General features: G+C 65.2%; 55 protein-coding genes, 1 pseudogene and 1 riboswitch (2 of these 57 running past the window's edge). Of the genes and pseudogenes, 17 read left to right on the forward strand and 39 right to left on the reverse strand.

The genetic code is table 11. The features are described 5' to 3' along the window. The 4 genes in view from iolB to iolC are tightly spaced (at most 60 nt apart) and all read right to left on the reverse strand, a layout consistent with a single transcriptional unit that may run on beyond the window. Positions 1-857: the 5' portion of a 5-deoxy-glucuronate isomerase gene (iolB, locus tag D7252_RS17850; RefSeq protein WP_120776610.1), read on the reverse strand. It extends 76 nt beyond the left edge of the window; 857 of the gene's 933 nt are visible here — the first part of the coding sequence; its start codon is at positions 855-857; its stop codon lies off the left edge, out of view. A 60-nt stretch (positions 858-917) separates the two neighbouring features. Continuing rightward, positions 918-2,438: a CoA-acylating methylmalonate-semialdehyde dehydrogenase gene (locus D7252_RS17855; RefSeq protein ID WP_120776611.1), complete on the reverse strand. Its 1,521-nt coding sequence runs from the start codon at positions 2,436-2,438 to the stop codon at positions 918-920. Positions 2,439-2,460: 22 nt separating this feature from the next. Next, on the reverse strand, positions 2,461-3,375 hold the full coding sequence (locus tag D7252_RS17860) for a class I fructose-bisphosphate aldolase (protein ID WP_183055344.1): 915 nt from the start codon (positions 3,373-3,375) through the stop codon (positions 2,461-2,463). Continuing rightward, positions 3,372-4,328 carry a 5-dehydro-2-deoxygluconokinase gene (iolC, locus tag D7252_RS17865; RefSeq protein WP_120776612.1) on the reverse strand — a complete coding sequence of 319 codons (957 nt, stop codon included), beginning with the start codon at positions 4,326-4,328 and terminating at the stop codon, positions 3,372-3,374. Before iolC ends, D7252_RS17860 begins: the two co-directional genes overlap by 4 nt. 161 nt (positions 4,329-4,489) lie before the next feature. Between iolC and D7252_RS17870 the strand changes: the two genes are divergently transcribed. The 4 genes from D7252_RS17870 (at position 4,490) to D7252_RS17885 (ending at position 8,416) form a co-directional block, all read left to right on the forward strand. Then, on the forward strand, positions 4,490-5,251 hold the full coding sequence (locus D7252_RS17870; RefSeq protein ID WP_120776613.1) for a GntR family transcriptional regulator: 762 nt from the start codon (positions 4,490-4,492) through the stop codon (positions 5,249-5,251). 202 nt (positions 5,252-5,453) lie between these two features. Continuing rightward, complete coding sequence (locus D7252_RS17875; RefSeq protein ID WP_120776614.1) at positions 5,454-6,482, forward strand: substrate-binding domain-containing protein; 1,029 nt, start codon at positions 5,454-5,456, stop codon at positions 6,480-6,482. A gap of 69 nt (positions 6,483-6,551) precedes the next feature. Next, a complete protein-coding gene (locus tag D7252_RS17880) occupies positions 6,552-7,643 on the forward strand; it encodes an ABC transporter permease (RefSeq protein WP_120776615.1) in 1,092 nt (363 codons plus the stop codon). Next, positions 7,640-8,416: an ATP-binding cassette domain-containing protein gene (locus tag D7252_RS17885; RefSeq protein ID WP_120776616.1), complete on the forward strand. Its 777-nt coding sequence runs from the start codon at positions 7,640-7,642 to the stop codon at positions 8,414-8,416. The genes D7252_RS17880 and D7252_RS17885 overlap by 4 nt, the downstream gene beginning before the upstream one ends. An 81-nt stretch (positions 8,417-8,497) precedes the next feature. Here the strand turns inward: D7252_RS17885 and D7252_RS17890 are convergent, their stop codons facing one another. The 4 genes from D7252_RS17890 to D7252_RS17905 form a co-directional block, all read right to left on the reverse strand. Continuing rightward, positions 8,498-9,394, reverse strand: coding sequence for a carbohydrate ABC transporter permease (locus tag D7252_RS17890; protein ID WP_120776617.1), 897 nt, complete (start codon positions 9,392-9,394; stop codon positions 8,498-8,500). Continuing rightward, entirely contained in the window at positions 9,391-10,326 is a 936-nt protein-coding gene (locus tag D7252_RS17895; RefSeq protein ID WP_120776618.1) for a carbohydrate ABC transporter permease, read from the reverse strand. Before D7252_RS17895 ends, D7252_RS17890 begins: the two co-directional genes overlap by 4 nt. Beyond that, positions 10,323-11,645 carry an ABC transporter substrate-binding protein gene (locus tag D7252_RS17900; protein ID WP_120776619.1) on the reverse strand — a complete coding sequence of 441 codons (1,323 nt, stop codon included), beginning with the start codon at positions 11,643-11,645 and terminating at the stop codon, positions 10,323-10,325. The genes D7252_RS17895 and D7252_RS17900 overlap by 4 nt, the downstream gene beginning before the upstream one ends. 140 nt (positions 11,646-11,785) lie before the next feature. Continuing rightward, on the reverse strand, positions 11,786-13,960 hold the full coding sequence (locus D7252_RS17905) for a hypothetical protein (RefSeq protein ID WP_120776620.1): 2,175 nt from the start codon (positions 13,958-13,960) through the stop codon (positions 11,786-11,788). Positions 13,961-14,053: 93 nt separating this feature from the next. Here D7252_RS17905 and D7252_RS17910 point away from each other — a divergent pair, with 93 nt between their 5' ends. Beyond that, positions 14,054-14,641: a TetR/AcrR family transcriptional regulator gene (locus D7252_RS17910; protein WP_120776621.1), complete on the forward strand. Its 588-nt coding sequence runs from the start codon at positions 14,054-14,056 to the stop codon at positions 14,639-14,641. A 42-nt stretch (positions 14,642-14,683) separates the two neighbouring features. Here D7252_RS17910 and D7252_RS17915 read toward each other — a convergent pair whose 3' ends face one another. The 3 genes from D7252_RS17915 to D7252_RS17925 form a co-directional block, all read right to left on the reverse strand. Further along, on the reverse strand, positions 14,684-15,907 hold the full coding sequence (locus tag D7252_RS17915) for a family 1 glycosylhydrolase (RefSeq protein WP_120776622.1): 1,224 nt from the start codon (positions 15,905-15,907) through the stop codon (positions 14,684-14,686). Between the two features lie 131 nt (positions 15,908-16,038). Further along, entirely contained in the window at positions 16,039-17,055 is a 1,017-nt protein-coding gene (locus D7252_RS17920; RefSeq protein ID WP_120776623.1) for an SMP-30/gluconolactonase/LRE family protein, read from the reverse strand. Next, positions 17,052-18,896, reverse strand: a complete 1,845-nt coding sequence (locus D7252_RS17925) for an NAD(P)/FAD-dependent oxidoreductase (RefSeq protein ID WP_120776624.1) — start codon at positions 18,894-18,896, stop codon at positions 17,052-17,054. Before D7252_RS17925 ends, D7252_RS17920 begins: the two co-directional genes overlap by 4 nt. A 165-nt stretch (positions 18,897-19,061) precedes the next feature. Between D7252_RS17925 and D7252_RS17930 the strand changes: the two genes are divergently transcribed. Further along, complete coding sequence (locus D7252_RS17930) at positions 19,062-19,523, forward strand: MarR family winged helix-turn-helix transcriptional regulator (protein ID WP_120776625.1); 462 nt, start codon at positions 19,062-19,064, stop codon at positions 19,521-19,523. A gap of 84 nt (positions 19,524-19,607) precedes the next feature. On the opposite strand, the gene D7252_RS17935 is transcribed toward D7252_RS17930, so the two are convergent. Both D7252_RS17935 and D7252_RS17940 read right to left on the reverse strand, forming a co-directional pair. Continuing rightward, positions 19,608-22,295, reverse strand: coding sequence for an alpha-L-rhamnosidase (locus D7252_RS17935; protein ID WP_215111003.1), 2,688 nt, complete (start codon positions 22,293-22,295; stop codon positions 19,608-19,610). Position 22,296: 1 nt separating this feature from the next. Further along, the gene (locus D7252_RS17940) at positions 22,297-23,397 is read right to left on the reverse strand and encodes an MFS transporter (protein ID WP_259461140.1); all 1,101 of its coding nucleotides are present in this window, start codon (positions 23,395-23,397) and stop codon (positions 22,297-22,299) included. Positions 23,398-23,798: 401 nt separating this feature from the next. Here D7252_RS17940 and D7252_RS17945 point away from each other — a divergent pair, with 401 nt between their 5' ends. Further along, complete coding sequence (locus D7252_RS17945) at positions 23,799-24,431, forward strand: TetR/AcrR family transcriptional regulator (RefSeq protein ID WP_120776626.1); 633 nt, start codon at positions 23,799-23,801, stop codon at positions 24,429-24,431. Further along, complete coding sequence (locus tag D7252_RS17950; RefSeq protein WP_120776627.1) at positions 24,428-25,285, forward strand: sugar phosphate isomerase/epimerase; 858 nt, start codon at positions 24,428-24,430, stop codon at positions 25,283-25,285. The genes D7252_RS17945 and D7252_RS17950 overlap by 4 nt, the downstream gene beginning before the upstream one ends. Before the next feature lie 35 nt (positions 25,286-25,320). Here D7252_RS17950 and D7252_RS17955 read toward each other — a convergent pair whose 3' ends face one another. From D7252_RS17955 to D7252_RS17990, 8 genes and pseudogenes are all read right to left on the reverse strand, one after another. Beyond that, complete coding sequence (locus D7252_RS17955; RefSeq protein ID WP_120776628.1) at positions 25,321-25,710, reverse strand: universal stress protein; 390 nt, start codon at positions 25,708-25,710, stop codon at positions 25,321-25,323. Positions 25,711-26,132: 422 nt separating this feature from the next. After that, positions 26,133-26,450, reverse strand: a complete 318-nt coding sequence (locus D7252_RS17965; protein ID WP_120776629.1) for a LysR family transcriptional regulator — start codon at positions 26,448-26,450, stop codon at positions 26,133-26,135. Next, entirely contained in the window at positions 26,431-26,958 is a 528-nt protein-coding gene (locus tag D7252_RS20270; protein WP_215111005.1) for a hypothetical protein, read from the reverse strand. Before D7252_RS20270 ends, D7252_RS17965 begins: the two co-directional genes overlap by 20 nt. A gap of 75 nt (positions 26,959-27,033) precedes the next feature. Further along, positions 27,034-27,648, reverse strand: a complete 615-nt coding sequence (locus D7252_RS20525; RefSeq protein ID WP_215111060.1) for a hypothetical protein — start codon at positions 27,646-27,648, stop codon at positions 27,034-27,036. 37 nt (positions 27,649-27,685) lie between these two features. Then, positions 27,686-28,561, reverse strand: a pseudogene (locus D7252_RS20530) (dihydrodipicolinate synthase family protein); the annotation flags it as partial. Next, positions 28,558-29,553 carry a PLP-dependent aspartate aminotransferase family protein gene (locus tag D7252_RS17980; RefSeq protein ID WP_251050765.1) on the reverse strand — a complete coding sequence of 332 codons (996 nt, stop codon included), beginning with the start codon at positions 29,551-29,553 and terminating at the stop codon, positions 28,558-28,560. The gene D7252_RS17980 and the pseudogene D7252_RS20530, both read right to left, overlap by 4 nt. Before the next feature lie 244 nt (positions 29,554-29,797). Next, complete coding sequence (locus tag D7252_RS17985; protein ID WP_259461141.1) at positions 29,798-30,523, reverse strand: B3/4 domain-containing protein; 726 nt, start codon at positions 30,521-30,523, stop codon at positions 29,798-29,800. A 16-nt stretch (positions 30,524-30,539) separates the two neighbouring features. Then, positions 30,540-31,121 (reverse strand): helix-turn-helix domain-containing protein, encoded by a 582-nt coding sequence (locus D7252_RS17990; protein ID WP_183055347.1) that lies wholly within the window; start codon positions 31,119-31,121, stop codon positions 30,540-30,542. A 71-nt stretch (positions 31,122-31,192) separates the two neighbouring features. Beyond that, a riboswitch (guanidine-III (ykkC-III) riboswitch) is annotated at positions 31,193-31,258 on the forward strand. A 10-nt stretch (positions 31,259-31,268) separates the two neighbouring features. On the opposite strand from D7252_RS17990, the gene D7252_RS17995 reads away from it, so the two are divergent. Next, positions 31,269-31,583, forward strand: a complete 315-nt coding sequence (locus D7252_RS17995) for a multidrug efflux SMR transporter (RefSeq protein ID WP_120776632.1) — start codon at positions 31,269-31,271, stop codon at positions 31,581-31,583. Next, positions 31,583-31,939, forward strand: coding sequence for a multidrug efflux SMR transporter (locus tag D7252_RS18000; protein WP_120776633.1), 357 nt, complete (start codon positions 31,583-31,585; stop codon positions 31,937-31,939). The genes D7252_RS17995 and D7252_RS18000 overlap by 1 nt, the downstream gene beginning before the upstream one ends. 47 nt (positions 31,940-31,986) lie before the next feature. Here the strand turns inward: D7252_RS18000 and D7252_RS18005 are convergent, their stop codons facing one another. Together D7252_RS18005 and D7252_RS18010 are read right to left on the reverse strand one after the other, a co-directional pair. Beyond that, complete coding sequence (locus D7252_RS18005; protein WP_120776634.1) at positions 31,987-32,574, reverse strand: helix-turn-helix domain-containing protein; 588 nt, start codon at positions 32,572-32,574, stop codon at positions 31,987-31,989. A 118-nt stretch (positions 32,575-32,692) separates the two neighbouring features. Then, positions 32,693-32,971, reverse strand: coding sequence for a helix-turn-helix domain-containing protein (locus D7252_RS18010; RefSeq protein ID WP_308162528.1), 279 nt, complete (start codon positions 32,969-32,971; stop codon positions 32,693-32,695). A gap of 179 nt (positions 32,972-33,150) precedes the next feature. On the opposite strand from D7252_RS18010, the gene D7252_RS18015 reads away from it, so the two are divergent. Beyond that, positions 33,151-34,005 (forward strand): NmrA family NAD(P)-binding protein, encoded by an 855-nt coding sequence (locus D7252_RS18015; protein WP_120776636.1) that lies wholly within the window; start codon positions 33,151-33,153, stop codon positions 34,003-34,005. A 655-nt stretch (positions 34,006-34,660) separates the two neighbouring features. Next, on the forward strand, positions 34,661-35,113 hold the full coding sequence (locus tag D7252_RS20615; protein ID WP_374225793.1) for a helix-turn-helix transcriptional regulator: 453 nt from the start codon (positions 34,661-34,663) through the stop codon (positions 35,111-35,113). Positions 35,114-35,899: 786 nt separating this feature from the next. Here D7252_RS20615 and mobF read toward each other — a convergent pair. Continuing rightward, a complete protein-coding gene (gene mobF, locus D7252_RS18030) occupies positions 35,900-39,412 on the reverse strand; it encodes a MobF family relaxase (protein WP_120776639.1) in 3,513 nt (1,170 codons plus the stop codon). Between the two features lie 207 nt (positions 39,413-39,619). Between mobF and D7252_RS18035 the strand changes: the two genes are divergently transcribed. From D7252_RS18035 to D7252_RS18045, 3 genes are all read left to right on the forward strand, one after another. Beyond that, the gene (locus D7252_RS18035; protein ID WP_120776640.1) at positions 39,620-40,243 is read left to right on the forward strand and encodes a bifunctional 2-polyprenyl-6-hydroxyphenol methylase/3-demethylubiquinol 3-O-methyltransferase UbiG; all 624 of its coding nucleotides are present in this window, start codon (positions 39,620-39,622) and stop codon (positions 40,241-40,243) included. A gap of 251 nt (positions 40,244-40,494) precedes the next feature. Then, on the forward strand, positions 40,495-41,571 hold the full coding sequence (locus D7252_RS18040; RefSeq protein WP_120776641.1) for a site-specific DNA-methyltransferase: 1,077 nt from the start codon (positions 40,495-40,497) through the stop codon (positions 41,569-41,571). A 370-nt stretch (positions 41,572-41,941) separates the two neighbouring features. Beyond that, a complete protein-coding gene (locus tag D7252_RS18045) occupies positions 41,942-42,589 on the forward strand; it encodes a TetR/AcrR family transcriptional regulator (RefSeq protein WP_120776642.1) in 648 nt (215 codons plus the stop codon). Between the two features lie 46 nt (positions 42,590-42,635). On the opposite strand, the gene D7252_RS18050 is transcribed toward D7252_RS18045, so the two are convergent. The 15 genes from D7252_RS18050 to D7252_RS20625 all read right to left on the reverse strand — a co-directional run bounded on the left by D7252_RS18050 (position 42,636) and on the right by D7252_RS20625 (position 54,090). Then, a complete protein-coding gene (locus tag D7252_RS18050; RefSeq protein ID WP_120776643.1) occupies positions 42,636-43,460 on the reverse strand; it encodes an AfsA-related hotdog domain-containing protein in 825 nt (274 codons plus the stop codon). Then, on the reverse strand, positions 43,457-44,263 hold the full coding sequence (locus D7252_RS18055; protein WP_183055350.1) for an SDR family NAD(P)-dependent oxidoreductase: 807 nt from the start codon (positions 44,261-44,263) through the stop codon (positions 43,457-43,459). The genes D7252_RS18050 and D7252_RS18055 overlap by 4 nt, the downstream gene beginning before the upstream one ends. Positions 44,264-44,297: 34 nt before the next feature. Next, positions 44,298-44,696, reverse strand: a complete 399-nt coding sequence (locus D7252_RS18060) for a GntR family transcriptional regulator (RefSeq protein ID WP_183055351.1) — start codon at positions 44,694-44,696, stop codon at positions 44,298-44,300. 51 nt (positions 44,697-44,747) lie between these two features. Then, entirely contained in the window at positions 44,748-44,882 is a 135-nt protein-coding gene (locus D7252_RS20485; protein WP_259461142.1) for a hypothetical protein, read from the reverse strand. A 4-nt stretch (positions 44,883-44,886) separates the two neighbouring features. Next, the gene (locus D7252_RS18065; protein ID WP_120776646.1) at positions 44,887-45,639 is read right to left on the reverse strand and encodes an ABC transporter; all 753 of its coding nucleotides are present in this window, start codon (positions 45,637-45,639) and stop codon (positions 44,887-44,889) included. Then, positions 45,636-46,442, reverse strand: coding sequence for an ABC transporter permease (locus D7252_RS18070; RefSeq protein WP_183055352.1), 807 nt, complete (start codon positions 46,440-46,442; stop codon positions 45,636-45,638). The genes D7252_RS18065 and D7252_RS18070 overlap by 4 nt, the downstream gene beginning before the upstream one ends. After that, the gene (locus tag D7252_RS18075; RefSeq protein ID WP_120776648.1) at positions 46,439-47,152 is read right to left on the reverse strand and encodes an ABC transporter ATP-binding protein; all 714 of its coding nucleotides are present in this window, start codon (positions 47,150-47,152) and stop codon (positions 46,439-46,441) included. Before D7252_RS18075 ends, D7252_RS18070 begins: the two co-directional genes overlap by 4 nt. A gap of 125 nt (positions 47,153-47,277) precedes the next feature. Further along, positions 47,278-47,934 carry a response regulator transcription factor gene (locus D7252_RS18080; protein WP_120776649.1) on the reverse strand — a complete coding sequence of 219 codons (657 nt, stop codon included), beginning with the start codon at positions 47,932-47,934 and terminating at the stop codon, positions 47,278-47,280. Then, entirely contained in the window at positions 47,931-49,001 is a 1,071-nt protein-coding gene (locus tag D7252_RS18085) for a sensor histidine kinase (RefSeq protein ID WP_215111007.1), read from the reverse strand. Before D7252_RS18085 ends, D7252_RS18080 begins: the two co-directional genes overlap by 4 nt. 202 nt (positions 49,002-49,203) lie before the next feature. Next, positions 49,204-49,428 (reverse strand): hypothetical protein, encoded by a 225-nt coding sequence (locus D7252_RS18090; RefSeq protein ID WP_120776651.1) that lies wholly within the window; start codon positions 49,426-49,428, stop codon positions 49,204-49,206. Between the two features lie 61 nt (positions 49,429-49,489). Beyond that, a complete protein-coding gene (locus D7252_RS18095; protein ID WP_120776652.1) occupies positions 49,490-51,325 on the reverse strand; it encodes an ABC transporter ATP-binding protein in 1,836 nt (611 codons plus the stop codon). Beyond that, positions 51,322-51,768, reverse strand: coding sequence for a lasso peptide biosynthesis B2 protein (locus D7252_RS20620; protein ID WP_215111009.1), 447 nt, complete (start codon positions 51,766-51,768; stop codon positions 51,322-51,324). The genes D7252_RS18095 and D7252_RS20620 overlap by 4 nt, the downstream gene beginning before the upstream one ends. Next, positions 51,761-52,027: a lasso peptide biosynthesis PqqD family chaperone gene (locus D7252_RS18105; RefSeq protein ID WP_120776653.1), complete on the reverse strand. Its 267-nt coding sequence runs from the start codon at positions 52,025-52,027 to the stop codon at positions 51,761-51,763. The genes D7252_RS20620 and D7252_RS18105 overlap by 8 nt, the downstream gene beginning before the upstream one ends. Beyond that, entirely contained in the window at positions 52,024-53,838 is a 1,815-nt protein-coding gene (locus tag D7252_RS18110) for an asparagine synthase C-terminal domain-containing protein (RefSeq protein ID WP_183055353.1), read from the reverse strand. The genes D7252_RS18105 and D7252_RS18110 overlap by 4 nt, the downstream gene beginning before the upstream one ends. Positions 53,839-53,955: 117 nt before the next feature. After that, positions 53,956-54,090, reverse strand: coding sequence for a keywimysin-related RiPP (locus tag D7252_RS20625; RefSeq protein ID WP_120776655.1), 135 nt, complete (start codon positions 54,088-54,090; stop codon positions 53,956-53,958). A gap of 893 nt (positions 54,091-54,983) precedes the next feature. Between D7252_RS20625 and D7252_RS20630 the strand changes: the two genes are divergently transcribed. Together D7252_RS20630 and D7252_RS18125 are read left to right on the forward strand one after the other, a co-directional pair. After that, positions 54,984-55,310, forward strand: a complete 327-nt coding sequence (locus D7252_RS20630) for a helix-turn-helix transcriptional regulator (protein WP_374225794.1) — start codon at positions 54,984-54,986, stop codon at positions 55,308-55,310. 453 nt (positions 55,311-55,763) lie between these two features. Beyond that, positions 55,764-56,631: the 5' portion of a bifunctional DNA primase/polymerase gene (locus D7252_RS18125; RefSeq protein ID WP_120776657.1), read on the forward strand. 20 nt of this gene lie beyond the right edge of the window; 868 of the gene's 888 nt are visible here — the first part of the coding sequence; its start codon is at positions 55,764-55,766; its stop codon lies beyond the right edge, outside the window.

Raw genomic sequence — 56,631 nt, forward strand, 5'->3', positions numbered from 1 at the left:
GTGTCGCGGACCCATGCGTGCGCGGGGTCATCGCTGATCAGCCACGTGCGCTCGGCGTCCGGGCCTGCCATCACGTTGAGGTAGTAGAGGTCGTACCCAGGGGCGGCGACGGCCGGGCCGTGATAGCCATAGGGCACGAGTGCGATGTCACCGGTGCCGACCATCGCGTTGATGTCGATCTCGCCGGCGGGCGAGGAGTACGTGCTGAACATCCCGAAGGCGCCATCGGCCGCGTCCGGGTCGCCACCCGAACGAGAGGGGGCGCTCTCGAAGTAGTAGATCTCCTCAAGACGCGACTCGTGCCCGGGCTGGTGCTCGTCATGCTTATGTGGAGGGTAGGACGACCAGTTCTCGGCCGGCGTGATGACCTCGCACACGATCAGCCGAGCGGCATCGAGCGCCTGGGGCGTGCCGAAGTTGTGCACCTGGCGGCTCGACCGGCCCGCACCTCGCAGTTCGACCGGGGTCTCCTCCGCCGTGATGTACTTCCAGTCGCGCCGCTCGGTCGTGGGCGCCTCGGTGACCGCGACGCGGCCCTCACCGCTGATGGTCGCCGTCGTGCCGATCGACAGGAAGAGCACGTCGGTGGGGCCGTCGAAGACCGAGGCCCGACCGTGCAGCCGCGTGTGCCACTCGCCGGGGTGGTGATGGTGGGCGACGCGGAACGACCCGGCCAGCGGCACGATGATGCGCTCGACATCGCGTGCCGTGAGCTCGAGTTCTTCGCCGTCCGCCAGCTCGGCGATGCGGATGCCCGTGTGCTCCCAGCCCTCGAGCGACGCGTCGACGACGCTCTGCCACCCGTCTCGTGCGAGTGCGCCGCGTCGGTGGAACCAGCGATCTTCTGTGGTGCTCATCTTCGTGCTCTCAGAGGAATGGATGCCGCCCGCTCCCCCGCGGGCGGCATCCGGAACGGGTCAGTTGTTCTGCGGGAATCCGAGGTTGATCCCACCGTGGGTGGCCGGGTCCAGCCAGCGGCTGGTGATCGCCTTCTCGCGAGTGAAGAAGTCGAACCCGTGCACACCGTACGCCTTGGCGTCGCCGAAGAGCGAGGCCTTCCATCCGCCGAACGAGTGGTAGGCGACCGGCACGGGGATCGGCACGTTGATGCCGATCATGCCGACCTCGACCTCGCTCTGGAAGCGGCGGGCCGCACCGCCGTCGTTCGTGAAGATCGCCGTGCCGTTGCCGAACTCGCCCGAGTTGATGAGGTCGAGTCCCTCCTGGAACGTCTGCACGCGGACCACGGAGAGCACGGGGCCGAAGATCTCCTCGGTGTACGCGCGCGATGTGGTGGGGATGTCGTCGATCAGAGTCGGTCCGAAGAAGAACCCGTCCTCGTGTCCGTCGACCTTCAGGCCGCGGCCGTCGACGACGATCTTCGCTCCATCCGCCTCGGCGATGTCGACGTACGACGAGACCTTGTCGCGGTGCACGTCGGTGATCAGCGGGCCCATGTCGGGCTCGACGCCGTCGACGCCCGCACCGTTTCCGATGCGCAGCGTGGCGATGCGCTCGGAGACCTTCGCGATCAGCTCATCCGCGACGGGCTCGACGGCCAGCACGACCGAGATCGCCATGCAGCGCTCGCCTGCGGCACCGTAGCCGGCGTTGACGGCCTGATCGGCGACGAGGTCGAGATCGGCATCCGGGAGCACCAGCATGTGGTTCTTCGCGCCGCCGAGGGCCTGAACGCGCTTGCCGTTCTTCGACGCGGTCTCGTAGATGTACTGCGCGATGGGGGTCGATCCGACGAAGGAGATCGATTGCACGACCGGGCTGTGCAGCAGGCCGTCGACCGCGAGCTTGTCGCCCTGCAGCACGGTGAAGACGCCATCGGGAAGACCGGCTTCCTTCCAGAGCTGGGCGAGCCAGAGTGCTGCGGACGGGTCCTTCTCACTGGGCTTGAGAACGACGGCGTTGCCGGCGGCGATGGCGACGGGGAAGAACCACATCGGCACCATGGCCGGGAAGTTGAACGGGCTGATGATGCCGACGACGCCGAGCGGCTGCTTGAGCGAGTAGACGTCGACGCCGGTCGAGGCGTTCTCGCTGAAGGCGCCCTTGATGAGATGCGGGAAGCCCGTGGCGAGCTCGACGACCTCCTGGCCGCGCAGGATCTCACCCATGGCATCGGAGACGACCTTGCCGTGCTCCGCCGTGATGATCTCGGCGAGTTCGCGTTTGCGCGCGTTCAGCAGCTCCCGGAACGCGAAGATCACATTCTGCCTCTTCGCGATCGAGTAGGTCTTCCAGACCTGGTACCCGCGCTGGGCGGACTCGATCGCGGCATCGATCTCGGCCTGGTCGGCGAGCGCGACATGGGCCGAGACCGCGCCGGTCGCGGGGTTGTAGACGGGGGCGGTACGGCCGCTGTTCGAGGTGCTCTCGGCGCCGTCGATCCAGTGCGAGATGACGCGGGGTTCCGTGGTGCTCATGGGTGTTCCTTCGAGGTTCAGGTCAGCGAGTTGACACGGCGGCGGCGCCGCGGACGAGTCCGGCAGCGGCATCGACGGCCGAGGCCACGTCGCCGTCCGGCGGGTAGAGGAGTGTGCGACCGACGGTGAGTCCGCGCACACCGGGAAGCGACAGCGCGTCTTCCCACGCCGCGAAGGTCTCGTCGGGGTCTGCTCCGGAGTCGCCGCCGAGAAGCAGCGTGGGCATCGTGGTGGCGGCCATGACGCGCTCCATGTCCTCGACGACGGGCAGCTTCATCCAGGTGTATGCCGACGACGCACCGAGACCGGCCGCGATGGCGATCGAGGTGATCACGGCATCCGTCGACAGATCGTTGACGACCCGGCCGTCGACCCAGCGGCTGAGGAACGGCTCGAGCATGATCGGCAGCCGTGCCTTCGCCGCAGCCGTCACCGCCTCGGCCGTGGCCTGCAGTGTGGGGCCGGTTCCCGCATCATCGAGGTTGATCCGCACGAGGGTCTTCGCGAAGTCGGCGCCGACCGCTGCGAGCTCGTCGATCGTGTAGGCGCCGTAGCGGTCATCCATCTCGAAGGTCGCGCCGCGCAGACCCCCGCGGTTCATCGACCCGACGACGATCTTGTCGTCGAGCAGCCCGAGGGCCGCGAGGTCATCGATGATGTCCGGGGTGCCCAGCACTCCGTCGACGCCGGGGCGCTTCAGCGCTGTGGCGAGGCGATCGAGCAGGTCGTAGCGATCTGCCATCGCCATCGGGTCGGCGCCCACACCCAGCGCTCCGCGGGCGGGGTGATCCGCCGCGACGATGAAGAGCTTGCCGTCCGCGCCGAGCAGTTCGCGGCGTCGGCGGTTGTGCAGTCTCGCAGCGACCTCGTGCGGTGCCGATGCACGCAGGTCCCGAAGACGAGCGAAGTCCTCTTCGGAGAGAGTGATGCCGGTCATCTCCTGGCTCCTTCGAGTAGTTCCCGCACCTCTGCCGCCGACGGCATGGCCGTCGAGCATTCGAGTCGCGAGGCGACGATCGCGCCTGCGACGTTGGCGAAGCGAAGGATCTCCTCGAGACCCCAGCCCGAGAGCAGTCCATGGCAGAGTGCCCCGCCGAATGCATCGCCCGCGCCGAGACCGTTGACGACATCGACGAAGTGGGGCGGCACCTCGACGGTCTGGTCGGCCGTCTTCGCGAGCACGCCCTTCGGGCCCTGCTTGACGATGGCGAGTCTCACGCCCCGTTCGAGCAGGGCGTCCGCGGCGCGAAGCGGTTCGGTCTCGCCGACCGCGACCTCGCACTCTTCGCGGTTGCCCACGGCGACGGTCACATGCTCGAGAGCGCGCCCCACCTGCACCGTAGCCTCGGCGGGGTCGACCCAGAACATCGGCCGATAGTCGAGGTCGAGGATGGTGTGGTCTGCGCGTCCGCGCAGGGCCCACGCGTCGAAGTGGGTCTGCCGACTGGGCTCCTGGGAGAGACCGGTGACGGTCGCCCACAGCACCCCTGCCCCGCGGATGGCGTCGGCGTCGAGCTGATCGGCCGTGATGTTGAGGTCGGGCGCCTTCGGCTCGCGGTAGAAGTACAGCGGGAAGTCGTCCGGCGGGAAGACCTCACAGAAGGTGATGGGCGTCTTCAGATCAGGGTCGACAGAGACCGCGGAGTCGTCGACTCCCAATCGGGTGAGCTCTCGATGCAGGTAGCGGCCGAAGGGATCGTCTCCCGTCCGCGACACGAGCTGCACCACGCGTCCGTAGCGTGCGGCGGCGACGGCGACGTTGGCCGCACTGCCGCCGAGGTACTTGCCGAACGTCGATACGTCTTCGAGGCCGAGACCGCTTTCGAGCGGGTAGATGTCTACGCCGAGGCGCCCGATAGCAAGGACGTCGGGAGTCTTTTCTCCGGTCATACTCCTGTGTACAACTTTCCTGATCGCGATGGATGGGATATGTCCTAACAATAACACAAGGACCGATTCGTGCAAGGGTCAACCCCGCTCCAGCCCTCCCGCCCGATGTGACAAACCGCGGCAGAGGTAATATTGTCGCGACAAACAAGGGAGACCATGAGATGGCGACGACCGACGGCGTATGGCCGGATCATCTGTTCCATGATCTGGACCGCACAGGGCCCATCCCTCTGTACTTCCAGGTGTCGAGTCGGCTCGAGGCGGCGATACGGTCGGGCGAGATTCCACCCGGCGCACGCCTCGAGAACGAGATCGCCATCGGCGAGCGGCTGGGACTCTCCCGCCCCACCGTCCGACGGGCGATCCAGGAGCTCGTCGACCGTGGACTGCTCGTCCGGCGGCGCGGCATCGGCACCCAGGTCGTCCAAGGACAGGTGACACGACAGGTCGAGCTCACGAGTCTCTATGACGACCTGCAGGGCTCCCAGCACACCCCCGGCACCACCGTGCTGCTGCACGAGCTGTCCCCCGCACCGGAGAACGTCGCCGAGCACCTGAGCGTCGCTGTCGGCGCCGACGTGCTGCACATCCGACGCCGCCGCACGTCGGATGGAAATCCCGTCGCGATCCTGGAGAACTGGTTCCCGGCAGACGTCGCGGAGATCACGCGCGAACAGCTCGAGGGTCAGGGCCTGTATCAGCTGTTGCGCAGCCGCGGGGTCACCATCCGCGTCGCGAAGCAGCGGATCGGGGCACGGCGCGCGCACGATGACGAGGGCAAGCTGCTCGACATCGACCGTGACGGCCCGGTACTCCAGATGGAGCGCACGTCGTTCGACGGCGCAGGGCGCGCGATCGAGTTCGGCGTGCACATCTATCGCCCCGACCTCTACAGCTTCGAGACCACGCTCGTCGCGAAATAGGCGCCCGGTCGCCTCACGACGCCCACCCGATCCGAGGGGGTGGGGGCTCGTGTGCGCCCGGAGACAGGCGGGGATTTCAACGCACTCTTGGTTGAGTTCAAATGTAAAGACATTCTATTGACTTCTTGGCAGGAGGTGGATACTCTCGGCGCACCAATGACGGTAGCCGGAACCCGCCGGCGCAAGAAAGGATCACGACGTCGTGAAACTCACACACAGCTCCCGCACGGGGGTCGCCCTCGTCGCCATAGCCGTTTCCGCCCTCGCTCTGGCAGGTTGCACGGCCGCCGCTTCCGACGACTCCGCGAATGCCCAGAGCGGTCCCGAGAGCGGCTACGGCTCGCTCGCCGAGAACCGGAATGCGTACTTCTTCACCTACTACAACCCGGCCGGCGACCCGTTCTGGGCGCAGATCCTGCAGGGCGGCGAGGACGCCGCCGAACTCGGGAGCCTGACCCTGACGCATCAGACCGCTGAAGGCGACCCCGACAAGATGGTCGATCTCGTGCAGACGGCGATCGCCACCGACCCCGCGCTCATCTTCATGCCCTTCAACGAGGGAGAGAAGTGGGTCGGCGTGGCCTGCGACGCCGCCGAGGCCGGCATCACCGTGGTCGCCTACAACGTCCCCGCACCGGACACCGCGGCAGACTGCGTCTCGGGCTTCGTGGGTCAGGACTTCTTCGAGGTCGGCGAGATCGTCGGAGCACGACTCGTCGAAGAGGCTGGGCTCGGCAGCGGCGACAAGGTCCTGCTCCCTGCCGAAGAGCCGGAGCAGGCCTATGCCATCAATCGCGGCGGCGGCGTGCAGTCCTCGCTCGACGAGGTGGGCGCCGAGGGCGAGTTCCTGCGCACCTCCGGCAACGACGAGGAAGCACTGAACTCCCTGACAGCCTGGCTCACCGCCAACCCCGATGTCGCCGCCATCGCCCCGCTGGGCGGAACGCCGCACCGCAACATCGTCGCCGCCATGGAGGCCGCCGGTGTGAAGGTGCCCGTGGTCGGCTTCGACACGTCACCGCAGGTCGTCGCCGGCATCAAGAGCGGCGACATCATCGCAACCGCCGACCAGCAGGGCTACGTGCAGGGATTCCAGTCCGTGACGCAGGGGATCCTGTACATCGACTTCGGCCTGTCCCCCGCCAACATCAACTCGGGCGGGCGAGGGCTGATCGACAGCACGAACGTCGACCTGCTCGAGGACGACGCGCTCGAGGGCGTCCGGTTCTGACCCACTCACTCCGCGGGGGCCGCCGTGACGCGGCCCCCGCATCCTCCCTCCTCCCCTGAAAGGCGTGAGATGACTCACTCCCCTGAAAGACCCGCGGAGCATGTGCTCACAGCACCCGCACCCACCGAGGCCGTGATCACCGGGCGGCTGCTCCGCGACAACACGCCTCGGACGTTCGGCGACAACCTGCGCGAGAGCGTCAGATACAGTCGGGGGCGCGGAGCCCTCGAGATCGGCGTGATCGTCGCCCTCGTCCTCGTCGCCTTCGTCATCGCCGGATCGGTCGCCCCCGCGGCATTCCCCTTCCTCTCCGCCAGCAACCTCTCCGGAGTGATCTCGCAGAGCATCCCGGTCCTCGCCCTTCTCGGCCTCGGCGCGGGCATCCTGATGGTCGCCGGCGAGTTCGACCTGTCGCTCGGGGCGAACGTCGGATTCACCGCGATCGTGTTCATCAACGTGTCGGAGAGCATCGGCTGGGGCTGGGGCATCGTCGCGGGGCTTTCGACGTCCACGTCTATCGCACTGATCAACGGGCTGATCGTCGTCCTGACCCGCATCCCGTCGTTCATCGCGACGCTCGGCATGGGCTTCTTCTGGGTGGGCGCCAGCATCTTCGTCAACGGCACCTCACCCGCCATCCTCGTGGACGGCAAGGACGACACCCTCGTCACGGTGTTCGCCGGCGACTTCGGCTTCTTCCGATCGCAGCTGGTCTGGCTGCTCCTCATCGGACTCGCGGCGTGGGCGTTCCTGCACCGTCACAAGCTCGGCAATCACATCTTCGCGGTCGGCGGCAACGCCTCGGCGGCCAAGGCGATCTCGATCAAGCCGAACTCGGTGCGGCTGCTGGCCTTCGGCGTCTTCGGTCTGCTCGTGGGCTTCGCCGCGATCCTGATCTCGGTCAGGACCGGCTCGATGCAGCCGGGCAGCACCGACGACTACACGCTCATGGCGATCGCCGCGGCGGTCGTGGGTGGGACCTCCCTCAACGGCGGCCGCGGATCCGTGATCGGCATGATCATCGGAGCGGCGCTGATCCGACTCATCGAGAACGGACTGATCCTGGCCAAGGCTCCCGGTTTCTACATCCAGCTCTTCGTGGGCCTCATCATCGTCATCGCCGCCGTGTTCAACAAGCTCATGGAAGGAAAGGCCTCATGACCTCCGACTACCTGCTCCGCCTCGAAGGCGTGACCAAGAAGTACGGAGCGAACACCGTGCTGAAGGATGTCTCCTTCGACATCGGCCACGGCGAGGTCGTCGGCCTGCTCGGCGACAACGGTGCCGGCAAGTCGACGCTCGTGAAGATCATGTCCGGTGTCGTTCCGATGACATCAGGGGCGTACTACTGGGACGGCGCCGCGGTGCCGACCGTCAATCGGCCGACCACGGAGTCGCTGGGCGTCGAGACCATCTTCCAGGACTCAGCGCTGGTCGATCAGATGTCCATCACCCGCAACATCTTCATGGGACGGGAGATCACCAACCCGCTCGGCTTCATGAAGCTGAAGCAGATGGATGCGATCGCGACGAACATCCTCGACACGGTTGTCACGATCGAGGGGATCAAGAGCTCGAAGCAGCTCGTGTCGTCGCTCTCCGGCGGTCAGGCCCAGGCGGTGGCGATCGCACGCGCCGTGCACTTCAAGAGAAGCCTGCTCATCCTCGATGAGCCCACATCGGCGCTCGCCGTGCGCGCGACAGAAGCACTGCTGGACTACCTGCGGCAGCTGAAGACGGAGGGCGTCAGCTCGGTTCTCGTCACCCACAACCTGCACCACGCCTTCAAGGTGTGCGATCGGCACATCGTCATGAACCACGGCAAGAAGATCCTTGACGTGCGGCGCGAGGACACCAGCGTCGAGGAGCTGACCGCGGCCGTGGTCGAGGGCCAGGTCGGCGTCGACCGGTTCCGCGCCGGAGCAGGCATCTGACCCGCATCCCTCACGGCGAGACCCCGCACTGCCATGCAGTGCGGGGTCTCTCTTTCGCCGTCTCGCCGACCATGCACGGCGCTATTTGATCGCTCCGGCGCCGATTCCCTTCACGATGTGCCGCTGGGCCATCAGATAGAAGATCACGACCGGAACGATCGAGATGGTCGTCGCCGCGAGCAGGATCTGCTGCTGGGGCGTCTCTGCAGAGGTGAACGCCGTGAGCCCTCGCTGAATGGGCATCAGCGCGTTGTCGTCGAAGAGAACCAGCGCCATCAGGTACTCGTTCCAGGCGCCGAGTCCCTGGATGACCGCCACTGCGGCGAGGCCCGGCCTCGCGAGCGGCAGGATCACGCTCCAGAAGATGCGCAGCGGACCGGCGCCGTCGAGCGCCGCGGCCTCCTCGAGATCGCGCGGCTGGCTGACGAAGAAGCTGCGCATGATGAGCGTCGACATCGGGATGCCGGACGTGATCAGGATCAGGATGTAGCCGACCGGGTTGTTGGTCAATCCGAGCGAGATGAGCAGCTTGTACTGCGCGAGGAACATCGCGGGAGCAGGGATGATCATGACGGCCAGGATGATGACGGTGAACACGCCCTTCCCGGCGAAGTCCAGACGCGCAAGGGCGTACCCGGCCAGGCTCGAGACGATGAGGATGCCGGCGACAGCACACCCGGTGTAGATCACGCTGTTTCGGAGATAGGTGCCGAGGTCGCCCTGCACCCAGGCCGTGACGTAGTTCTGCCACTGCGGTTCCGACGGCAGGAACGTGTCGTTCGACAGCAGTTCGGTCAGGCTCTGCAGAGAGCCCGAGAGCATCCACAGTAGCGGCAGCAGCGCGGTGAGTGCGGCGATGACGAGGAGGCCGTAGAGCCCCACCCGATCAGCGCGGAATCGTCGACGGGGCCGGGTCTGGACGGGGCGTTTCGCAGGCGACGACGGCTTCTTCACCGGCGGCTGAGTGATGAGAGTCATGCGCGGGACCTCCGCCCGGTGATGGCGAGTTGCAGCAGGGAGAGCAGCACCAGTGCGCCGCCGAAGACGACGGACATCGCCGCAGCGCTGCCGTAACGCCAGTTGACGAACGCCTCGTTGAAGATCGCCAGCGTCGGGACCATCGTGTGGTAGCCCGGCCCGCCGTTCGTGAGCACCTGGACCGTGCCGAAGATCTGCAGCGCTGCGAGCAGGGTGAGCAGGCTCACGATCGAGGTCACCGGCGCGAGGTGCGGCCAGGTGATGTAGCGGAACTGCGCCCACGGGCGGGCGCCGTCGAGCTCGGCGGCCTCGTACAGCTCTCTGGGCACGTCCTGCAGCCCTGCGAGAAAGAGCAGGAAGCCGAACCCCCAGTGGAACCAGACGAACACGGCGGCCACGGCGGGGAGGGCGACGGACGGGTCGCCGAGCCAGTTCTGCTGCAGAGCGCCGAGCCCGATCATCTCGAGCACACGATTGAGGACACCCGAACCCGGGGCGAGGATGAACGAGAACAGCAGGCCGACGACGACGACCGAGAGCACGCCCGGCAGATAGAACACGGTGCGGAAGAAGGTCTTGCCGCGGGTGATGCGGTTCACGGCGAGCGCCATGCCCAATGCGACGCCGTTGCCCACGAAGAAGCCGACCACTCCGAAGAACAGTACGTTCCTCATCGACGCCCAGAACACCGGATCGCTCGCGATGAACTCGTAGTTCGCGAACCCCACCCAGGCGGTGTCCGGACTCACACCGTCCCACGACTGAAAGCTGAGGAGGATCGCCTGCCCGAACGGCACGATAGTGAAGACGCCGATGAGCGCGATGGCGGGCGCGAGGAAGAACCAGCCCAGCAGGTTGGCTCGGAGCGAGCGCTTCCTGCGCGGCGCCCTGGTGGGGCGCCGCGCAGCAAGCTCGAGGGATGACGACGTCATGACACTCGGTCTTGAGCGGCCTGGATGTTGGCCAGGGCCTCGTCGATGGTCGCCTCGCCCAGCACGACACGCTGAGCCTCGGCGACGATGGCGGTGCGGACGTCGGTCGCGAACGTCGCGGACATGACCTGGACGGTCTCGACTCCTGACGCGAAGCCTGCGAGCTGCGTCGGCACGTCACCGCTGGAGAGCAGCTCGGGGTTCGTCGGCAGGATGCGACCGACCTCGGCGAAGACCGCCTGCTGATCCGGCTCGGTCAGCCACTTCACGAAGGCGAGAGCCTCCTCGGAGTGCTCTCCTTTCGGGTTGATGACCGCTCCCTTTCCGGGGACGCCGGGAGAACGCGGGTCTTCCGTGCCACCGTCGACGAGCGGAATGCCCACCGAGAAGTAGTCCTCGAACTCGGGGTTCGTGCGAAGCCCCACCGAGACACCGGGCGACGCATCGAAGATCGAGCCCATCGCCTGGGTGAAGAACGAGGACTCTACGTTGGGGTTGTCGTCCTGCCCGCCGACAAGTGCGTCGTTCGCGATCACGCCCGCGTCTTTCATGTCGACGAGCACCTGGAACGCATCGTGCCAGGCGTCCTGCTCCCAGCTCTCCTCGCCGTTGAACGTCGCGGCGATCTCATCGTCGGTCAGCCAGTTCGAGACGATCGCCTGCAAGAGCTGCGGCGTCAACGATGCGGCGACCGAGAAGGTGCCACCGCCATCTTCGGCAGAGGAGAGTCCTTCGATGAACTCGTCCGTCGTGACGGGGGCGTCCTCGAGCGTCATACCCGTGAGCGCCGGGTTCACGAGGAGTCCATAAGTCTGCGTCTCCCAGTGCACGGTGTAGATCCCAGCGGGAACGTCGAGGTTGTTGCCTTCTTCGAAGGTCGACATCTCGATGATCGCCGGGCTGAAATCGTCGCTCCAGTCCCCCTCGAGCTCCGTCGTGAGGTCCATGGCCCAGCCGGCCTTGTAGAACGGGGCCATGTCGGTCGCTTGGAACGACGAGTAGATGTCGGGCATCGAGTTCGACTGAGCGCGCGCCTGCAGCTTCGGCAGGTAGTCCGCGGGTCCTGGCGAGTCGATGGTGACCGTGACGCCGGTCTCTTCGGCATACTGTTCGGCGAGCTGCGTGAGCGCGGCCTCCTGGCCGCGCGACTGATTCATGAACGTCAGCTCGACGTCGCCAGCACTCTCCGTCGGCTCTGCGGGTTCGGGCGAAGAGCATCCCGAGAGCGTGATCGCCATCGTGGCGGCGAGTCCACCGGCGGCGAATGCGAGGCGGCGGGCACTGCGGGAGGTCTGGGTGTAACGCATGGTCCTCATCATTGAAAATCCTTCGAACGGCGAACCGTCGGGCGGTTCGATATCGGTTGCTGTAATGCTGCGGGCTTCGGGCGACGCTCTGAAGAAGAGTGTCAACCGGTTGCCGAACGGGCGTCAATCCTCTCGTGTCATGGTTGCGGGAATCACCCGACGGTCGAAGCCGTCCGGTCGGTCAGGGGCACGAAGGGCGATCCACCCTCGTAGGTCACTCGCCACTCTTGCGGCAGGGGCGTGCCGGCCTCGATCGCCGCCACGATGTGCGCGACCGCTGCGAGCAGGCCACCATTGGCCGGAAGGTAGAGCGACAGGAAGCCCGGGATCTGCGGGTTGTGCCCGTTCGCGAGGAACTCGTTCTTCGGAGACGGCAGGAGAAGCGCTTCCAGCGCGGATCCCAGGTCGCCCAGTCGGGCCGCGGTCATGGCCATGACGGGATAGTCCCAGCCCCAGCTGGACTGGAGGTCCCAACGAGCCCACACGGCGTCGAGCGTGGAACGCATGACCTCTGGATCGACGACATCTGTGGGAGGGAGCCATCCGAGGGCCATGAGCATCGACGGATGATCCTTGCGGATCAGGTGCGGCGGAGTCGCCAGCGCGGCGTAGGTGTTGTCATCGAGACGTGCCGGCGGCGACATGTTGCGCGCCACGCGCTCCCAGTCGTCCCGGATGCCGAGCCCGAGCCTCACCCGCCAGGTGTTGGCGATGTCGAGCGCCCACGACCAATACGCGAGCTCGAACGTCGGGTCGGCGTTCGTCCGCCGGTCGGCGAGGTAGCTCTCCTGCGCGGGGATGAGGGGCGAGGGAAGGACGAAGACACCGTCACGCTCCTCCACGAAGTCGACCATGAAATCGGCGGTCGCCTCCACCAGGGCGTAGTGCGCGCCCAGGAAGTCGTCACCCTTGCCCTCCTGCCGCAGAAGCTCGAGCAGATGGATGATGTGCGGCTGCTGCCACACGAGGAAGACTCCGATGTTGCTCGGTGACTCCTGGGCGGTAGGGTCGGTCTGCTTCGGCCAGCGGGCGCCGCGGTATCCCTGCCAGGCCGCGGTCGCACACGCCGCCTCGAGAGCGTCGTGGTACCACCCGAGACTGCGTTCGAGCAGATGCCCCCGGCCCCAGAGGGCGAAGTGGGCAGCATGCCACCAGTGCATCTCCAGGTGGAACTTGCCCGTCCAGGTGTTATACGTCAGCCCGGTCTCCGCAGGCGGGGTCGACCCCGCACCATTCACAGCGGTGAGGTACTGCGACAGCACCACACGACGCTCGAGCTCGTCGGCCCGCTCGTCGTCGCTGCCCTCGAAGGTCACGGCGATGCCACTCTGCCAGTACTCCTCCCACCAGACCGCTGCCGCGTCGATGACTTCAGCGAACGTCCTGTCGGTCGGCACCGGTGCGGGCGCGTCGAGATGAAGAACGACGACGACCTCGAGCGCGCGGCTCGCCGAGGTGGCGACGGCGACATCCCCGCGCGCGTCGAGGTCACCGTTCGTCGACACCTCGACGTGATAGGTCGTCTCTTCGATGCGGCGACGCGCCGTCGCGGCATCGGCCCCCCGGCGGACCCAGGTCGTGGACTCACGCAGCGGCAGTTCGAAGGGGGCCAGATCGTCAGGCTGGGGGTCGAAGATCCACGAGACGCCCCACCCACGGTCCAGCAGCCCCGACTCCACCTTCACCGCGAAGGTCGCATCCGAGGGGTGCCCGACCGTCGTGACCGCGACGGTCTCGCCGTCGAGCAGGTACTCGGCGCGCACACGCCCGGTCCACAGATCGAGCTCCGTGCGTGGGCTCTGCACCGCGGCGGTCTCGATTACGTGCGATCCGCCCTCCGGCGGCGTGAGAGCCAGCCGCCCGAGGTGAGCGCGACGCGGGTTGAAGTGGAACCAGGCACCGGCGGCGAACTCGTCGGCGATCTCATCGCCGGCCCGCTGTAGCCCCATCCTATCGAAGTAGGGCACCGACCCTCTCGCGGTGTCGTACCGGGTGACGGTCTCTTCGCGGTCGAACTCGCGTGTCGTCCGCGTGCGATACCAGGCCCACGATGACTGGGTGCGGAGGGGGATCTGGAAGTCGTCGGCGTCGAAGACCCGGGGGCGCTGCTCCGGAAGACCCTCCAGTCCTGTTCCGGCGACGCGGCGCGGATCAGGCACGAGTTCATGGAAAGCGGGAAGAGTCTGCAACCCCGTGATGTCGACCGTCAGCGCGACGTCGCCGTTCCCGACAGTGAGCACACCAGTCGGATGCGCCCCCGTCAGCACGGGGTTGTGTCGACGCACGAGACTGCGGCGGTCGATCTTCGACGACGGCATCATCACCATTCTCCGACTCAATTTTGAGTCAACTGGTACTTTCGCGGATTGAGCATAACATTGCCTGAGCGCCACACTCAAGAGCAATCGGAAGGACCCCTGATGGCCCAGAAGAGAGGTCCGTATGCAAAGTCGGACCAGCGACGCCAGGCACTCAGCAGGGCCGCTCTCGATCTCGTTGGTCGGTACGGCCACCGCAATGTCTCGGTGTCGGAGATCGCAGACGTCGCCGAGACCAGCGAAGCGACGGTGTTCTACCACTTCCCGACCAAGGAAGCCCTCTTCATCGCCGCGCTCGCACAGCACGACGAGGAGAACATCCGCGCACGGGGCGCCGAAGCGGGCGCGATCGCCGACATGGGATCTCGCGCCGCAGCCGGTGTTCAGCGCACCAACTACGCACGGCTGTACAACGAGCTGGCCGGCGCAGCAGCAGACCCGACCCATCCGGCGAACACCTTCTTCCAGGAGCGGTGGGCGCGATCGATGAGCGTCGTGGCAACCGACATCCGCCGTCTGCAGCATGAAGGCAAGGTCGCCGAGTCGGTGGATGCCGAATCCGCCGCGCACATCCTCCTCGCTGCCTGGGAGGGCTTGCAGCTGCAGTGGATGCAGGGCCCCGCCTTCGACATCCGCGCACTGCTCGAATGGCACATCCGCGCGGTGCTGGGGCCGACCGCCCTCGACTGATCCAGCGACCTCGGGGGCAGGCCCCCGCACCGCGACGGCAGCTCAGGAGCGGGTGCTGACTTCGTCGCCGCGTTGCTGCGCTGCGTATCCGCCCAGCCACGCCAAGCTCGGCTTGGGCCGGCGCTCGAAGGTCTCGCGATCGACGGCCACGAGGCCGAACGTGGGCGACCAGTGACCCCATTCGTAGTTGTCGAGGAGGCTCCAGTGAACATAGCCGCGCACGTCGACGCCGTCCGCCATCGCCTCCGCGAGCGATTCGAGGGCGGATTCCGTGTACGCGATGCGCCGTGCATCGTCGGCTGTGGCGATGCCGTTCTCTGTGACGACCACCGGGACGTGCGAGAGCACCTCAGCGGTGTGACGAACGGCGATTCCCAGCGCATCAGGCCGGTAGGCCGTGCGCACCAGTGTGTTGTCAGGTCGCACGGGGTGAGGCTCGATCCCGTCGAGGCCCACCCACTGCGCCGAGTACGCCTGCACGCCGATGTAGTCATCGTCGGTCGCGGCCTCGAGATACAGGTCCTCCCAGATGTACTCAAGACGACGTCGCACCTCCTCGGCTCCCGGGCGCGTCTCGAAGGCGCGGTTGGCGACAGACCAGCCGACGCGCGCCTCGGTGCGCTCTCGCAGGACCTCGCGAGCCGCGTGGTGCGCCTCGATCAGGCGTCGGCCGATTTCCTCCGAAGGCGCCGGCTTGACCGGCCGCGGGGTGTCCGCCTCCAGCGTCGGACTCAGCCACTCGACGTCGGAGTCGGGATCCAGAACGGTCTCGGCCTCACCGACCATGATCGCGAGCATGTTCGGCTCATTGATCGTGCACACCCACTCAACACCGTCGAGGATCGTCGTCGCGACCTCGACGTAGGCACGGAACCTGTCGATCGCCTGCGGCGAGCGCCACCCACCCTCTTCGGTGAACCATCGTGGAGACGTGAAGTGATGCAGCGTGACGAAGGGTCTCACGCCGGCATCCAGTGCCGTGTCGATCATGCGTCGGTAGTGGGCGAGCTGCACCCGCGAGAACTGCCCGGGGGCAGGCTCGATGCGCGCCCACTCGATGCCGAACCGGTACGTGTCGAGACCTGAGGCCGCGACGAGAGCGATGTCTTCGGGATAGCGGTTGTAGCTGTCAAGAGCGTCGCCACTGCGATCGGCTCCCGTCATGTACTCCTCCTGAGCCCAGAAGTCGCTGTTGACGTTGTGGCCCTCCACCTGGTGCGGCGCGCTGGCGGCGCCCCAGAGGAAGTCGGCGGGGAAGCTGGGCATCGATACTCCAATTCTGAGTCAACTACTAATTTCAACTCAGCGTAGTCGAGCGAAGCGACGCCTCAAGCACACCTCGCCGGGGGGGGTGGAGGGGCAGATCATCAGCCGTCCACCCCGCGATAGTGAGCGTCTCACCCGCCGTTCGACTGACGGATGCCCTCTCCATACGCCTCGAATGTGTGCACGAAACCCCCAGAGGGGCCGCTGACCACCAGGTATCCGTCGGTGGTCCCCGGCGCGATCGCGATGTTCGTCGCCGACTCGAGCCCGTCCCCGGGAACGCGGATCACGCCGATCTGCTCACCGGTCTTCGCGAAGACGACGATCTCCGCCTTCTCATGGAACGCCTGGTAGATATTGCCCTCCGCATCCACCGCTGTCGAGTCGATCCGGCCGATGCCGCCGTCCACGTGGATCGCCGGATAGGCGGAGACGACGCGCGTGCGCTCCTCGTCGAGGGCGAAGTAGTCGATCCGGTTCGCGTTGTACTGCGCGACCCACAGACCGGCATCCTCCTCGTCGAAGACGATGCCATTCGGCGAGGGCAGATCCGAGGCCAGCACGCTCGCCTGCCCGTCCGTGTCGATCCTCACCACGCGGCCGAGCGTCTGCCACCCCGGCCCGTCCATGCCACGGGTGTCGGTCACGAACATCGTGCCGTCGGGGTGGAAGGCGATGTCATCCGGAAGCATGGCGACGCCGTCGACATCGCCGGCGAAGTGGGTCTGCGGGTCCGCCCCCTCTGCCGTGATGCTCGCCACCCCACCGCCGAGGAGGTCGGTCAGATACAGACGTCCGTCGCTCGGATGGAACTGCGCCGAGGTGAACGCGCTCGTCTCATCGGTGAAGACCTGGTCCACCGTGCGTTCGTCGACGTCGACGCGGAGCACCTTCGCCTCCCCCGCCGGTGCCATCACGTCGACCACGAACAACGATCCGTCTTCGTGGAACGTCGGCCCCTCCAGCAGCGTCCCTCCGGTGAGCTGGTGCGGCTTCGTCACCTGGAGAAGCTCTTCCGAGACCTGCTCCGCAGCGGGCCCCTCCGACGGAGCATCCGTCTGCGCCGCATCGGGCGAGGCGGGGGCGCATCCGGCGAGGAGAGCCGTCACCGCGACCACCACTCCCGCCGCCGCCGACTTCGCCCTCATGCCGAGACTCCGATCTCGGCCGATTCACGGACGCGTTCGTCCGCATCGGAGACGACCAGCAGATCAGCCATGTCGCCGCTCCTCCATTCTCGGAGGAGCCGATGGAAGGCGACCGGCCCCGGTGAGTACGTCAGTCCGCCGATCGATCGTGACCCCTCGCCGTTGTAGTAGCCCGGCGTGCACTGGGCCTGGAAATCCGAGACATCCCTCGAGGTCTCGATGACCGTGCGGCACCAGGCGTCCTCAGCCTCGGCGGTCGGCTCGATACGGCGAGCGCCGACCTTTGCGGCTCTGGCGATCACCTCGGAGATGTGCAGCGCCTGCTCCTGCAGGATGTGCACGAAGTTGACCGAGTTCGCGTTCTGCATCGGGCCGAGCTGGAACAGATTGGGGAACCCGTGGGTGGTGAAGCCGTGCAGCGTGCGGGGTCCGTATGCCCACGCTTCGAGGAGGGCGCGCCCTCCTCGCCCGGAGACGGGCAGTGTTCCCGAGACCACTCCCGAGACTCCGACGTCGAATCCGGTCGCGAAGATGATGCAGTCGACGTCGTACTCCTCATCGCCGACGACGATCGAGGTCTCGGTGAGAGCCGTGATGCCGTGCGTGTCTGCCGTGTCGACGAGCGTGACGTTCGGGCGGTTGAACGCCTGCAGATAGGCATCGCTGAAGCCGGGTCGCTTGCACATGTATCGATACCAGGGCTTGAGCGATGCCGCAGTCTGCCGATTTTCGACGACCTCGTCGACCCGAGCGCGAAGGCGATCCATCGTCGTCGCGTCTTCGAGTTCCTCCTGAAGCAGTCGCTCCTCTTCAGGCACCCCGCCGTCGACGGTTCCCGAGAGGATGCTCCGCTGGAGCTGACGTGTCGCCGTCCACCCATCCTGCACGAGCGACTCACCCGCTTCTCCCGCAAGGACGCCGAGGAAGTTGTCCATCCGCTCCCGCTGCCACCCGGGAGCGAGACTCGCTGCCCATTCCGGATCCGTCGGTCGGTTGTCGCGCACATCGACCGTCGACGGGGTGCGCTGGAAGACGAGGAGCTCTCGTGCATGCTCGGCGAGGTGCGGGATCACCTGCAGTCCCGTCGCCCCCGTGCCCACGACCGCGACGCGCTTGTCGGCGAGCCCGGTGAGATCGCCGTCAGCCGATCCGCCGGTGTAGGCGTAGTCCCAGCGGCTGGTGTGGAAGGTGTGACCGGAGAAGCGCTCGATGCCGGGAATGCCGGGGAGCTTGGGCTGCGTCAACGTGCCGGACGACGTGATCACGTAGCGGGTACGGAAGGCGTCACCGCGGTCCGTCTCGACAACCCACTCCGCAGCGCCCTCGTCCCAGGTGAGCCCGGTGGCCCGCGTGTGACCGACGAAGTCGCGGTACAGGTCGTAGTGCTCAGCGATGCGGACGGCGTGCTGACGGATCTCCTCGCCCGGCGCGTAGCGCGTGCTCGGGATGTAGCCGGTCTCCTCGAGAAGCGGCATGTAGACGTACGATTCGATGTCGCAGTGGATGCCGGGATAGCGGTTCCAGTACCAGGTGCCGCCCACGTCTCCGGCCTCATCCATGAGGCGAACTGAGTCGACTCCCTCATCGCGCAGCCCAGCGCCGGTGAGCAGTCCGCCGAACCCCGCGCCGATCACCAGCACTTCCACGCGATCGCGCAGGGGCTCCCGCTCGACCCGTCTCGTGTACGGGTCCTTCGCGTAGTACCCGTAGTCGCCGAGCGCAGATCGATACTGCGTCGCGCCATCCGGACGGATGCGCCGGTCGCGCTCGTGCGCGTACTTCTCTCGCAGGGCCTGCAGCCGGTGGGTCTGCTGCGGGGTTGTCTGTCGGTCGTCCTTCATGGTTCCGCCCTCCTGTCGCCGGGGTGCGGGCGCAGGTCGACGCGAACTGGGGACGGCGTGAACCTGAGCCCGACACGACCCCGGATCGGTTCCTCGAAATAAAGGTTAGCCTGAAGCTAAGTAAATTCGGCTGGGAATCCTCTAAGAGCGCGTTACGGTACAGACGTGAGTGATGACCGGAGACGTGCGGAAGCGCTGGAGAACATTGACGCGCTCACACTGGCCGTCTCGGTTCGTTCGCTCCCCCGCATGGTCGGCTCGCTTCTCAGCACACAGCTGACGATCCAGCAGCTCAAGGTGCTGAGCTCGATCGTCGTGTCCGACCGCAGCAGCACGAGCGACCTCGCCTCGATGTTCGAGGTGTCTCTTGCCACGATGTCGAAGCTGGTCGAGCGTCTGGTCGACCAGGGGCTGGTCGAAAGACTCACGGATATCGCTGATCAGCGCGTCCGACGCCTTCTTCCCACGTCACTCGGCCGCGACGTCATCGGGAAGATCATGGCGGCGCGCCCCGAGATGGGCGCCGACATCCTCGACGGCCTCTCTGTCGATGAGCTCGAGGCCCTCGCCGTCGGCCTGCGTGCGATCAACCGCGAACTGCAGGCAGCGGGCGCCACCGACCGCTGACACCGACACGTCAGCGGACGACGACGCCACGCGGGTCGGCTGGTCGATCCGCCGACCCACCCACCCGCGCGCGCACCGCATCCGTCAGCGAGCGACAGCTTCGAGACCCCCGACACCGGCGAACGAACCCGGCAGTGCGGTGCGAGTCGTGCCGTCGGGAAAAACCACGGTGGCGCTGACACCGGCAGGGATGTCGGCGTCGAGGTGCAGCTCGCCACCCTCGACCCGCCACTCGACACGGATGCGCCCCTGCGGGGTGTCGAGGTGCCCCCTGGCCCAATCGACCCCACCGCCGAGAACCGGAGCGATCACGAAGGACTCCCACGCGATCGACCCGGCATCCTGCCGGAGACCGAGGGTGTGGGTGTGCAGGAAGCGGATCACCGCACCCTTGCTGTAGTGGTTCAGCGACTCGTGGGCAGCGCCCTCTTCATCGATCCCCTCCCAGTCCTCCCAGACCGTCGTCGCGCCCTTGTCGATCATGTGCAACCAGGAGGGAGCGCTGCGCTGGAACAGCAGCTCGTAGGCGACGTCCGCGTGACCGGTGTCGGCGAGCACGGGCAGCAGGTCACCCGTCGAGAGGAAGCCGGTGCCGAGATGCGTCCCGGCGTCCCGGATGATCTCGACGAGGCGGTCTGCGGCGGCCGTCCGCAGCGACTCGGGAATGAGACCGAACGACAGCGCGCGCACGTAGGCCGCCTGCGTGTCCTGCACCGTGCGGCTCCCTTCAGCGAGGAACTCCGTGCGCCAGGCGTCGAGGACGCGATCGGCGATCGCCGCATAGCGTGCGGCATCATCCGAGCGACCCAGCACGGCGGCGGCATCCGCCAGGATTCGCGTGGATCGATGAAGGTAGGCCGTGCCGACTTCCCCCTTGTCGGCCATGAACCAGGCCATCGGGTTGGTCTTGATCGGGTCGAGGCGTGAGCCGTCGTCGGCTTTCGGAACAGGCTCGGTCCACTCGCCCCAGTGGAACGTGCCGTCCCACAGGTACTCCTCATGCGGCAGCGGCTCGGCCGAACGCTCGACGCGGGCGTGGTGCCTGGTCGTGCGCGCAGCGCCGAGAGCCCACTCGACCCAGCGGACCATCGCCTCCCAGTTCTCCTCGAGCACTCGGGTGTCGCCGTATGCGGTGTACATCTCCCAGGGCACGAAGGTGATCGCATCGCCCCAACCGGATGAACCTGTCATCATCGCGAACTGGTCGTCGAGGTTGAGCTTGATGCGTCGCCCGTCCGGAGAGAAGTTCGCGATCCGACCGTCGTCGAGCTGATCGTCGCGCACCGACTGCAGCCACTTGCGGGTGAACCCGAGCACGTCGTACAGGCGTGCGGCCGTCGGGGCGAACACCTGATAGTCGCCCGTCCACGCCAGCCGCTCGCGGGTCGGGCAGTCCGTCGGCACGTCCACGGCATTGCCCCGGAAGCTCCAGTCGGCGATCTCGTGCAGCCGGTTCAGCGCAGGGTCGCTCGACTCGAAGGATGCCGTGCGACGGAGATCCGACTGCACGACCCGCATCTGCGCTGTCGCCGGGTCGAAGGGAGCACCTTCCCGGCGCACCCGTGCATATTGGAACCCGTGGACCGTGTGCCGAGGCTCGAAGATCTCGCCGCCACCGGCGGACACGACCTCATCCTGCTGGAGGAAGACCACCGTCGGCTCGCCCGGCTTGGTCGAATCGAGATGAGACGTGTCGAGATCGCCATCCGGTCCGATGTGCTCTCCGTAGTCGATCACCGTGCGTGTGCCTGCGGGCCCGAGATCACTCACGCGCAGCCAGCCCGAGGCATTCTGCCCGAAGTCGAGCACCCACACGTCGTCTGGGACACGGGACGCCCGCACGACGTCGCGCGTCTCGACGACGCGGATGGGAGGTGCAGACGACCAGGAGATCGGCGGGCCGCTGACAGCACCGACGATCACGGGCTCTGCAACTCCCCCGCCGGCGCGGAAGTCCGTCGTCTGCCCGTCCATCAGGTCGGCGCGGATCACCGCAGACGGCGCGCTGGTCCAGTCGCCGTCCGTGCAGATCACCTGTCGCGACCCGTCAGAGCGCTCGAGGTGCAGTTCGGCCCGCGCCCCGAGGGTCGTGCCCCACCCGGCCGGAAGACGGAACGCCCCCACCTGCCCGCGGTACCAGCCGTCGGAGAGCTCGATCTCGAGCGAGTTCGAACCATCGACAAGAAACGTGGTCACGTCGGCAGCCTGGGCGTACAGCGTGCGATCATACGACGTCGACCCCGGCGACAGCTCAGCGGTGCCCACTCGGCGTCCGTTGATGGAAGCCTCGTAGACCCCGAGGGCCGTCGAGTAGAGCCGCGCCGACACGATGTTCGCGGCCGCGAACTCACGGGCGAGCGTGTGCGCGCCGCGGGCTCCGTACCCCGCATCGGCGTGTTCGACGGGACTGATCCAGTCAGCGGTCCAGTCCGCATCGAACAGTCCGCTCTCGAACGACGCCCAGTCTGACCACTCCGAGAACGCGTCGCCGGTCTTCACACGCACGCGCCACCGAACACGCTGCCCGCTCGACAGCGGGAGCCAGGGCCATTCGATGAAGAGACGAGCGTCGGGCTCGAGGGCGACACGCGCGCGACGCTCATCGTCGACGGTCGCCTCGAGTTCGAAGCCGGTCCACTCCCCCGCCTGGACGGGAACGGTGAACGACAGCCGGGGCGTCGCTTCGGAGACGATGAACTCGTCGCCTCCGCTGTCGATTCGCAGGTCGTACGGAGCGGTGGGCACGGATGCCGGATTCGATGCAAGCGTCATCTCAACGCACTCCCTTGACCTTGAACATGATGATCAGACCGCCGACGAGGGCGAACACCGCACCGATGAGGTAGAGCAGCGTGTAGTTCTTCTCGGCTCCCACGGCACCGATCGTGATGATCAGCGGAGCGAGCAGGGGCGCGATCGCACTGGGGATCTTCTGCGCGAAAGCGACCACGGCCATGTATCTGCCGGACTCCGCTCGGTCGGGGATGATCGCGTAGACGATGGCCTGGTCGACGGTCGCGAAGACGGCGATCGCGAGCTGCATGAGCACGGCGCCGAGGACCAGCTGCGGCAGAGACCAGGCGAACGCCTCAGCCAGGGCGCCGCCGATGAAGATGAAGGCGGCGATGAGCACGAAGAGCCGACGTCGCTTGAGCTTGTCGGAGAGGAAGCCCCCGAGCAGCGCGCCACCGGCAGCAGCCACGACACCGAGCATTCCGACGGTGGCGACTACGCCGGCCACCTCGCGGACCGGGAGGTCGAGTCGCTGCGCGTAGAAGAACGTGCCGAAAGTGGTGTTGAAGTACAGACCGACGAAGAACACCATGCGGCCGACCCAGTTCCAGGCGAAGTCGGGATACTTGCGGGCGTTGAATCCGTAGCCCGAGATGACCTTCTTGAGCGTCACCGTGGAATCGACCACCAGATCCTTCGAGCTTCCCTCCTTCTTGAAGGTCGGGAGCAGCACGAGCAGGACCACGCCGATCACGGCAGGAACGAAGAACACGAGGAAGGTGCTGTACGACACCGCGTAAGCGATCCCGATGCCGAGCACCGGTGCGACCTGCGTCATGAGTCCTGTCAGCGCAGACACCTTGCCGCGCTGCTCCTCCGGGAGCTTGTCTGCCTGCAGCGTCTGAATCGCTGCTCCCGCGGTCGACCACCCGGTCATGGCCACGACCCATCCTGCGCCGACGAGCAAGAGGTTCGGAGCGAACCCGATGATGACAGCACCGACCAGGCCGAGGGCGGCACCCAGGAACAGGAAGGGCGTGCGTCGACCGAAGCGCGACCGCGTGCGGTCGCTCCAGATCCCGATCATCGGGCTGAGCACGAGGAAGATCAGCTGCGCAGTGCCGGTGACGTACCCGAGCACCTCTTCGTGCCCGGGGGGCGAGTTCGGTGATGCGCAGCGCCAGGCCGTAGGCGAGCGGCACCATCATGGCAATGGATGCGCCGAAGTTGGCCAGCATCAGCCAGAAGATGTATCCCCCGCTGACACGAGCGGGGGGCTCGGCCCCGACGGGCGTGCCCTCCAGCGGCGTGCCGTCCGGTGTGTTGCCGCCTACCGGTTGCGTCGCGGCGATCGAGTCGATCGTGTCGCTGCGGTCGAATTCACTCTTGGTCACCTGGACTCCTTCATCGTTCAGTGATCCCCGGCGCCCTCCACTGGGCGTCCTTCGCGAGATGCGGTCGAAATCCGTTTGGCAACCGATTGCGATCTGGAGCGATCGTAACCACTTTGGTAACAGAAGGCAAAAGTGAGAGGCTGTGGGGATGACCTCATCGCTGGCAGAAGAGCACACACCTCGTCGCCGAGGCCCCAGCGCAGGCACACCGGCGAGACGCGCGCAGATCGTCGACGCGGCGCTCGCGAGCTTCGCCGAGCACGGGTACGAGCGGGCATCACTCCGCGACATCGCCAGCCGCGCCGGTCTCACCCACGCCGCGCTCCTCCGACACTTCTCGGGCAAGGAAGAGCTGCTGCCCGCCGCCCTCGCGCAGCGGGAGGAGCACGAGGAGGATGTCGCCGCTCGGATCATGACGGCGCATGTGCCCGGCGAGCAGATCCTGAGCGCCGTGCTGGCCGATGAATTCAGGCATCCGGACTTCCAGCGCAACTGGCTGGCGCTCTCGGTCGCCGCCACGAACCCAGACCACCCTGCCCACGAGTTCTTCCTCGGACGTCGCCAGCGCATGCGCTCCCGGTTCACCGACGGGCCTCTGCCCACCAAGGAGAACGAGTTGCTGACGGCGGATGAGAAGATCACGCTCGTCCTCGCCATGGTCGACGGCCTGCGGATTCAGTCGTTGCTCGACCCTTCGCGAGACGCTCTCGGCCTGCTGACGATCTTCATGAAGCTCATCGCCGCGCAGCCGCCGGCTGCGACGTCAGAGGGCAAGGAATGACCAGCCGCCCGCTCAAGGCGATCCAGCAGATCCAGCTCGGAACTGTGCTGTCGACCGAGGTCCAGGCCCGCAAGACACTGGGGCTGCTCGAGGACGCGGGATTCGAGGCCATCGAGCTCAATGGCTTCATGACCCGCCCGACGCCTCTTTTCGTGCGCGCGCTGACGAGAGCCTCCGGGATGCCGGTCGGCCGAGGCGGTCGGCTCGATTGGCCGGAGCTGATCCGCAGCACCTCGCTGAAAGCGGTCGGCCTCCATGAAGATCTCGGCACCATCGAACGCGAGCCGGATGCCGTGATCTCACGGGCAGGGAGCTTCGAGACCAGCCACGTTGTCGTCACCGGCATGCACCGGTTCGACTACACCGACGAGGCCATGGTCCGAAGCCTTGCAGCGAAACTCAATGCGGCCGGGCGCACTCTCGCGGATAGCGGGATATCCCTTCTGTACCACAATCACAACGTCGAGTTCCGTCGCCTTGCCTCGGGTCGCACGGCATACTCCCTCCTCGTCGCCGAGACGGATCCCGCCTTCCTCAACTTCGAGTTCGACTGCTACTGGCCGACCGCCGCCGGAGTCGATGCGCTGGCGCTGATGGGCGAGTTGGGCGAACGCGTCGTGCTGTGCCACATCACCGATCGAGGAACCCGACGCAGAGGTGTGGCGATGACCCCGATCGACAAGTCGGATGCCGTGGAGCTGGGCCTCGGCACCATGGACATCCCCGCATTCATCGAGCAGGCGAAGATCGCCGGCACCCGAGCGGTGATTCTCGAGACACACCGCAATTGGATCGACCGTTCACCGATCACGAGCTTCCAGAAGAGCGCCGAAGTGTTGAACAGTCATCTCTGAAGGCTGTCAGCAAGCCAGTCCGCTCACCTCCCGGGTCACCCACGTTGGCGAGGAAGGACGAGCACCGGCACAGGGGAGTTCCGGGCGATCTTGGCCGCTCGCGGGCCGAGGAAGACCTTCGACAGCGACCCACCGCTGCTCGATCCCAGGACGAGGACCTCATCTTCCCGCCACCCGATATCGCCGACGGCCGATTCCCACGTCGCTCCCCTCCCCACCACCGCTGCCTCCCCGTTCGAGATTCTGTGGGAATCAAGCAGCTCAGAGAGCATCCGCGCCATCCTAGAGATGCTGTCCAGCGACCATGTGTCGGCGATCCGCTCGCCCACGTCGCGCCCGGCGCCAGAAGTTCCGGAGTCCAGGGGAACCACCGCGAAGGAGGCGAGCCGGAGTGCAGCGCCCAGCTGGACAGCGACTTCCGCCACTCTCCGTACGAAACCTGCGTCGCTTCCGCGCCACGAATCGCCCCCGTCACGCGCCGGAGGACGGCGTCGTCCGGCGCTCGGAACCCTCGAGGCGCGATCACGGCAGGGATCGACGACGCATGCAGCACGGCATCAGCATCCGCACCGATCGCCACGTGTCCGCTCGCTCCGTCGACACCGGATCCCAGGACGATGAAGTCGGCCCCATGCTGCTCTGCGACCTCCAGCAGCCCCCCCGCGCACCGAGCGTCGTAGCGCACCCGCCCGAGCGACACTGTCTCCCAGCCTGGGGTCTCCTCAGGCTCGACGGTGATGTTGATCGCCAGCTGGCCACCGGGGCGGCGCTCGCCCGTCGCGTCTTCGTCGAACACGTCGAGGTCTATCGGAACGGCCCCCGCAGCATCGGTGATGGCTTCAGCCCACTACGCGCGAAGATCGGTATCGAGGCGAACAACGACTCGCGCTCGCGCTCCCTCAGATGTGATGCCGAGGGCGCGGAGTGCGTCCTCTTCGAGCTGTTGGGTCTGGCGCGCGAAGCGTACGAGCGCGTCGCCAGCTTCGGTGAGACGGGCCGGCTTCGAGCGCACCAGCAGCACTCGACCCACCAGCGTCTCCAGTGATTTGAGGCGTTGGCTGACGGCCGATGGCGTGATGTCGAGTCTTCTCGCCGCTGCGTCGAGCGATCCGGTGTCAGCGATCACGACGAGGGTGCGGACGAGGTCAGTGGGCAGCATCGTCATCGACCTGCTCCTTCCTGCGAGAGATGGCAGCTCGATCGATGCTCGAGAGGAGGGCGATGAGGATGGCAAGGACCGATGCCAGCGCGACCGGTATGCGAGGGTCGATGCCGACGAGGGTCCCGGCCGCGGCAGTTCCGAGTGACCCCGCCGTGATCTTCAACGCTCCGACCCAGACGAACACCTGCCCGCGAGCGGCCTGAGGTGCATACTCGCTGCGTGCGGCAAGAGTCGAGGCGAAGAAGAGCGAGTTCAGGATGCCGGCGATGGCGTACCCGGCGAGCGCAGCGGCGAAGCCCGAAGCGATGAACACGGCGAAGAGAGAGACACCGACTGCGGCGGCGAGGACGGGGACCCCGACGTCCGCGTCACCTCGGAAGGGACGCACCATCACAGCGACCGAGCGGAGGAGACCACCGATGCCGTATGCCGCGGTCAGAATTCCGGCCGCTGCCGGCTGCGCTTCATAGCGGGCGGCGCTGGCGACGGCGACGACTGGCAGAACAGCCACAGCTAGGGCCACTGCGATGGTCGAATAGAGGGTGCGACGCAGCGGGCCGCGACGCGCGATCAATGTGAGAGTCGCTCAGGGGCGCGGAACCTCGGAGGCATCGGTCCGCGTGTCGTCTGCGGGAAGCAGGCGCACCGCGACTGCGGCGATGAGCACGGCGGCCGCCAGGATGAGCAGCGCCGCAGACGGCGACCACCATGCCGCGACAGTGGCGACGATCGTCGGCCCGACGGTGCCACCGATCCCGTAGGTGGCCACGTCCCATCCCTGCGCGCGACGCTGGGCCTGCTGCTCCGGTCCTGCGATCGCAGGGAGGCGCGAGCTGATGCCTCCCGTGAGCAGCGGGCCGACGAGCCCCGATCCCAGCAGCAGCAGCGCGCAGGCCCAGATCCATCCAGCACCGTATGCGACGACAGCAGCGGCGAGGAGGCCCCCGTGGACGATGCACGCGAGCGCGAGTACGTTCCGTCCGTCTCGTGCGGTGTCGAGCGTGCGCGCGACGAAGGGTCCGAGCAGATGCGGGATCGTGATGCATGCGCCCATCACCCCCGCTACCCAGGAGGGTCCGCCCGTCGACGTCACGAGGAGCACGACACCGACGACTGCGCCCCCATCGGCGGTACGGACGAGGGTCGCCGCCGCGAGATAGCGCGCGGCCCCTCCCCCGCCCGTACCGCCTGAGCGGTTCATCACGAAGGCTGCGATCCAGTCGCTCGACGATGGCGACGGCCTCGTGCGCCGCGTGGGGTGCCAGTCCTCGCACCGGAGCCGGGAGACTCTGCGGAGCAGCAGGACCGTAGTGCTCCGCCACGGCGGCCATGACTCGAAGGCTGCCGAATCGAGCGAACAGATCCCACAGCGGGGCCAGCCGCTCGGACTCCGCCTGGGCATCGTCGGCCCGACCGCTGCGCACCGCACGCTGAATACGGAGCGCCGGTTCGGGCAGGGTCCCCGCGATCACCGAGTACCACGCATCGCAGCCGCCGATCAGACCGTCGGCAGCAGACGGATCACCGGACACTCCGATCGTGACATGCGCCGGCAGGTGCGCGCGAATCTCGCTCACCCGCTGCGCCGCGGCCTCACGACCGCCCGGGACGCCGGGGATCTTGATCGAGGCCACATGAGGCAGCCGCGCGATCCGCCCGTACAGTTCATCGGTGAATGAGAAGTGCGTGGTGCCGGGGTTGTCATAGACGATCAGTGGCACGCTCAGATCGCGGGTCACGGTCTCGAACAGCCCGAACGCCTCATCCTCCGACAACGCCTGATACGTCATCACGGGGAGCAGGACACCGGCGGCTCCGGCCTCCTGCGCAGACTCGACGAGCCGCTGGACCGTGCTGGTCCGCAGAGCGCCGATGCCCACGTGCACCGGAACGTCGCCGGCGTTCTCGACGGCGATTCTCGTCGCCTCTGCACGCTCCTCGACGTCGAGATACGCAAAAGAGCCAGTGGATCCGAGGGCGGTGATCGAGTCCACGCCGCTCGTCGCCAATCGACGGATGAGCTTGGCGTAAGCGTCCGCATCCAGTGCGTCGTCGACCAGCGGGGTCAGCGGGAAGGCGCTGACCCCGCTCACCGCGCGGAACGGGGATGTCACCGCTCCGCCTTCCTGGCTCTGGTGATCTCCGTCTTGTCGAGCGCGTTGCGAATGTCGGCTATGAGGTCACCCACTGACTCGAGACCCACCGCGAGTCGCAGGTGACCGTACTCGAGGAAGCCCGCAGGATAGCTCTCGCTTCCGCCTCGGGCGTCAGGGCCGACGTGCACGATGAGCGTCTCGTCGTGCCCGAGCGACACCGCCGACGTGATCACGCCCAGGTTGTCAACGAAGCGGTTCTGGGAGTCAGAATCTCCGTCCACCGCGAACGCGAGCATGCCGCCGAAGCCTCGTCCGCCGAACTGCCTGGCGGCGAGCTCGTGCTGCCCGTGGTCCGGGAGGCCCGGGTACTCGACGAAAGCGATACGGGGATCGCTCGCGAGGAACTCGGCGACCTTCTGCGCAGAGGCGAGGTGCTGAGCCAGACGAAGAGGCAGAGTCACCGAGCCTCGCATGATCATCCATGCATTGAACGGCGAGATCACTCCCCCCACATCGACGACCGCGTCGTGACGGATGCGTTCGACGAGCTCAGCACGACCGATCACGGCGCCGCCCATCGCGTCACCATGGCCGTTGATGTACTTCGTGAGCGAGTGGATCACGAGGTCGGCGCCGTCAGCGAGGGGGCGGCAGAGAGGCGGCGGGGTGAAAGTGCCGTCGACCGTCAGAAGCGCATCGGCGGCGTGCACGATCTCTGCGATCGCTCGGATGTCCGCGACCTTCGTCGTGGGATTGGCGATCGTCTCCACGTGCACGAGTTTCGTGTTCGGGCGGATCGCCGCCTTCACGGCCTCCAGATCGCCGACATCGACGAACGTCGCCTCGATGCCGTAACGCTCCGGGAAGAGCTCCGAGAACAACCGCCACACGGCTTCGTACGTGACGTTGGAGACGACGACATGATCGCCGCTCCTGAGCAGGGTGAAGAAGACGCCGTGCAGGGCAGCGACACCCGTGGCGAAGGCGGCCGCGGCCTCGCCCCCGTCCATCGCCGCGAGCTTGATCTCCAGCGCCTGCTGGTTGGCACCGCCGTTGCGCGTAGGTGAGCCGATCGGTCGCAGACCAGTCCATCGACGCAGGGTCCTGCGGCAGACGGTATGAGTTGGCCATCACGAGAGGAGTGCGGACCGCGCCGGTGCCCTCATCGATGCTGTTCCCTCCGTGGACCGCCCAGGTGAGGAAGTCGACGGAGTCGGGATCGTGCTTGTCAGGATGCGTTGCCATGTTCTTCTCCTAGTTCTCGGTGTTCGCCAGCACACGGCGGGCGATGGTGACGGTCGTGCCGAGGTGCAACAGCGCGCCCACGAGCTCGTCTGCCGCAGCAGTGAGCTGTTCGTCCGTCAACGGCTCCAGCGCATCGAGGATGAACAGCGCGCTGGTGGTCTCGTCATTCAGTGCAGTCCGGCGGCCCTGGCGCCAGTTCCAGCGACGGCAGGTGACGCCCACTTCGTCGCCCCAGATGACTTCTCCGGCGTCGGGGTGCTCGATCACGATCTCACCCGCGGCAGCGGTGTCGAAATTCTCGGTCCCTTCTGCTCGTGTCAACCGCGGGGATCCGCTGTACTGCAGCAGGTCTTCGCCTCCGAGCGGAAGCTGATGGATGACCGAGATCGCGTTATAGATGTCGGTGAGGCGGTTGACTCGGGGAAGACCGCTCTCGGCGCGACGGGTCAGCGCCTCGAGGCTGTTTCGCGTGCGCTGCGGCTTGGCGCCGAACCCGCGGTACGCCTCGCGCCAGGCGGCGATGTGCGGCAGCTCTTCGACGGGGTGGGCGGCGAGCGCTGACGCCGCGACGTTCTCTGCTCGGACGAGGAGCGCCTCGCTCCGCTCATCGCTCTCCCCCGGTTCGATGCCGTCGACGGCGATGAGGAGAGCCCGATAGTCGGGTCTCAGCTGGAAGACCTTCGGCGCGACGAAGGCTTCGTCCAAGAACGCCTGGAGTTCATCATTGGTGGCCACAGCAACCTCTCTTTCTCTAATGCTTCGTTCTTTTGGGCTTGAAGACAGCGAGCCGGAAGCTCGCCGGACTGGAGCCGGTGTTGGCATATGCATGGGCGACATCGCCGGCGAAGACGATCGCGTCTCCTGCCGCCAGGTCCTGCACCTCGTTTCCCGAGCGGACGCTCACCGACCCGCTGTGCACCTGCAGGAGTTCGCGTGTCCCCCTCGCATGGGCATCACTGCTGTGCTCATCGTCTGGACCGAGGTTCCATTCCCACAGCTCGACCGAGTCCGGCGTGCGGGTGCCAACGAGAAGCACACCCGATCCCCCGTTGCGTCCGTGCCAGAGAACGGATCTCTCGCCACGGCGGGTGACCCTGGTCTCGGAGGCGGTCGGGGCCTCCACGAGACTCGGGAGTCCGATGCCCAGAGCATCGCTGATGCGAACCAGCGTTGCAACGCTGGGATTGGCTTCGCCCTTCTCCACATTGACGACCATGCGCCGGCTCACTCCTGCAGCCTCCGCGAGTCGATCGAGCGTCCACCGACGCGCGGTGCGCTCATGCTTCACGCGCCTGCCGATCGCCTGCGACAGGGAACGAGTGGGATCAACCATGTAGTGCATAATACTGCACTACATGGTGTAGTCAATGTGGAAATCGAGCCAGTGACTCCACTAGGCTCATCGCGGAGCGCAGCACGAGCGCTCGCGGACGAGGGAGCAGTACCCGCATCGGACAAGACTGACTCAGAAGGGCCTCCTGTGGAGTGGCTGATCTTGATCCTGTCCGGCATGTTGGAAGCAGTATGGGCAGCGGCGCTGTCCGCGTCGAAGGGCTTCAAACGATGGCGTCCGACCGTGCTCTTCTTCGTCTCGATGGGCGCGAGCCTCGCCGGCCTCGCCTGGGCGATGAACACGATCCCGACAGGAACCGCCTACGCGGTGTGGGTCGGGATCGGCGCCACGCTGACGCTGGTGTGGGGATTCATCACCAAGCAGGAGAAGCCGACCATGGCCAGAGTGCTGCTGCTGCTGCTCCTGATCGGGTCGGTCATCGGACTCAAGGCGGTCAGCTGATGCCCTGGATCGTGCTCTTGATCAGCGCCGTCTTCGAGGCTGTCTGGGCCACCGCGCTCGGCCTGTCCGAGGGGTTCTCCCAGCCGGCGGCCGTGGCCGTCTTTATCGTGGCCGTCGTCCTCAGCATGACCGGGCTCGGCTGGGCGGTGAAAACCATCCCTATCGGCACGGCCTATGCCGTTTGGGTCGGTGTCGGCGCCGCCCTCACCGTGGCGTACGCCATGCTCACGGGGACGGAACCCGCCTCCCCAGGGAAGATCATCTTCATCATCGGGATCATCGCGGCTGTCATCGGGCTCAAGCTCGTTCCTTCGGGAGACGAGAAGACACCGCCTCCGCAAGTGGCCTGGAGCTGACTTCCGCTCGAGGTATCGGGGGATATTCGCCCCGAAATAAACCCTCGTCAGCGGTGGGCGCCACCGGGAACGGGTTCGAACACCGTGAGAGCGAATCGCGCCTCGACGGCGCCCGCGTTCGCGTAGGCATGCTGCTCATCGCCTCTGAAGGTGATCGCGTCGTGGAGTTCCAGCGTGAAGGTCTCCGCGCCGACGATCACTTCCACAGTGCCGGCGAGTACCTGCAGGAGCTCCCGCGTGCCGCTCACGTGGGGTTCGCTGCTGTGTCGATCTCCGATTCCCAAGGACCACTCCCAGAGCTCGATCACGTTCGGCGACTTCGTGCCGGCGACGAGCACAGCACGTCCGCCATGTTCACCGGTCCAGAGGACAGCACCATCACCGTCGCGCGTCACCCGCGCGAGGTCAAGTTCCGGCGGTTCGACGAGCTCTGGCAGACCCACGCCAAGAGCGTCGCTCACGCGGAGCAGTGTGCCGATGTTCGGGTTGGTCGAGCCCTGCTCGATGTTCACGATGACGCGGCGGCTGACCCCCGCCTGCTCGGCAAGCCTGTCGAGGGTCCACCGCAACATCGTTCGACGTTCCTTGACGCGAACGCCGATCGCCGCAGCCAGAACTTTCGGGGTATCGCTCACCTACGCATCCTAGACCGACACTCTTCCTACTCGGTCTGAAAGCGCACGCGGACGGGCGGGCAGGTTGCCAGCCCGCTTGCCTCATTCCACTTCCCCGAGTTGTTTCCATTTGCGACCGTCACTTCTGTTCGATGATCTCGTCAGCGTTGTCAACGATCCATCCGAGCAGGGGGAGCATGAGCTCCATCAGCTCCCGACCTCGAGGGGTGAGGCTGTATTCCACCTGAGGGGGAACCGTGGAGAAGGACTTCCGGGAGACTAACCCATCAGAAGTGAGTTTTCTCAGGGTCACCGACAGCATCTTCTCGCTGATGCCCTCGACCTCGTGGCGCAACTCGCCCCATCGCTTCCTCCCGTCCGAGAGCGCGTAGAGCACGAGCACCCCCCAACGACTCATCACATGATCGAGTACGGAGCGCAACGGGCAGTCTGCGGAGAATACTCCCGAGCGTGCTGCGCGCAATTCCGCAAAACTAACTGGCACGTATGGACCCTACCAAAAAGTGGGTACCCACATTCTGGAATGCTGTGGAACGGGATCGTCTTGCGTATAGGGAAGCGCTTGAAAGGAGCCTCATGACAATCCTCATCACCGCCGCCAGCGGCCACCTCGGCCATCTCATCATCGGCAGCCTCATCGCCCGCGGCACCGCACCGGCCGATATCGTCGCCGGCGCACGCACGCCTGACAAGGTCGCCGATCTCGCCGACCTCGGTGTCCGCGTCGTCCCGTTCGACTACGACCGACCCGACACACTCGTCGCAGGCTTCCAAAGTGTCGAGCGGGTCGTGCTTGTCTCCAGCTCCGAGTTCGGCAAGCGTGCAGTCCAGCATCAGAACGTCATCGACGCTGCGAAGAATGCCGGGGTGAACGCGATCGCCTATACGAGTGTCTATCAGGCCACGACGAACCCGCTCCCCCTCTCACCTGAGCACGCGGCGACCGAGCAGGCATTGGCTGTGTCCGAGATCCCCCATGTGCTGCTGCGCAACGGGTGGTACATCGAGAACTACGCACCGGACGTCGAGCGCGCCCGCCAGTCCGGTGTGATCGCTGCCGCGGTGGGCGATGCCCGCGTGGCTGCCGCGGCGCGAGCTGACTACGCCGAAGCTGCCGCCATCGCGATCACGGATGACGCTTACCTCGGGCGAACACTCGAACTCGTCGGCGACGACGCCTTCTCATACGAGGAGCTCGCATCCGCCGTCGGTGCTCTCCTCGGCAGCGACGTCAGCTACCAGCCGCTGACCTCTGAGCAGCTCATCCACAGCCTCCGCGCCGCGGGACTCGATGAGGGCACTGCTGGATTCGTCGCCGGGCTCGACGCCGGCATCGCCGACGGTGCGCTCGATTCGGCAGATCGCACGCTGTCTGGAATCCTCGGTCGACCTACCACACCACTTCTCGAAGGGCTTCGCGCGATCAGGTAGACCTTCGGAGGCTGGGGCGGACGAGTTGCGGATGGTTCTGGGGGTCACCGCATGATCGCTCCGTTCTGGCGACCGCGGGGATTTAGTGCCGAGCCGCTTCCCACGACGCCATGGAGTCGCTCGGTCTTGGTCGACGGATGCCGGATGCCGGATGAGTCAACCGCCGCCGCACTGTTGCCTGAATTGCGGATCCGCTCCAGCAAATGACATTCGCCTGGCAGAGGAGAGTACACAGATGATCCATCTAAGCGCGTCCAAAGTGTTTGGTGACTCCCAGATGCCTCTCAGCGCGCATGACGTCACTTTCTTGGGGGCGACGGAGCGGGTGCGCGTCGAGGCTGTCACTGTTGCATTCGTGACCGCCGGCGCAACTCGCCTCAGGCACGCAGGAGGGGTGGCGGATATTTCGCATGGACATATCGTGACCATTCCGGAGAACGCGTGGTGCTCGTCGGTGCCGCACGGGCACGTGAGCACCGTCTTCCTCCATATCCAGCGCGATTTTCTCGCGCAGCAGATCCGCTGGATCCCGCGGACTCATCCTCTACGACGGGGGCTGGAGTTCATGCATCCAGAAGACCGGGACCCTCGGTTCCTTCGTATCACCGCCACGACCATGGACGTACTGAGGCCGAAACTACTCGAGCTCACTTCAATGACAGCACTGCGCGACAGGTCGCTGAGAGTCCTACGAACCGCTGCTGAGATCTTCGAGGATCTAGAAAGGTATGCAGAGCACCCCCGGAATGAGCCGCGAGCGAAGGCAAGCCGCTCGGGCCCAGTGCGGAGCGAGGTTGCCGCAGCTCTCCGCCTTCTCCACAGCGATCTTCGCCGTCCCTGGAGCGTGTCAGACCTTGCTCGCGCTGTTTCCCTCTCCGAATCTCAGTTGAGGCGCCTATTTCGTCGAACAGTTGGAGTGGGACCGGCTAGCTTCTTACGCAGCGCGCGACTCGAATCTATGGCAGCGCTTCTCGCACGAGGAGATGTGACGGTGGCGGAGGCCGCGCGCGCGAGCGGATGGGCCAGCCCATCGGCCGCTAGTCGTGCTTTCACGCAAAGGTTCGGGGTCAGCCCCCGCACCTTTTCAGGAGCTCGTACGCAGCCATGATGGCCACTCAGGAACGGCGAGCCGTTTTCGTCCACGCTCAACAACCCGCGGTTTAATCGACGACCTAATCCCCGGCGCGGCCATACACCCGTTACGAAGGTCGAGTTTGACCGGGGCGCCGGCGCAGGGCGCGTTCAAACGTGATCGGCTCGCGCCTCCGCGCTTGCACCCGGAGCAGGACGCTCACAGGGCCGCAGATGATGAGCGGGGCTGCGCTCATCGCTGACCATCAGGGATGGCCGGTGCGCTGCGCGGCCGAGCGCTTTTAATGCTTGCCATCAACAGGGTAAAATGGCTGACCGCTCTTCGGGTAGGGCTACCCCTGACGCATCGCATCCAGACCGAATCGCTGCCCCATCGCACCGCGCAGCGAACCGAGCGTGGGATCATTGCTCTCCGTGTCAATCGGGCAGTGGTGGACGCATCGGATCAGGTACCACCTACGGATACCCCGCTCCAGGGTCGGAAGCATCCTCGCGCGCTCCACATGCCGCTTCTGCCTCATCTCAATCATTCCACTGGGCTCCCGCTCCGGCCGACAACCGGAGCCCGCCATAGTAAGCACGAGACCGGATACGCATACCTGCATCACGCCGCCGATGACCATTTCAGGGTCGCCTGTTCAGAGCTACTCTCCGACGAGCACAAGGAGACGGCGGTCGCATTCTGGCACAGAGCGCAGGCGTTGTTTCGCGCCGCGGGCGTAGAAGTCACGACCACCACCCACACTCCGTGATCGGCGGTCAGGTCCAGCCGCCCGTGTTCACAACGCCTCTGGAATTACGCCTAGAGTATTCTCCCGCCCCGTCGCCGCGGGGCTTCTCGGCCATCTTCGCCGGTGTCCTGTTGCGGGCGGGTGAGTGTGTCTCGGGTGCGTTCGTAGTCGATGCGTTGCGCATCGTCGGCGGGTACCGGCCCCAGCGGACTGGTCGAGGTGATGCTCCATCGGTCGCGGTACGCAGCAACCGCTCGGACCGCGACCATGCGGGCCTCGGCACCGAGAAGGCCGAGTCCTGCCGTCCAGGGAACAGGCTGCTCGAGCGCTGCTGTGGTGAGAGCGTTGAGGCGTCGGTCCATAAGGTGTTCGCGTTCTTCGAGCGCTCGCTGCGCCTCGGGATCGGAAATTCCAGTGGCTCGCGGGATGACGCCAGCGATGAGCCCTGCGGCACGGCGAGCGCTGGGAGGGTACGTGCTGGTGAGCTTTCGGATCCGGTACCGCAGCAGCGAGCCAAGATCATCGACCTCGTCAAAGTTCCCTGCGTGCACGACCCGTGGCAGAAGGCTTTCGATGTTGTGGCCGGCGGCTTCGAGACGGCGCAGCTCGGTGGTCAGGACCCCGAATGACTCAGTCTGGACGAGTTCATCGACCGCTTCGGTGGCGAGGCCGCCTCGCTCAAGCAGGGCGATCCATCGGTGTTGCTGAGCTTCTTGAGCGATGGTGTCGTATTCGGCAGCCAACTGCGCCAGCGACCCCCACGCTTCGTGCTCAGCGGTGATCGTGTCGTGAGCGGAATGCTCGGCACCGACGTGTTGGAGAATGCCGTGGAGGATGCTCCTAGCGGTCACCTGCAGGTCGTCACGGTGCTGATGTTCTTCCAGGTGATGTTGGTCGGTGGCGATGTAGGCACAGTTAGATTCCCGTCCGCGAGTCATCGCGACGTAGAAAGACTCACGGGTAATTTCTGGTGACGAGACGATCGCGTGCGCGGTATCGACCGTGGAACCTTGTGCGCGGTGCGCAGTGATCGCGTACCCCAGCTCGACATGTTCGCTCACGTACGCGGCAGGAAGGGTGATGGTGGTGCGCCACTTGGAGTGCGCAAGGCGGACAGTGAGAGATCCGTCAACGTTCGCGCGGGTCACAGTCCACCGGTCGCCGTTCTTCACCCACCCTCGCCCCATCGCGAGTCGTCGGTCGTTCTTTCGGGTGATGACCAGGTCACCGCGGGAGGCTTCGTTCCCGTCATGAAGTCGAACGCCGTCGAAGGCGACGTCGCCTGCAAGGACTCGGTCGGTGCGAGCGCGGGTGTTGAGTTCGGAGACGGTGTCGAGAGTCTCGGCGATCAACACCGAGACTTTCCCGTTTGCTTGGTCAGCGCGCCACGCTTGGTACGCGTGCTCGAGGATGTCCTCGTAGCCTCCCGGCGTGATCCGACCGTGGTCGAGGTACGTGTCGATCACGTCGGTGTCGCCGATACGCAGGCCGAGGGAGGCGTGTTTCTCCCACTCGTTACGGAACCGCCTCACGTCGGTGAGCTCCGGGGCATCGTCCCGGTCGCGGACGAGCATCCCGAACGCGCCACCGGCGTCCACAGCGGACAGCTGCGCCCAGTCGCCCACGAGCAACACCTTCGCACCGGCCTCGGCGGCGTGGGCGGCGATGGCGTCGAGGGCGAGCGTTCCTGCGAGGGAGGCTTCGTCGATGATGACGAGTTGGCCTGATGTGAGGTTCCAGTTGCCGTGGCGGTGTTCGTAGAGCCACTTCGCCGTGTTCTCCGTCGAGATCCCCAGATCCCCGGCCAGGACATCCGCTGCCGCCGCAGACGGCGCGAGACCGATCACAGAACCGCTGCCGTGGCATTTCTCCCACGCTCGCCGCAACGCCGACATAGTCGTCGTCTTCCCGGTTCCTGCTGGACCGACCAACACGTCGAGGGTGCGGGCGGAGACGCCGATCTTCGTGATCGCCCGCTCCTGATCCGGTGACAACACATGCCCGTCTCGGTTCTTCTTCCGCGCCGCCTGCTCGACCCACGTAAGCGGCACCGTCGGAGCGCTCCTGTCGTTCGACGCGGTGAGGAGTCTGTCTTCGGCGGCGAGCACCTGTTCGGATGAGAACACAGTTGAGGCTTTCGGGCGGAACACGCTCGATGCGTCCGCGCGGCGGAAGGTCGGCGGGCTCGACGCGAGCTCCGGCGGAGTCAACCGCAGCGAGAAGCGTTCTGCGGCGTCGACGATCTGTTCGGTGACGTGATCGCGGTCAGTCGCGGACGCGAACCGGAGTCCCATCGTCTGCCGGACAGCCTCCGCGTGAAGGTTCCATCGTTTCCATGTCGCCCGCCGGTCCCCCACCCGCGCCACCACGCCCTCGGCCACCTGATCGAGATCACCCAGGGGGATGTCGTCCGCGCGCAGCAACGGCTCCCCCACGCTCTCGGCCAGCAGCGTTGTGGCCCACATTGGAGCATCCTCCCCGAGAAGCTCGGTCGCACGATCTCGCCACCCAATGGTGAGGCTGCTCAGCGAGTGGTGCTGCTTCGGGGGTCGAGTCTCCAATGTGGCTTGTTGTCGGAGCTGCCACAACAACTTCGGCGACGGCTGCCTCCCATGCTTGGTCACGTAGTCGGCGACGAGGCGATCCTTGACCTGCTCGATATCGCGAGTGCGGGAGGAGAACTCGTCCATCAGCTCCTGCGGCACGCCGGCGACCTCCCACGCGGTCGACCGCCCCACGCCACGCTCTCGCGCTTCCCACCCCACCCCGAGAACCTGGGTAAGGTGGTCGGAGAGGACCGCGTTGTAGTGCTCCGACAGCCCCGTCACCGCAGCATGGATCGCCCGGGAGTCGAGGGTTCGCCATTTTCCGTCATGAACGGCCTGGACACGGTTCGCGACGACGACATGGGTGTGGAGCTGCGGATCCGACGCTCTGGAGTCGTAGTGGTCGTACGCTGTCGCGATCACACCCTGGACTTCGACCTGGGCGACTGCGCCCCGCGGCCCTTTCGCGCCGATCCGGGTCATCGCGGCATCGCGCTCGAACAGCGCGATCACATCTTGGATCGCGGCGTGATGCGCCTGGGCAATCAGTGCCTGTATCCCAGCGTCAGCGACCGCCCAGAGCGTCGAGACGGACTTCGGGACTGAGAACGTCAGATCGAACCCCGCCACCGGTGCGCCCGTCGGCTTCGCCGCCTCCTCGGCCTCGATCAGCGCGGTCTGGATCGCACGCTTCTCGTCGGTGAGAGTGCCGGAGAGTTTCTCGACGCGACGATCGACACGTTCCGCGGCGGTGGCGAATTTCCGGTATGGACGACCCAGTTGCTCGCCACTGTTCGGGTCCTGCCCGAACCCCATCAAACGCCGCAACTGCTCCTCGCTCACTGCCGTGCCCTCGGCCACACCGCCTTGGAGCCCGACGAGCCCGGATCCAGTCCATGTGCCCGGTGGTGTCCCCGACTCGAGGTAGTACCTCGTCAGCAAAGAAGCGGCGTCACGATCCCCGTCGCCGGTGACGACGGAGTTGAGTAGATACCGGTATCCGTCACCGGCGGTCATCACCCTGATGGAGACCGTCATATCCAGCAGGTACGCAACGACCTTCCACCGGACTACGCCGGAGAAGCGGTGCCTTTCTGCGTTTTGCAGCATGTCAGGGTGGCGCCAGTGAGCGATTGCCATGATCCGAGCCAGGCGTCAATCGCCTATCGAACGGTGTTCGGACAACCACCTCCACTGTGAAGGTGTGACGTGCCATGGACAGCAGTGTCCTGGAAGACTGGTGATGTGGGCGACTACTGGAATCACAACACCGCATACCACGGGTGGATTCTCCGCACCGGCCTACGCGACGACGTGCGTGACGTGCTGGACGTCGGGTGCGGCGACGGATTCCTGCTGCAGCGCCTTGCACCGCACGTCACCACAGCCGTCGGCATTGAACCAGATGCGGAGACCATTGGACACGCACGCACCCGACTGCACGGCGCCGAGAACGTTTCGCTGCAGTGCACCAGCTTTGCGTCTTTCCATCCCGGTGATGCACGGTTCGACCTCATCACCTTTGTAGCGACACTCCACCACATGGAGCTTCAGCCCGCGCTCGAGAAAGCTGCATCGTTGCTTCGCCCCGGAGGGCACCTGATGGTCGTCGGGCTCGCGGCGAACGACACCCGGGTCGACTGGATCCTCTCGGCAGCGACCCTTCCGCTCGTGAGGATCGGATCCCTCATACACCGCGAGACGGCGGACATCGGAGTCCCCATCGCAGAGCCGCAGGAGAACCTCGTGGCAATCCGGCAGATGAGCCGGGATATCCTTCCTGGACGCACGGTTCGCAGCGGGCTCTACTACCGGTACCTCCTTGCCTGGGAGAAACCCGTCAGCACGTCGCTCACCAGACACGAGTAGCGACAGTCCAGAGGCCTCACGGTCCCATTAGATCGTTGATTGCCGATCGTGTGTGGGAGATTCGAGGCACTGGGAGTTGACGAGACTCGGCCGGCTCGTCAGATGACACGAAGCAATCCATAGCGAGTCTCGTGATGCGTCGACCGTGGCGCCGTGAGGGCTCGGGCTGGTCGCTGTGGCCCGTACCTGCCAGGTGAGCCAGTTCGTCGCACACAGCGGCGGACAGGCCCCCAACAGCAGGGAGCCCCGCCGTGCCCGACCCCACACCACCACCCGCCCCGCGCCTCACCGAACTCTCCGAACCCGTCTTCGCTGATGACCGGGCCACGCTCCACCTAGGGGACGCTGTCGAGCTCCTCCCTCTCCTACCCGAGGCCAGCATCGACGCCCTCGTCACTGACCCGCCCTACGGCCTGAGCTTCAACGGGCACGCCTGGGATGACGCAACCGGATTCCGCGAATCACTCCCCCACGTCGACACCAGTGCGATGAGTGCACCCGAAGTGTTCGAAACCTGGTGCACCGCCTGGGCTGCAGGAGCGCTATGGGCGCTGAAACCGGGTGCACACCTTGCTGCATTCGGCGGTACACGCACGTGGCACCGGATGGTGCGCGGGATCGAGAATGCAGGGTTCGAGATCCGAGACCAGATTGCATGGTTACACACCACCGGCATGCCTAAAAGCATGGACCTCTCCCACGCACTCGACAAGCACGATGGCGCGCAACGCACAGACCGCATCGTGCAGACCAGCAATCATGATGGGGTGCTTGGTGCGACGCGTACTGTTTTGTCGAAAGGCACTCCCGTGACTGCGGACGCGAAACGGTGGGAGGGCTGGGGCACAGCCCTGCGGCCCGCGTTCGAGCCGATCATCATCGCCCGCAAACCACCCGGGGGAAAGATCGTAGGGAACATCCTCAAACATGGAGTCGGCGGGATCAACATCGACGGCGGCAGATTCGCTGACGATCGGTGGCCGACCAATGTCGCATTCGATGCAGACCAGGCGGACGCGCTAGATGTGCTGACGGGGACCTGGCAGGGCGAATCGTTATCACGGAAGTTCCCAATCTTCCGCTTCGAGCACAAGCCCTCCCCCGCAGAGCGCCCCCGCGCGTTCGGAATCTCTCACTCAACCGTGAAGCCTCTCGGGCTGATGCGCTGGCTCGTCACACTCGTTACACCGCCGGGCGGGACCGTGTTAGAGCCTTTCGCGGGTTCGGGTACGACGGTGGAAGCAGCAAAGGGCGTAGGGTTCCACGTCGTCGCGGTAGAGAGGGACCCGTCGTTTGTGCCGCTGATCATTTCCCGACTCGACCGATGACATCGGCACTCCCCGTCGTGGCTAGGCGTCTCTGACAATCAGCGCGGCGACTCTCGGTCGCTCCGCCGAAGGCAACGGCGATCGCGACGGTGGCGTCGTCGTCGCGATTGTCCAGCGTCGCCGGCTCCGAGCCGCGCAGGATGCTCAGCGCGCGGGCCTCGACGCCGCCATGGATCAGTGTGAGGAAAACTAGCCCATCTCTTAACTCGTTCCCTGGATGCGTCACTCGGCTTCGCTAACGAGGCTGCCACCGAACCACCTTCAACGTCGAGCCGTTCCCCCGGCCACCACGATCCCGTTTCGAACCAACAGGAGATCTTACTAGTTGGTATCATCTGGCAGGTCAACGCCTCAGGAGGGAAGCAACTCAATGCCCGTAGGAGATCGAGGTCGCCAGCAACGATCTATCGCAACTCGAGAGGCTTTGGTCCTCGCGGCTGGCCGAGTCTTTGCAAGGATGACCTACGCCGAGGCGCGCCTGAAAGATATCTCCGAGGATGCGCAGGTCAGTCCCGGATCGATGTACTTTCACTTCGGCAACAAGAAGGACTTCGCGTTGGCCGTGCTCGACCATGAGCAAGAGCGTATGAAGCAGGTCCTGACAGAGGTAACGGGCAGCGATGATCGCGGCTTGGACAAGCTCCTCCGTCTCGGCGGTGGACTGGGCGAGCTGATCTCGTCCGACGTCGTTGTGCAAGGAGGTATCAAGCTCTCCTCACAACCAGGCACGGATTTCGGTTCTCACTCAAGCGCCCCGTATTTTCAATGGATCGAGATCACGCGCACAATCATTGACGCAGGAATCCGCGATGGATCGATCAACCCGGAGATCGACTCACAGGTCTACGCGGTCATATTCAATGAGATGTTCGTCGGCGCACAGGTCATCGCCGAGCTCGCAGACTCCTGGCAGTCTCTGCCGGCGCGAATCCAGGATCTAAAACCCGTCCTCGAGAAGCTTCTCTCCTCTCCGCGCACAGGTTCGGCATCTTCGATACCCGGGCGTTCTGCCACATGAGGTCCTCGTCAGCAGATGTTGCAGATCAGGCATCGGTCGGGTCACGCTATAGCGGGCACCGAACGAACGCTTGAACGCCCGGGAGCAGGGCCGGGACCATAGAACCTGAGAAGCTTGCCTTGAGTCGTCCGTGCTGCAAGACAGTTCCCTTGAACTGTCCGTTGGTCACCGTAGTCAAGGGTATCTCCGGCACGGGATAAGCGTCGATGTAGGTCTCGAAATCCAGTTTGAGGCCACGTAGCGCTGCTTTCGAGGTGTCCGCGACCGTGCGTTCGATCGCGGACACTACCGTCATCGCCGTCACATGATCGTGCTCATGGTCAAAGAACGGCTGCACCATCGGCCCTGGGGCCGTGGCACCGGTCGTTGATCCTGAATAGCCGGATGTCGGCAACGCAGCATCCTCACGCGGCAGTGCGGGCGACGCGGAACGAAGACGCGCATAGGTCCCCACGGGCAGAAATCGAGCAGACAACCGGCCTTCGAGCACCTCGCCACTATCAAGTCTCATTCTGGCGGAGGCTTTGGCGGCGCGAACCACGGAGCGTGTGACGGAGAACACACAGTCTGAGACGTGCAAGACGCCTTGTCGCGACACGCGGTGCCACGAACCCGGATCGCGCATCTGCAGGGAGATAGAGGCAAGGGCGAACACGTGATCCATGGGGACGTGCAAAACTCTGTGGGCGAACACGAGACCGGCTTGTCGCCAGACCTCCATCAACGCCGGGAGCTGTGGCGGGGCAGTAGAGCTGGGAAGGCTGAACGAGGCTTCCATCTCATCCTCGTCGGTAACCCGATAGGAGGTCAGCCAGGAATTGCTCTCTGCGCGCTTGTGGGTGAGCGCTGGATCGACCGGGGAGGCGATCATCGTTCTACTGTACTTTCGAACATGTGCCGCACGCTCGCCTTCTTCCCCAGTCGCGCACCCAACGTGCTACCGCCGGTGACATCGATCGATGATCCGGTCGTTCGCGACGAACGTTCTGAGATCAGGAAGCTCACTGCGTCCGCCACGTCCGTCGGGTCCGCGACGCCTCCGAGTACCGAGAAGCTCGACATGTACTCGCGCACCCTCGGATTTTGGAAGGCGGGATGGCCGTTGTCGGTGAATCCCGGAACGACGTTGTTCACTCGAATCCCTTGAGGCGCGAGAGCTTCCGCTGCGTTCCTCGTTAAGGACTCCAGGGCCGCCTTGCTCATGGCGTACACGATGTCCCCGGGGCTCGAGAAGTGCGCGTTCGCCGACGAGATGTTGACGATGCTTCCGCCTTGCTCCATGCGCTCCGTCAGTGCTTGTGTCAAGAAGAATGCGGCTTTCGTGTTCACTGCGAAATACTTGTCGAACTGCTCGACCGTGGCCTCCTTCATCGAGGGGCCGGTCAGGAGGGCCGCATTGTTTACCAGACCGTAGAGGGCGTATCCCCTGTCAGAGACGACGCGGTCCACTGCTTTCACGAGACCGTCCAGACCGTCTCGACTAGAAAGATCTGAAGATGCGACGTGGAGCGAACGGCCCGAACTCGAGAGTTCGGTGGTCAGCGTCTGGGCGGAGGCGTGGTCCTGGCCATATGCCGCGAGAACGCTGTAGCCGTCTTCGGTCAGACGGTGGCAGATCGCGCGACCGATCCCACCGGTCGAGCCAGTGACGACGACGAGTTGTGAGCGATTCATGAGCTTCTTTTCTCCGGGGTTGCTTTGTGGCGCGTCAGGAGCCATCAGCGAGCTCTTGTTCTCGGCTGGTGATCAGTGCGAGGACAGTGGCGGTATCCATGTCGATGCGCCGAGCTTCAGACAGGAGGGGTTGCAGGTAGCGATCGGCGAACTGCTCGCGTCGATGCCGACGGAGTCGTTCCCTGGCGCCGGGTGAGACGAAAGCGCCGATCCCTCTGCGCGTGTGTATGAACCCCTGCGCGCTCAGCAGTCTCAAGGATTTTCCTGTCGTGGAGGGGCTCGAGTCATGGATGACGGCGAGTTCCGAGGAGGACGGGAGCGCTTCGTCCTCGGGGTAGTTTCCGACGATGATCTCTGTTTCGATCCACGAGGCCAGGCTTCGACTCAGCGGCGGTCGGAAGCCGGCCGCAGATGCTGTCCCGAGTGCTGTCATCGAACCAGAATCTCTCTTCAGAACGTGTGAGGACGCCTGGGCGGTCATTGGCTAGCCGCCGAGGGAGAAGAATGCGATCGCGGCGATGAGAACGACGGCGCCGATGACGATCCAGACGATGGTGCTGCGCTTCTTCTGCATGATGCGGGGTTCCTTCCAGGTGGTGCGGTGCGGTGAGGGTTTCATGAGGTCAGGCGTCGCGGCGGATGAGGGTGACGGTGTACACGACGACGGAGAGGAATGCCCAGGCGAGAAGCACGAGGGCGGCAATGCCGGGCGGCAGTTCGGTGACGTCGTAGCCGGGTGTTCCGACAAGGCTTAGACTCGCCTGGTCGGGTAGGAACCGGATGCCGTCCGGCCATTGCAGGATTCCGGTGGCGACGACGATGGGCAGGGCGATCATGATCGCCAAGGGGGCGATGGTGCCTTTGAGGATCCCTGCAAGCCCGAAGGCAATCAAGGACATGAGCAGATACACGCCGACCCACTGCGCGCAGTTCAGCGCGAGCTCCCATGGACTCAGGCCGACGGAAACTCCAATGACCAGGCGCGCCGGGACGATCGCGATGAGGGCTGCTACGAAGCAGATCGCCACCGTCGCGGTGAGCTTGGCGAACGCGAGGGCGCCGCGGCGAGGAGTGGCGACCAGGCTTATCCGCAGTTGCCCGCCATGGTGCTCCGTCGCGGCCGCCCACACCGGAATGACGAGGAAGGCGTAGAGCGGTGCGAGCATCACCATGCCGAACGACGACAACCGGGAGGGCACGACGGCATTGCCGGTGTAGAACAGGAGCCCCGACGCGTCGATCGCGGCCAGAGCAAGGTTCACCGCCAGAGTGATTGCAAGTATGAGGACCGTTGCGGGATGGCTGATGATCTTCGTGATCTCCGACGCGATCTCATCGCGATGCCGAATATCCGGGTGTCGGGATGCGAGGGTCATCGGGCATCCCTTCTCCCGATCGCGATCAGCGCGCACGTGGAGGCGATAACGGCCCACGCCGTCAGGACGAGGGCACCTTGCAATGCGGTCCCGCTGAGCGGCACAGGCACGATCGCGGCGTCTTGGAACAGGAGGTTGCGTGCGGCGCTGAAGGGGAGGAACGCATCGACAATAGGGGCGATCATCGCGACGACCTGTGAGAACGTCAGCGTAAGAAGTGCGACCGAAACGATGATCCCGGTGAGCGCCCGTCGAGCGATGAGCGTGATCGCCGCTCCGGTCAGCGTGATGGTCACCACGAAGAGGATCACCCGTCCGGCCTCTTGCAGCATCGGAGTCGTCCACAGCAGGTCGGGGTCCCAGTCCTTGCTGGAGAGGTAGATCAGCACCAGGGCGATCACGATGAAGACGAGCGCGAGGCCTGCTGCGTAGAACGCGATGGCGAGGACCTTGCCGATGACGAAGCGCGCCCGGTTTGGCACGGCGACGAGACTCAATCCGAGCTGCCCGGTCTTGAACTCGGTGCCCGCGATGATGGCACCGAGGACGGGAAGCAGCAGGCCGGCGTTCACGACCGCGGTGCCGATAGACCCACGCATCTGCGTGGCGACGTGCACGGTGCCCAGGAAGGTCTTGGCTGTACCGTCTGGTTGCACGTTCTCGACCATGGAGACGTGGTCTACATACAGGCTGTGCTGCATATAGAGGAAGAGAACGACGATGACGGCAGTGACGATCCAGACTCCGGGGAGAGTGACGAACTTCGTGGTTTCAGATCGAATGGTGCTGAGCATGGCTGTCACCAGCTCTGCCCTGGTTCGCTGCCAGTGAGAACGAAGAATGCGGCCTCCAGCGAGGCGTGCCCCTCAGTGATGTCATCCAGGGTGCCGTCTGCGATGATGCGACCTTTGTTGATAATCACGATGTCGTCCACCGTCTCGGCGGTCTCGCCCATGAGATGACTGGACAGCAGCACAGTGTTGCCCTGATCGGCATAGCGACGCAAGAAGGTGCGGACCGTGCGGATGCCTTCCGGGTCGAGCCCGTTCACGGGTTCATCGAGCACGAGGATGCGCGGCTCGCCAAGGAGCGCGGCCGCAAGACCGAGGCGCTGTTTCATGCCGAGTGAGTACTTGCGGACGCGAATCTTTGCCGCGTCCGTGAGGCCGACTGTCTCCAGCACCTCGGCGATCCGCTGGGTTGGGATGCGGTTCGACTGCGCGATCCACCGAAGATGATCGATGCCGCGCCGCTCGGGCACCGCAGAGGCGCCATCCAGCATCGCGCCGACCGTGCGCAACGGCTGATCGATGCTCGCGTACGGCTTGCCGTCGATGAGTGCGGTGCCGCCGGTAGCGCGGTCAAGGCCCAACAGGATGCGCAGTGTGCTGGACTTACCGGCACCGTTGGGGCCGAGGAACCCGGTCACTCGTCCGGGCTTCGCGGTGAAGGTCACCGCGTCGACAGCGGTCTTGGGTCCGTACTTCTTCGTTACGCCGGTGATCTCGATCACAGAGCACGCTCCTCACGATGGTTGGCGGGATGCCGTTACTTCCACCGTGCCGCGCTTGGATCTGCGGTTGTGACCCCCGGAAGTGGACACTTATGACGGCCGGCAGCGCCGTGTGCCTTCGTCGCTCAGCGCCGCTCGTGCAGGAGCCCCGCCTCATGGGCGAGCACCGCGAGCTGCGTTCGATCGCTCACACCGAGCTTCTGGAACAGCCGCTTCACGTAGGTCTTGATGGTCTCCGTGCTCAGATGCAGCTCCTCCGCGATCCCCGGATTCGTCCGCCCTTGGGCGATGAGCCGGATCAGCTGGAGTTCACGACGGCTCAGCTGCGCCTCGGTGAAGGCATGGGGCTTCGAGCGGGGACGGGCGCTGAACTGCTCCAGCAGGCGCGACGTGACCTCCGGGGCAAGGGTGCTATGCCCGGCAGAGACCACCCGGACTGCCTGAAGCACCTCCTGCGCCGATGCGTTCTTCAACAGGAATCCGGCAGCGCCGTGACGCAGCGCTTCGTCGACGTACTCATCCAGATCGAACGTCGTCAGCACGATGATCCGCGTCCGTAGTCCTTCAGCGCCGCGGACCACGTCGAGACCCGAGCCATTCGGCATCTGCACGTCGACCAGCGCTACGTCCGGCGTCCACTCGGACATCAGCTGCAGCGCCTCCTGTCCGGTGCCCGCCTCCGAGACGAGTTGGAACCCAGGAGTGCCGTGAAAGAGGCGCCGGTAGACGATACGGAAGTCCGCGTCGTCGTCGGCGAGGAGAACGGTGATCGGCCCGGTCATATCTGACCTGCCGCGGGGAGACTCACGAGGAGCCGAGTGCCACCCTCGAGGCGGTTCGTCACCGTCATCGAGCCTCCGGCCGTTCCCACCCGCTCCCGCATCCCGGTGAGCCCCATGCCTGGACGGTACCGGGCTGGGAGCCCCATGCCGTCGTCGTCGACGCGCACTGTCAACGACCCGTCCTCCTGCCAGATAGCGATCTCGCACCGGGTCGCCTCGGCATGGCGCACAGTGTTGCTGAGCGCCTCCTGCACAACTCGTGAGACGATCGCGGTCAGCTCGTCGTTGAGCCCGGTAATGTCCATCTCAGACTGAACTTCTAGGCCGCTGACCCGCGCTGCGACCACGAGCTGAGGAAGAGGAGTCGCACGGCCCGGTCCCACGTCGCCGCGACGCAGGGACCGCACTAGCTGCTGCACCTCTTCCAGCGCACCGCGCGCGCGCTGTTCGATATCGGCCAGAGCCGCCCTCAGCTCCGCCTCCCCGAGACCGGTCAAGCTGCGCGACACGTCGGCTTCTGCACTGATCACGCTGAGCGCATGGCCGACCACGTCATGCACCTCGCGCGCCATCGAGGTCTCCTGTAACGCCCGCTCGTACGCGGCCCGCCGATCGGCGGACTCTCTCACGGCCTCCAGGCGCTTCGCTTCGGCTTGTCCCAGCAGCCACACCGTCCCGATCACGACAGCTGAGAAGATGACGCGCTGATTTACCGCCGCTGGCGACGATGAGCCGTGGGTAAGGGAGACCAACACCATCGTGGCCACCGACGCGCCCCCGATGATCCTGCTCCGGCCTACGCGCTGCAGTGCAAGCGGATACAGGCACCAGGCCACAGCCAGCATGGGGTCGGCGCTGACCTGCAGCATCCATCCCGCACCCGTCGCTGCGAGAGCGATGATCGGGGCCGCGCTCGGCAGCCGCCAGCGCAAGATGACGGCTGCAGCCGAAACGGATGCCAAGCAGATGCCCAGAACGAGGAGGCCGGCGCTAGGAGTGGACAACAGGCCCGGAACCCAGAAGACGACCACGAGCACGATCGCCACGGCAACATCGGGCCACCGCACCCAGGGCCTTCGCACGGAACGCGCAATTGAACGCGGGGATCTGCGCGTCCCGCGCGGTCCCTTGACCTCATCCATCCTGATGCTCCTCGGTTGGTCGGCAGGAAGCTGTCGCCGAGCACCATGCTGACATGGCCAAGCCGTCTGTGCACAGGCGCTGACGTCCGAGCGAGGACATAACGTGCCCGAATATGGAGGCGCGGATCTAGGCCGCCGCCGTGAGGATGCGTACAGCCCGGACTGGGCCGAGACCGAGGCCGAGTCGGATCACCATCCGTGCTCCGGAGTAGACGCGGACACGTTCGCGTTTGATCGTGACGAGCATCGGCTCCCACTTGGGCTCACTTCGCACCGACGCCACGAGGCGCTGCATCTCGGGATCAGTCAGGCTACGGCTGACCAAGCGTCCGTCACCGACCTTCTCGACCAACTGAGCGAGATTCCCACACCTGCGGCAACTATCGTCATACAGCAAGAATCTCTCCACGCGCTCATCCTTTCGTTCCTGGCGCCGACGTCGAAACAGCGTCTTCGGCGTGCCCAGAGGATAGGAACTGGCGGGCTGCCAGCTCCTGGTACAGGTCACTCGTCACCATGAGGTCGCCGTGCGTACCCTCGGCAACGACCTCGCCGTGATTCAAGACGACGATGCGATCTGCCGAGGCGACGGTGGACAGTCTGTGCGCGATGATCAGGGTGGTCCGCCCCGTCGCGGAAGGGGCGATGGCATCCTGCACGAGAAGCTCGCTTCTGCCGTCCAGACTTGACGTCGCCTCGTCCAGCAGCAGGACCGAAGCACGTCCTGCAACCGCCCTCGCGATCGACAGACGCTGTCGTTCCCCACCACTCAGACCTTGTCCATGTTCTCCCAGGACCTTGTCCAGGTAGGAGGTCGGATTCGTATCGTGCGGGTCGATAAGGCCCACAGATATCAGTGCCGCCACACACTCGGAATCGACCAGATCGGATCGGCCGAGTGTCAGGTTCTCTCTAACCGTTCCAGGCAGCACGGCTGAGTCTTGATCGACGTAGGCGAGACGCGAACGCAAACAGTCACGCGATAACCCCTGCACGTCGCCGCCTTCGAAGTAGATCCGACCGAGCGTCGGCTCGTAGAAGCGCTCCAACAAGGCAAACAGGGTGGACTTTCCGGCTCCAGACGGTCCTACGAAAGCGACGGTCTCGCCAGCCCGAACCTCGAAAGAGACCCCTCGCAGAGCCCATGCCCGGCTCGGATCATCCGGTGAAGCACCTGACGGGTAGTCGAAGTGCACATCCTCGAACCGGATTACTCCTCCGTTCTGAGATGTCGCGCCGGTCACCGCATCCGAGGTGATGTCGGGTTCGACTGATTCGGCCCTGATCCGCAGTACCCGTGAGAGCGAGCCGAATGCTTCACCCAGTGACGCCACGATGCCGCCCACCGTCGCGACGGGTGCAGCCATCATCATGAGGTACATGATGAAGGCGCTGAGTTCGCCGACGCTGGTGACGCCTGCTGCTACGCGAAGAGCGCCTACCCCAACAACGACGATGAGGAGGGTCTGGATGGACACTCCTGAGACGGTCTGGAGAATCGCTCTGAGCCTCGCGGCCGTGTAGCCGGCGGATCGCACCGAGGCAGCGTGGTCCGCAGCCCGAGAACTCTCATGCTCTGTAGCCCGGGCCGCCCTAACGGTTCGGATAGCACCGAGAGTTAGTGACACGCGTTCGGCAAGCGAGCCCAGTGCGTTCTGCATGCGCAACCCGACGGGTCGCGTTCTCTTCCCGATTGCCAGCAGGACCATCAGTATGACGACTACAGCGACGAGAGATACCGCCATGAGGGTGAGGTCGATCACGGCCATCATGACGAGTGAAGCAAGAACGGTGAGCGAACTGACAGCCAGGTCTACGAGTCCGGACGTAAAGAAGTGCCTGGTCTCAGACACATCCGTCGTGACACGCGAGACCATGTCGGCTCGCTGCCTGCTCTCAACCCGGGCGATCGGAAGACGGTAGATATGCGCGATCAACCCTTTTCGCGCCTCGAACGCGTAGCGTTCTCCGGTTCGCTCGATCAGCAGTTCCCGGATCGCTGTGAGCCCGGCGCCGAGGAGAAGCAACGAGACCAAGATGACCACCTGCCCGGTGGGGAGTTCACCATCGAAAGTGTCGACGATCGTCGAAATGACGATGGGTTGGACCAACGACGCCGCGGCCGCGAACAGTCCTATGACGAATGCGACTGAGAGTGGTCGCCAGTACGGGCGGACGAGATCCAAGACGTCGCGGAACCCCGCTGAAATTTCCTCGCCTGCGGCCGGCACTGCATCATTGTCATTCATGACCTGAGCTCGCCCACTGCCGCGTCGTATCGCGGTGCCGCCCGTAGCATGACGCGCAGACCCTCAAGCGATGTGACTTCACCGACGGGCGTGCGGTCGACCTCGACCCAGGCGTGCGCCAAGAACGGCTGTTCCCTGATTCCGGTGCACCAGGTAAGGCCGTGCCCGTGAAGTCGCGCCAGTGTCGCGCTCGCCACCGACCGCGGGAGACAGCCCTCGCCCGCGCACAGCGTGCTCACTGAGACGACCAGTGTCCGATAGCGCTCCGCACGCTCTGGCGTTGGTCGCTTCCCTCCTGAAACGACAACCCGCATGGTCGATCGAAGCAGCCGAGGGGGTAACAGGCACAAAATGAACGCGACACCAACGGAGAGACGGGCAAGAAATGACTCCCCACGCGATCTGTCGGTCGCACCTGGTTCTGGCAGTACGGCGCTACTCACCGCGCACCTCGATCAGTCGCGCCTTCTTCAGGTCCCTCAGCAACGCGTCGATATCGCGCTTCATTGTCTCTGGATCGACGTTATAGTGCTCCGCGATGAGTGCGGTCACCTGGTTGAGGGACTTGCCTTCCTGGATGCCGCGGACGAACTGCGCGCCGACGCCGTTGAGATGCCAATAGACACCGCGAGCAGTGTCGAGAAGGATCGATCCGTCTTCAGACTCAGTCAGCTCCACCGAACGTCTGAGAACGACTGTCATTGCATACTCCCCACAGCGATCTTCGCCTTTTCATCTGCCAAGGAGCGGAGCCAGCGTTCCGCGAACTCGAGGTCCAATATGTCGGTGTAGGCCGCGCCGTCGGGAGAGTACGAGTTGGCGACGCGAATGACCTCATGATCTTCGATGAGGCCCAGCTCTCCGAGGAAAGACCCCCCTCCAAAGAGATCCTTTACGCTGGACCTGATCTGCTGGTGCTGAGAGAAGACCTCTGCCGTGTAGTCACCCTTGTCGCGTCGAAAGAAGTACTCGATACTCATCGCAGGCGGTCGCCCCGCTGCGAGGAGCGGTTTCGTCGGCGACTGACGTGTGCGGTCAGCGTGGTTCAGGGACAGCGCCACGTCGATTACTCGTCTATCCAGGAAAGGGCTGTCGAAGACGATCTGCGGTGAGAGAGCGTTCATCCTCCGGACCACTGCCCCGTGGACACTGAGATACGAGAGGATCTGGTGCTGGGTGCGATCAGGGCTCAACGACGTGACGCCGGACTCAAGCTCGGTCAGGCAGAGCGAGCTGAAACGCTGTCGCGCAGTCGCCGTATGCATGGGGCCGAAGTTGGGGATCTCGAGCCAATCTGCATAGCCGGCAAGGCTTCCCCGCTGTTTCGTGAACTCACCCCTCGCCATCGAGCGCAGCTCATCGGCAAATGTTGACCGAGCTCCCAGCATCCGAAGCATGTCGAGCGTGGGGATGCGGTTCACCTTCCGGTACTTCCGCAGCCACCGGAATCTCCTTCGGGTGTTCGTTCGGAGGAATGACCACGGCAGACTCGACACCTGCCCGAATAGGGCGTCTCCCGCGTGGCCGTTCAGATGCAGGCGGCTGCCGCTCGCGCCCAAAATCCGCTGAAGCGGAATAGCTGACGCCGCTGTTTTCGCCATAGCGCTAGGACCCTCGGGGAAGGCGCCCACCGTTGCCGGTACAGCTTCGTCGATCTCCTCCAGCATCTGAAGGTAGGGCACGCGGACATGTCGAGACGCAATCTCGGTGGCAGCGCGATCTGACCATTTTGAGTCGTTGTTGAGGTCGTTGGCGCTGCTCATGTAGAAGGTGGTGAGATCAACACCGAGTTCCGCGAGAGCGAAGCACAGCGTTGTGGAGTCGAGTCCTCCTGAGAGATCAGCGCTGACCCTGTCCTGGTCAGCAACGCGGAGCATCAGGGCCTGGAGCATGGCGATCTTCAGTCCCGGCCCCGTTGAATCGAGGTCTTCGGTTGGCGACGGAGGCATCCACCACCGAGACGAGGCAGTGCGGCCATCGTCGTGAATCGTGACTTCCTCGCCGAAGCCCAGGGCATGCACATTGCGCCAGATCGGCCTCCGCAAAAACGGATGCGTGACTTCAGAGTTCGCCAGCCTGCCAGCCAGGGAACCCAGATCGAGCTCGAACTGGTTCAGTGCGGCCAGCGGATACTGACTATCGGCTGCGAGGACGATCTCGTCGATTCGCGTCCAGAAAACAGAACGTCGCTGCGATACCGGTGCATAGATGCGTGTTTTCGTCCCGTCCCGCCCGATCAGAAGCGTGTCGAACTCGACGAATCGATGTGCAAGGGCTGCAAGCCCATCCATCCGATCTTGCTTCACCGCGCTTGAGAGGGGCTCATCGCTTTTGAGCTGGGAACCGACCATGACGACATCGACGTTGCGTCCCCGCGTGTGCACAAACTGCTCATCACCCAGCACCCACGGACGCCCAGACCTATGCGTGAGCACAGTTGCTCCGACGAGATCGTGGAGCGCGGCTTCAATTCGAGGCTCGATATCTCTGTCGGGCATTATCGCGAAAGCCATGGGCATCTCACCTCGTGGAATCTTCGGGTCTATCGGGTGTACCAGACAGACGTGGATTGAGTGGAAGAGTTCGGGGCGGCGCGAATCGTGCGCTGCCCCGAACTCCTGCTCCGTGGCTTACCAGCAGTTAGGGTCGAGGCTCCACAGCGAGCGAGCCTGGAAGATGTCCAGACAGCGCTGCTGCCCAAGCGATCGCGTCATCTTCCGGAAGGATCCGACCTTCGTGAGGGCCGGCGCCTGGTACTGGTTCATGCTGTTCCCTTTCTTCGATGAATGGGTTGACGTTCAGGTCCGCTTTGACCGACGCGTTGTCCATGACCCCATCGCAGTGAGGTCGCCATAGTTTCGTGGACACTGCTGGCCGATCTCCCGACTGTTGCGTCATCCATCCAGTGCTTCGGCCGAAGCAAAGTACTTCCGCCGCCGGCGGAGTGCCCGCCTGAGGTCGATAATAGGTGGGGAGTCCTACTTTTTACAAGCACCCAGGGTGGAGTCGTCAGCGGCGTATCTGTCGAAGGTGTCACCGCAACGCCATTGCTCAGTCTTAAGCCGTCACATCGTGACGGGGTGAAGTTGTGGGGTGGCGGACGTCTCGGAGGGAGGACGGCCCGTTGGAATTCCCAGTGTGCGTGAACCGCGCTGCGTACACCTCTGCTACCAGACGCGTCGTCTGCGATGAGAGCCAGCTCCTTCTGGTGAACACTGGCGCCACGCTCTTGAACTTCGAGAGCGGGGAGCTGGAGGCAAACGCAGGCGATGTGATTCTGCTGCCGCGCAGGCAACGGTATGAGGGGACACCTCTAGGACATGTGACGATCACGACGGCCCGCATCGACACGACGTTTCTTCGAGATCAAGCCAGATGGCTACCCGAAGATAACGCGTTGATCTCAGCGCTCGTCGCTCCCGACTCAGACGTCGCACCCCTCGTCGTGAATCCACCGTTGCGGGAGGTCCCCCGTATCGATGCCGCGCTGCGCCAATTGATGCAAGGTCAGCTTCGCTACACTTCTCCGTTCCGCCGATTCCGTCACGTTGCCGACCTTTTCGACGCACTGACCGCCCCTTCGAGCGCACCTTCCACGCACGACTCAGTGCGTCGGGCGGTGGCCCTGCTGGTGGAGCACTCCGAGCACGCCTGGACGATGCAATCGCTCGCGGAAGCAGTACTGCTCTCCCGATCTCAGCTGAATCGCCTTTTTCAAAGGGACGTCGGAATGGGACCGGCGGGGTTCCTCCGACACCAACGCGTACGCCGGATGGCTGCACTCCTCACCGCAACATCGGAAACGGTAGAAACTATCGCCCGCCAAGTCGGATGGACGAATCCGAGCCATGCAGCACGGGCATTCCGCACCGTCACTGGAGTATCGCCACGCCACTATCGGAGGCACCATCGGGATGACCCCAGACCTCCCGAAAGGACGGATATGGGGTTTGCCCCGGCCGGGGCCCGGTCGGCGATGAGGTAATGGCATCGGCGAAGTTCCCACCGCGGAGCAGCGCCCTGGAGCACAACCACCCACGCCTTGGAACAAGGTGCTGAACAGCATGACCAGGCGACGGTCCTTGACCGGATCGGCGTTGACGCAGCTTGCTGCGGAGCGCAGCACACCGACATCGAGCCGGACGGCCTAGATCCTTCTATTCCCGCCCGTGGTCGCACTCAAAGGATGGTGCAGGGAATCCACTTCGCGCCGCTGGAGGTGGGCACCTGCTACTTGACGATTTGGCGCATGTTCTTGACGAAACGGCGCAATCTCCCCGAGAACTCTCGCAGTATCCGTTGGGGTTCGAGTAGGGGTTGAGGATCAGAAGGGGAACGCTCACGAGCGGATTCTGCTGGCAGCCGGCTGCTGCCGCACCTTCCCGGTGACTCCGCGCACGAGCACCCAGGCCCGTGCCGTGTCCTGAAGGAGGTGCACATGACTATCACCGACCCCTCTACCTGGCCGATGCCGGCACACCTCCACGGGGGGCTCGCACATGCTGCTGCCACGTATGCCGCCGCGGGCATCCTGGTGTTCCCGTGCGCGCCTGGTCAGAAACGTCCGCTGACCGAGCATGGGTTCCGGGACGCCAGCACCGACCTCGTGCAGATCGATGCGTGGTGGGGTCGGCATCCGGACGCGAACATCGGCATCCCTACCGGGACGGTCGTGAACGTGCTGGATGTGGATGTGCACGCCACCGGCACCGGATACCCGATTCTCCGCACGCTCCATCGCGAGGGCCTGATCGGCGGGTGGGGGCAGGCCGTGCGCTCTCCGTCGGGTGGGCTGCACCTGTACTACCCGACCGACTCGGACCGGCAGGTGGGGTCGTGGTCTCGGGGGCGGGCGCATGTGGATTTCCGCGGCACCGGCGGCTATATCATCGCTCCGCCCTCCGGCATCACCGCCGGCCACGGAAACCGCCGCTACGAGATCATCGCCCGAGGCCGTGGCCCGCGCCCGGTTGATGCGGATGCGATCCGCGAACTGCTGACGCCCCAGCGTGAGCAAACGCTACGCCCGCTCAACCCGGTAATTTTGCGGGAGCGGGCGGTGGAGAAGCTCGTGGGGTGGGTCGCTACATTGCCGGAGGGGAACCGGAACGCGGGTCTGTTCTGGGCAGCATGCCGGCTCGCTGAGGCCGGCCTCGCTGAGCCGGACACTTTCGGGGTGCTCAAGCCTGCCGCGTCGGCCGCTGGGCTCGAGGCGCGAGAGATCGCGGCGACGATCCGCTCTGCCCACCGTGCCACGCGGATCACTGAGGTGCCGGACGATCCTGTCGCGGATGAGGTTCGCTTCT

It is taken from the genome of Microbacterium sp. CGR2 (assembly GCF_003626735.1).
Classification (GTDB): domain Bacteria; phylum Actinomycetota; class Actinomycetes; order Actinomycetales; family Microbacteriaceae; genus Microbacterium.

What these genes read in the sequence shown, in the direction of transcription:
- D7252_RS17855 (WP_120776611.1), bottom strand. Translation starts at nt 2,438, where the DNA reads ATGAGCACCACGGAACCCCGCGTCATCTCGCACTGGATCGACGGCGCC.
- D7252_RS17860 (WP_183055344.1), bottom strand. Translation starts at nt 3,375, where the DNA reads ATGACCGGCATCACTCTCTCCGAAGAGGACTTCGCTCGTCTTCGGGAC.
- iolC (WP_120776612.1), bottom strand. Translation starts at nt 4,328, where the DNA reads ATGACCGGAGAAAAGACTCCCGACGTCCTTGCTATCGGGCGCCTCGGC.
- D7252_RS17870 (WP_120776613.1), top strand. Translation starts at nt 4,490, where the DNA reads ATGGCGACGACCGACGGCGTATGGCCGGATCATCTGTTCCATGATCTG.
- D7252_RS17880 (WP_120776615.1), top strand. Translation starts at nt 6,552, where the DNA reads ATGACTCACTCCCCTGAAAGACCCGCGGAGCATGTGCTCACAGCACCC.
- D7252_RS17885 (WP_120776616.1), top strand. Translation starts at nt 7,640, where the DNA reads ATGACCTCCGACTACCTGCTCCGCCTCGAAGGCGTGACCAAGAAGTAC.
- D7252_RS17890 (WP_120776617.1), bottom strand. Translation starts at nt 9,394, where the DNA reads ATGACTCTCATCACTCAGCCGCCGGTGAAGAAGCCGTCGTCGCCTGCG.
- D7252_RS17895 (WP_120776618.1), bottom strand. Translation starts at nt 10,326, where the DNA reads ATGACGTCGTCATCCCTCGAGCTTGCTGCGCGGCGCCCCACCAGGGCG.
- D7252_RS17900 (WP_120776619.1), bottom strand. Translation starts at nt 11,645, where the DNA reads ATGATGAGGACCATGCGTTACACCCAGACCTCCCGCAGTGCCCGCCGC.
- D7252_RS17905 (WP_120776620.1), bottom strand. Translation starts at nt 13,960, where the DNA reads ATGGTGATGATGCCGTCGTCGAAGATCGACCGCCGCAGTCTCGTGCGT.
- D7252_RS17910 (WP_120776621.1), top strand. Translation starts at nt 14,054, where the DNA reads ATGGCCCAGAAGAGAGGTCCGTATGCAAAGTCGGACCAGCGACGCCAG.
- D7252_RS17915 (WP_120776622.1), bottom strand. Translation starts at nt 15,907, where the DNA reads ATGCCCAGCTTCCCCGCCGACTTCCTCTGGGGCGCCGCCAGCGCGCCG.
- D7252_RS17920 (WP_120776623.1), bottom strand. Translation starts at nt 17,055, where the DNA reads ATGAGGGCGAAGTCGGCGGCGGCGGGAGTGGTGGTCGCGGTGACGGCT.
- D7252_RS17925 (WP_120776624.1), bottom strand. Translation starts at nt 18,896, where the DNA reads ATGAAGGACGACCGACAGACAACCCCGCAGCAGACCCACCGGCTGCAG.
- D7252_RS17935 (WP_215111003.1), bottom strand. Translation starts at nt 22,295, where the DNA reads ATGACGCTTGCATCGAATCCGGCATCCGTGCCCACCGCTCCGTACGAC.
- D7252_RS17945 (WP_120776626.1), top strand. Translation starts at nt 23,799, where the DNA reads ATGACCTCATCGCTGGCAGAAGAGCACACACCTCGTCGCCGAGGCCCC.
- D7252_RS17950 (WP_120776627.1), top strand. Translation starts at nt 24,428, where the DNA reads ATGACCAGCCGCCCGCTCAAGGCGATCCAGCAGATCCAGCTCGGAACT.
- D7252_RS17965 (WP_120776629.1), bottom strand. Translation starts at nt 26,450, where the DNA reads ATGACGATGCTGCCCACTGACCTCGTCCGCACCCTCGTCGTGATCGCT.
- D7252_RS20525 (WP_215111060.1), bottom strand. Translation starts at nt 27,648, where the DNA reads ATGAACCGCTCAGGCGGTACGGGCGGGGGAGGGGCCGCGCGCTATCTC.
- D7252_RS17980 (WP_251050765.1), bottom strand. Translation starts at nt 29,553, where the DNA reads ATGGACGGGGGCGAGGCCGCGGCCGCCTTCGCCACGGGTGTCGCTGCC.
- D7252_RS17990 (WP_183055347.1), bottom strand. Translation starts at nt 31,121, where the DNA reads ATGGTTGATCCCACTCGTTCCCTGTCGCAGGCGATCGGCAGGCGCGTG.
- D7252_RS18000 (WP_120776633.1), top strand. Translation starts at nt 31,583, where the DNA reads ATGCCCTGGATCGTGCTCTTGATCAGCGCCGTCTTCGAGGCTGTCTGG.
- D7252_RS18010 (WP_308162528.1), bottom strand. Translation starts at nt 32,971, where the DNA reads ATGAGTCGTTGGGGGGTGCTCGTGCTCTACGCGCTCTCGGACGGGAGG.
- D7252_RS18015 (WP_120776636.1), top strand. Translation starts at nt 33,151, where the DNA reads ATGACAATCCTCATCACCGCCGCCAGCGGCCACCTCGGCCATCTCATC.
- D7252_RS20615 (WP_374225793.1), top strand. Translation starts at nt 34,661, where the DNA reads ATGACAGCACTGCGCGACAGGTCGCTGAGAGTCCTACGAACCGCTGCT.
- mobF (WP_120776639.1), bottom strand. Translation starts at nt 39,412, where the DNA reads ATGACGGTCTCCATCAGGGTGATGACCGCCGGTGACGGATACCGGTAT.
- D7252_RS18045 (WP_120776642.1), top strand. Translation starts at nt 41,942, where the DNA reads ATGCCCGTAGGAGATCGAGGTCGCCAGCAACGATCTATCGCAACTCGA.
- D7252_RS18050 (WP_120776643.1), bottom strand. Translation starts at nt 43,460, where the DNA reads ATGATCGCCTCCCCGGTCGATCCAGCGCTCACCCACAAGCGCGCAGAG.
- D7252_RS18055 (WP_183055350.1), bottom strand. Translation starts at nt 44,263, where the DNA reads ATGAATCGCTCACAACTCGTCGTCGTCACTGGCTCGACCGGTGGGATC.
- D7252_RS18060 (WP_183055351.1), bottom strand. Translation starts at nt 44,696, where the DNA reads ATGACAGCACTCGGGACAGCATCTGCGGCCGGCTTCCGACCGCCGCTG.
- D7252_RS20485 (WP_259461142.1), bottom strand. Translation starts at nt 44,882, where the DNA reads ATGAAACCCTCACCGCACCGCACCACCTGGAAGGAACCCCGCATCATG.
- D7252_RS18065 (WP_120776646.1), bottom strand. Translation starts at nt 45,639, where the DNA reads ATGACCCTCGCATCCCGACACCCGGATATTCGGCATCGCGATGAGATC.
- D7252_RS18080 (WP_120776649.1), bottom strand. Translation starts at nt 47,934, where the DNA reads ATGACCGGGCCGATCACCGTTCTCCTCGCCGACGACGACGCGGACTTC.
- D7252_RS18095 (WP_120776652.1), bottom strand. Translation starts at nt 51,325, where the DNA reads ATGAATGACAATGATGCAGTGCCGGCCGCAGGCGAGGAAATTTCAGCG.
- D7252_RS18105 (WP_120776653.1), bottom strand. Translation starts at nt 52,027, where the DNA reads ATGACAGTCGTTCTCAGACGTTCGGTGGAGCTGACTGAGTCTGAAGAC.
- D7252_RS18110 (WP_183055353.1), bottom strand. Translation starts at nt 53,838, where the DNA reads ATGGCTTTCGCGATAATGCCCGACAGAGATATCGAGCCTCGAATTGAA.
- D7252_RS20625 (WP_120776655.1), bottom strand. Translation starts at nt 54,090, where the DNA reads ATGAACCAGTACCAGGCGCCGGCCCTCACGAAGGTCGGATCCTTCCGG.
- D7252_RS20630 (WP_374225794.1), top strand. Translation starts at nt 54,984, where the DNA reads ATGCAATCGCTCGCGGAAGCAGTACTGCTCTCCCGATCTCAGCTGAAT.